General features: G+C 74.3%; 56 protein-coding genes and 2 pseudogenes (1 of these 58 only partly in view). 23 read left to right on the top strand and 35 right to left on the bottom strand.

Going from position 1 to position 54,705, the window contains the following annotated elements; genetic code table 11:
* Positions 1-695, top strand: the 3' portion of a protein-coding gene (locus tag B124_RS22300) for a hypothetical protein (RefSeq protein ID WP_496504684.1). 226 nt of this gene lie to the left of the window's left edge; 695 of the gene's 921 nt are visible here — the last part of the coding sequence; its start codon lies beyond the left edge, outside the window; it ends in the stop codon at positions 693-695.
* On the opposite strand, the gene B124_RS22295 is transcribed toward B124_RS22300, so the two are convergent.
* From B124_RS22295 to B124_RS22285, 3 genes and pseudogenes are all read right to left on the bottom strand, one after another.
* Positions 583-1,905 (bottom strand): class I SAM-dependent methyltransferase, encoded by a 1,323-nt coding sequence (locus B124_RS22295; protein ID WP_496504683.1) that lies wholly within the window; start codon positions 1,903-1,905, stop codon positions 583-585. The two genes, B124_RS22300 and B124_RS22295, sit on opposite strands and share 113 nt — an antisense overlap.
* A 308-nt stretch (positions 1,906-2,213) precedes the next feature.
* Positions 2,214-2,840, bottom strand: a pseudogene (locus tag B124_RS22290) (TIGR04282 family arsenosugar biosynthesis glycosyltransferase); the annotation flags it as partial.
* Between the two features lie 401 nt (positions 2,841-3,241).
* A pseudogene (locus B124_RS22285) lies at positions 3,242-3,910 on the bottom strand (glycosyltransferase family 2 protein); the annotation flags it as partial.
* Positions 3,911-4,032: 122 nt separating this feature from the next.
* On the opposite strand from B124_RS22285, the gene B124_RS22280 reads away from it, so the two are divergent.
* Together B124_RS22280 and B124_RS22275 are read left to right on the top strand one after the other, a co-directional pair.
* On the top strand, positions 4,033-4,872 hold the full coding sequence (locus B124_RS22280) for a response regulator transcription factor (RefSeq protein ID WP_496504682.1): 840 nt from the start codon (positions 4,033-4,035) through the stop codon (positions 4,870-4,872).
* Positions 4,869-6,017, top strand: a complete 1,149-nt coding sequence (locus B124_RS22275) for a sensor histidine kinase (RefSeq protein ID WP_496504681.1) — start codon at positions 4,869-4,871, stop codon at positions 6,015-6,017. Before B124_RS22280 ends, B124_RS22275 begins: the two co-directional genes overlap by 4 nt.
* Before the next feature lie 15 nt (positions 6,018-6,032).
* On the opposite strand, the gene B124_RS22270 is transcribed toward B124_RS22275, so the two are convergent.
* Positions 6,033-7,103 carry an NAD-dependent epimerase/dehydratase family protein gene (locus B124_RS22270; protein ID WP_496504680.1) on the bottom strand — a complete coding sequence of 357 codons (1,071 nt, stop codon included), beginning with the start codon at positions 7,101-7,103 and terminating at the stop codon, positions 6,033-6,035.
* Between the two features lie 178 nt (positions 7,104-7,281).
* Here B124_RS22270 and B124_RS22265 point away from each other — a divergent pair, with 178 nt between their 5' ends.
* Positions 7,282-8,691 (top strand): family 2B encapsulin nanocompartment shell protein, encoded by a 1,410-nt coding sequence (locus B124_RS22265; RefSeq protein ID WP_496504679.1) that lies wholly within the window; start codon positions 7,282-7,284, stop codon positions 8,689-8,691.
* Between the two features lie 95 nt (positions 8,692-8,786).
* Here the strand turns inward: B124_RS22265 and B124_RS22260 are convergent, their stop codons facing one another.
* Positions 8,787-11,258 carry a phosphoketolase family protein gene (locus tag B124_RS22260; protein ID WP_496504678.1) on the bottom strand — a complete coding sequence of 824 codons (2,472 nt, stop codon included), beginning with the start codon at positions 11,256-11,258 and terminating at the stop codon, positions 8,787-8,789.
* Between the two features lie 92 nt (positions 11,259-11,350).
* Here B124_RS22260 and B124_RS22255 point away from each other — a divergent pair, with 92 nt between their 5' ends.
* Positions 11,351-11,545 (top strand): hypothetical protein, encoded by a 195-nt coding sequence (locus B124_RS22255; RefSeq protein ID WP_496504715.1) that lies wholly within the window; start codon positions 11,351-11,353, stop codon positions 11,543-11,545.
* A 184-nt stretch (positions 11,546-11,729) separates the two neighbouring features.
* On the top strand, positions 11,730-11,969 hold the full coding sequence (locus B124_RS22250; RefSeq protein ID WP_496504677.1) for a DUF397 domain-containing protein: 240 nt from the start codon (positions 11,730-11,732) through the stop codon (positions 11,967-11,969).
* A 392-nt stretch (positions 11,970-12,361) separates the two neighbouring features.
* Here B124_RS22250 and B124_RS22245 read toward each other — a convergent pair whose 3' ends face one another.
* Positions 12,362-12,895 (bottom strand): ATP-binding protein, encoded by a 534-nt coding sequence (locus B124_RS22245; RefSeq protein WP_496504676.1) that lies wholly within the window; start codon positions 12,893-12,895, stop codon positions 12,362-12,364.
* Positions 12,896-13,175: 280 nt separating this feature from the next.
* On the opposite strand from B124_RS22245, the gene B124_RS22240 reads away from it, so the two are divergent.
* From B124_RS22240 to B124_RS22210, 7 genes are all read left to right on the top strand, one after another.
* Entirely contained in the window at positions 13,176-14,036 is an 861-nt protein-coding gene (locus B124_RS22240; protein ID WP_496504675.1) for a Sco1979 family transcriptional regulator, read from the top strand.
* A gap of 89 nt (positions 14,037-14,125) precedes the next feature.
* Complete coding sequence (locus B124_RS22235) at positions 14,126-15,583, top strand: aldehyde dehydrogenase family protein (RefSeq protein ID WP_496504674.1); 1,458 nt, start codon at positions 14,126-14,128, stop codon at positions 15,581-15,583.
* 198 nt (positions 15,584-15,781) lie between these two features.
* The gene (locus B124_RS22230; RefSeq protein WP_496504673.1) at positions 15,782-16,225 is read left to right on the top strand and encodes a CBS domain-containing protein; all 444 of its coding nucleotides are present in this window, start codon (positions 15,782-15,784) and stop codon (positions 16,223-16,225) included.
* Between the two features lie 137 nt (positions 16,226-16,362).
* The gene (locus B124_RS22225; protein ID WP_496504672.1) at positions 16,363-16,980 is read left to right on the top strand and encodes a PadR family transcriptional regulator; all 618 of its coding nucleotides are present in this window, start codon (positions 16,363-16,365) and stop codon (positions 16,978-16,980) included.
* Between the two features lie 82 nt (positions 16,981-17,062).
* On the top strand, positions 17,063-18,115 hold the full coding sequence (locus tag B124_RS22220; protein WP_496504671.1) for an ATP-binding cassette domain-containing protein: 1,053 nt from the start codon (positions 17,063-17,065) through the stop codon (positions 18,113-18,115).
* The gene (locus tag B124_RS22215) at positions 18,112-18,948 is read left to right on the top strand and encodes an ABC transporter permease (RefSeq protein WP_496504670.1); all 837 of its coding nucleotides are present in this window, start codon (positions 18,112-18,114) and stop codon (positions 18,946-18,948) included. Before B124_RS22220 ends, B124_RS22215 begins: the two co-directional genes overlap by 4 nt.
* Before the next feature lie 235 nt (positions 18,949-19,183).
* Positions 19,184-20,845 (top strand): threonine/serine exporter family protein, encoded by a 1,662-nt coding sequence (locus B124_RS22210; protein WP_496504669.1) that lies wholly within the window; start codon positions 19,184-19,186, stop codon positions 20,843-20,845.
* Positions 20,846-20,899: 54 nt separating this feature from the next.
* Here the strand turns inward: B124_RS22210 and B124_RS22205 are convergent, their stop codons facing one another.
* Positions 20,900-21,394 carry an inorganic diphosphatase gene (locus tag B124_RS22205; RefSeq protein ID WP_018835994.1) on the bottom strand — a complete coding sequence of 165 codons (495 nt, stop codon included), beginning with the start codon at positions 21,392-21,394 and terminating at the stop codon, positions 20,900-20,902.
* Positions 21,395-21,480: 86 nt separating this feature from the next.
* Here B124_RS22205 and dacB point away from each other — a divergent pair, with 86 nt between their 5' ends.
* The 3 genes from dacB (at position 21,481) to B124_RS22190 (ending at position 26,149) form a co-directional block, all read left to right on the top strand.
* Positions 21,481-23,043: a D-alanyl-D-alanine carboxypeptidase/D-alanyl-D-alanine endopeptidase gene (dacB, locus tag B124_RS22200; protein ID WP_496504668.1), complete on the top strand. Its 1,563-nt coding sequence runs from the start codon at positions 21,481-21,483 to the stop codon at positions 23,041-23,043.
* A gap of 292 nt (positions 23,044-23,335) precedes the next feature.
* Positions 23,336-24,415 carry a C40 family peptidase gene (locus tag B124_RS22195; protein WP_496504667.1) on the top strand — a complete coding sequence of 360 codons (1,080 nt, stop codon included), beginning with the start codon at positions 23,336-23,338 and terminating at the stop codon, positions 24,413-24,415.
* Between the two features lie 240 nt (positions 24,416-24,655).
* On the top strand, positions 24,656-26,149 hold the full coding sequence (locus B124_RS22190) for a PP2C family protein-serine/threonine phosphatase (RefSeq protein WP_496504666.1): 1,494 nt from the start codon (positions 24,656-24,658) through the stop codon (positions 26,147-26,149).
* A gap of 50 nt (positions 26,150-26,199) precedes the next feature.
* Here B124_RS22190 and B124_RS22185 read toward each other — a convergent pair whose 3' ends face one another.
* The 4 genes from B124_RS22185 to B124_RS22170 form a co-directional block, all read right to left on the bottom strand.
* Complete coding sequence (locus tag B124_RS22185; RefSeq protein ID WP_496504665.1) at positions 26,200-26,532, bottom strand: DUF2516 family protein; 333 nt, start codon at positions 26,530-26,532, stop codon at positions 26,200-26,202.
* 103 nt (positions 26,533-26,635) lie between these two features.
* The gene (locus B124_RS22180) at positions 26,636-27,307 is read right to left on the bottom strand and encodes a hypothetical protein (protein ID WP_496504664.1); all 672 of its coding nucleotides are present in this window, start codon (positions 27,305-27,307) and stop codon (positions 26,636-26,638) included.
* On the bottom strand, positions 27,304-27,774 hold the full coding sequence (locus tag B124_RS22175; protein ID WP_496504663.1) for a helix-turn-helix domain-containing protein: 471 nt from the start codon (positions 27,772-27,774) through the stop codon (positions 27,304-27,306). Before B124_RS22175 ends, B124_RS22180 begins: the two co-directional genes overlap by 4 nt.
* Before the next feature lie 337 nt (positions 27,775-28,111).
* A complete protein-coding gene (locus B124_RS22170) occupies positions 28,112-28,495 on the bottom strand; it encodes a VOC family protein (RefSeq protein ID WP_496504662.1) in 384 nt (127 codons plus the stop codon).
* 190 nt (positions 28,496-28,685) lie between these two features.
* Between B124_RS22170 and B124_RS22165 the strand changes: the two genes are divergently transcribed.
* Complete coding sequence (locus B124_RS22165; RefSeq protein WP_496504661.1) at positions 28,686-29,753, top strand: MerR family transcriptional regulator; 1,068 nt, start codon at positions 28,686-28,688, stop codon at positions 29,751-29,753.
* Between the two features lie 81 nt (positions 29,754-29,834).
* On the opposite strand, the gene B124_RS22160 is transcribed toward B124_RS22165, so the two are convergent.
* Both B124_RS22160 and B124_RS22155 read right to left on the bottom strand, forming a co-directional pair.
* On the bottom strand, positions 29,835-30,692 hold the full coding sequence (locus B124_RS22160) for a GNAT family N-acetyltransferase (protein ID WP_496504660.1): 858 nt from the start codon (positions 30,690-30,692) through the stop codon (positions 29,835-29,837).
* Positions 30,693-30,735: 43 nt separating this feature from the next.
* The gene (locus B124_RS22155; protein ID WP_496504659.1) at positions 30,736-31,557 is read right to left on the bottom strand and encodes a TetR/AcrR family transcriptional regulator; all 822 of its coding nucleotides are present in this window, start codon (positions 31,555-31,557) and stop codon (positions 30,736-30,738) included.
* Between the two features lie 114 nt (positions 31,558-31,671).
* Here B124_RS22155 and B124_RS22150 point away from each other — a divergent pair, with 114 nt between their 5' ends.
* Together B124_RS22150 and B124_RS22145 are read left to right on the top strand one after the other, a co-directional pair.
* Positions 31,672-32,613 (top strand): ATP-binding cassette domain-containing protein, encoded by a 942-nt coding sequence (locus tag B124_RS22150; protein WP_496504658.1) that lies wholly within the window; start codon positions 31,672-31,674, stop codon positions 32,611-32,613.
* Entirely contained in the window at positions 32,606-33,370 is a 765-nt protein-coding gene (locus tag B124_RS22145; RefSeq protein ID WP_496504657.1) for an ABC transporter permease, read from the top strand. Before B124_RS22150 ends, B124_RS22145 begins: the two co-directional genes overlap by 8 nt.
* 4 nt (positions 33,371-33,374) lie before the next feature.
* Here the strand turns inward: B124_RS22145 and B124_RS22140 are convergent, their stop codons facing one another.
* The 5 genes from B124_RS22140 to B124_RS22120 form a co-directional block, all read right to left on the bottom strand.
* Positions 33,375-33,779, bottom strand: a complete 405-nt coding sequence (locus B124_RS22140; RefSeq protein WP_496504656.1) for an ankyrin repeat domain-containing protein — start codon at positions 33,777-33,779, stop codon at positions 33,375-33,377.
* Positions 33,780-33,810: 31 nt separating this feature from the next.
* Positions 33,811-34,602 (bottom strand): HAD family hydrolase, encoded by a 792-nt coding sequence (locus B124_RS22135; RefSeq protein WP_496504655.1) that lies wholly within the window; start codon positions 34,600-34,602, stop codon positions 33,811-33,813.
* The gene (locus tag B124_RS22130) at positions 34,589-35,290 is read right to left on the bottom strand and encodes an HAD family hydrolase (protein WP_496504654.1); all 702 of its coding nucleotides are present in this window, start codon (positions 35,288-35,290) and stop codon (positions 34,589-34,591) included. Before B124_RS22130 ends, B124_RS22135 begins: the two co-directional genes overlap by 14 nt.
* A gap of 34 nt (positions 35,291-35,324) precedes the next feature.
* Positions 35,325-36,497, bottom strand: coding sequence for a phosphotransferase family protein (locus B124_RS22125; RefSeq protein WP_496504653.1), 1,173 nt, complete (start codon positions 36,495-36,497; stop codon positions 35,325-35,327).
* A gap of 113 nt (positions 36,498-36,610) precedes the next feature.
* Entirely contained in the window at positions 36,611-37,549 is a 939-nt protein-coding gene (locus tag B124_RS22120) for a GntR family transcriptional regulator (protein WP_496504652.1), read from the bottom strand.
* 231 nt (positions 37,550-37,780) lie between these two features.
* Here B124_RS22120 and B124_RS22115 point away from each other — a divergent pair, with 231 nt between their 5' ends.
* Positions 37,781-37,996 carry a hypothetical protein gene (locus B124_RS22115; protein WP_496504651.1) on the top strand — a complete coding sequence of 72 codons (216 nt, stop codon included), beginning with the start codon at positions 37,781-37,783 and terminating at the stop codon, positions 37,994-37,996.
* A 47-nt stretch (positions 37,997-38,043) separates the two neighbouring features.
* Here B124_RS22115 and B124_RS22110 read toward each other — a convergent pair whose 3' ends face one another.
* The 3 genes from B124_RS22110 to B124_RS22100 form a co-directional block, all read right to left on the bottom strand.
* On the bottom strand, positions 38,044-39,318 hold the full coding sequence (locus B124_RS22110) for a GNAT family N-acetyltransferase (protein WP_496504650.1): 1,275 nt from the start codon (positions 39,316-39,318) through the stop codon (positions 38,044-38,046).
* Positions 39,319-39,388: 70 nt separating this feature from the next.
* Positions 39,389-40,441, bottom strand: coding sequence for an asparaginase (locus tag B124_RS22105; protein ID WP_496504649.1), 1,053 nt, complete (start codon positions 40,439-40,441; stop codon positions 39,389-39,391).
* Positions 40,442-40,506: 65 nt separating this feature from the next.
* Entirely contained in the window at positions 40,507-41,211 is a 705-nt protein-coding gene (locus tag B124_RS22100; RefSeq protein WP_496504648.1) for an RsiG family protein, read from the bottom strand.
* 183 nt (positions 41,212-41,394) lie between these two features.
* Between B124_RS22100 and dtd the strand changes: the two genes are divergently transcribed.
* Positions 41,395-41,820 carry a D-aminoacyl-tRNA deacylase gene (gene dtd, locus B124_RS22095; protein ID WP_496504647.1) on the top strand — a complete coding sequence of 142 codons (426 nt, stop codon included), beginning with the start codon at positions 41,395-41,397 and terminating at the stop codon, positions 41,818-41,820.
* A 163-nt stretch (positions 41,821-41,983) separates the two neighbouring features.
* Here the strand turns inward: dtd and ygfZ are convergent, their stop codons facing one another.
* The 6 genes from ygfZ to B124_RS22065 all read right to left on the bottom strand — a co-directional run bounded on the left by ygfZ (position 41,984) and on the right by B124_RS22065 (position 47,046).
* Positions 41,984-42,952 (bottom strand): CAF17-like 4Fe-4S cluster assembly/insertion protein YgfZ, encoded by a 969-nt coding sequence (gene ygfZ / locus B124_RS22090; protein ID WP_496504646.1) that lies wholly within the window; start codon positions 42,950-42,952, stop codon positions 41,984-41,986.
* 65 nt (positions 42,953-43,017) lie between these two features.
* Positions 43,018-43,479 (bottom strand): Fur family transcriptional regulator, encoded by a 462-nt coding sequence (locus B124_RS22085; RefSeq protein ID WP_496504645.1) that lies wholly within the window; start codon positions 43,477-43,479, stop codon positions 43,018-43,020.
* Between the two features lie 81 nt (positions 43,480-43,560).
* Positions 43,561-44,127 carry a heme-binding beta-barrel domain-containing protein gene (locus tag B124_RS22080; RefSeq protein ID WP_496504644.1) on the bottom strand — a complete coding sequence of 189 codons (567 nt, stop codon included), beginning with the start codon at positions 44,125-44,127 and terminating at the stop codon, positions 43,561-43,563.
* 179 nt (positions 44,128-44,306) lie between these two features.
* Positions 44,307-45,266 (bottom strand): hypothetical protein, encoded by a 960-nt coding sequence (locus B124_RS22075; RefSeq protein WP_496504643.1) that lies wholly within the window; start codon positions 45,264-45,266, stop codon positions 44,307-44,309.
* Positions 45,263-46,096: a hypothetical protein gene (locus B124_RS22070; protein WP_496504642.1), complete on the bottom strand. Its 834-nt coding sequence runs from the start codon at positions 46,094-46,096 to the stop codon at positions 45,263-45,265. Before B124_RS22070 ends, B124_RS22075 begins: the two co-directional genes overlap by 4 nt.
* Positions 46,093-47,046, bottom strand: a complete 954-nt coding sequence (locus tag B124_RS22065; RefSeq protein WP_496504641.1) for a hypothetical protein — start codon at positions 47,044-47,046, stop codon at positions 46,093-46,095. Before B124_RS22065 ends, B124_RS22070 begins: the two co-directional genes overlap by 4 nt.
* Positions 47,047-47,131: 85 nt before the next feature.
* Here B124_RS22065 and B124_RS22060 point away from each other — a divergent pair, with 85 nt between their 5' ends.
* Positions 47,132-47,494: a DsrE family protein gene (locus tag B124_RS22060; protein ID WP_496504640.1), complete on the top strand. Its 363-nt coding sequence runs from the start codon at positions 47,132-47,134 to the stop codon at positions 47,492-47,494.
* Between the two features lie 16 nt (positions 47,495-47,510).
* Here B124_RS22060 and B124_RS22055 read toward each other — a convergent pair whose 3' ends face one another.
* From B124_RS22055 to B124_RS22025, 7 genes are all read right to left on the bottom strand, one after another.
* Positions 47,511-47,762, bottom strand: a complete 252-nt coding sequence (locus tag B124_RS22055; RefSeq protein WP_496504639.1) for a DUF3099 domain-containing protein — start codon at positions 47,760-47,762, stop codon at positions 47,511-47,513.
* A gap of 142 nt (positions 47,763-47,904) precedes the next feature.
* A complete protein-coding gene (locus tag B124_RS22050; RefSeq protein WP_496504638.1) occupies positions 47,905-48,192 on the bottom strand; it encodes a DUF1416 domain-containing protein in 288 nt (95 codons plus the stop codon).
* Positions 48,193-48,235: 43 nt separating this feature from the next.
* Entirely contained in the window at positions 48,236-49,075 is an 840-nt protein-coding gene (locus tag B124_RS22045; RefSeq protein ID WP_496504637.1) for a sulfurtransferase, read from the bottom strand.
* 176 nt (positions 49,076-49,251) lie between these two features.
* A complete protein-coding gene (locus B124_RS22040; protein WP_367648459.1) occupies positions 49,252-49,350 on the bottom strand; it encodes a putative leader peptide in 99 nt (32 codons plus the stop codon).
* Positions 49,351-49,637: 287 nt separating this feature from the next.
* Entirely contained in the window at positions 49,638-50,384 is a 747-nt protein-coding gene (locus tag B124_RS22035; RefSeq protein ID WP_496504636.1) for an LmeA family phospholipid-binding protein, read from the bottom strand.
* A gap of 97 nt (positions 50,385-50,481) precedes the next feature.
* A complete protein-coding gene (locus B124_RS22030) occupies positions 50,482-52,320 on the bottom strand; it encodes a hypothetical protein (protein ID WP_496504635.1) in 1,839 nt (612 codons plus the stop codon).
* A gap of 7 nt (positions 52,321-52,327) precedes the next feature.
* Positions 52,328-52,585: a MoaD/ThiS family protein gene (locus B124_RS22025; protein ID WP_496504634.1), complete on the bottom strand. Its 258-nt coding sequence runs from the start codon at positions 52,583-52,585 to the stop codon at positions 52,328-52,330.
* Between the two features lie 110 nt (positions 52,586-52,695).
* Here B124_RS22025 and B124_RS22020 point away from each other — a divergent pair, with 110 nt between their 5' ends.
* A complete protein-coding gene (locus B124_RS22020; protein WP_496504633.1) occupies positions 52,696-54,441 on the top strand; it encodes an ABC transporter ATP-binding protein in 1,746 nt (581 codons plus the stop codon).
* Between the two features lie 11 nt (positions 54,442-54,452).
* Here the strand turns inward: B124_RS22020 and B124_RS22015 are convergent.
* Positions 54,453-54,705: hypothetical protein (locus B124_RS22015; RefSeq protein ID WP_496504632.1), on the bottom strand; the 253-nt coding region annotated here is incomplete at its 5' end.

Genomic DNA, 54,705 nt, shown 5'->3' with positions numbered 1-54,705 from the left:
ACGGCGGACCGGAGTCGGGCGACGGACCGGAACCTGACGGTGCGCGGCGGCCCGACGGCGACGGTGAGCCCGGTGACCGCCGGGGCTCCGGCCCGCCGGGGACGGCCGCCCCGGCCGGGCGGCGCGGCGGCGGAGCCGGGGCAGCGGGCGAGGGCCGTACGGGACCCACCGCCCGGTCCGCCCGGCACCTCTTCACCTTCGCCCGCGGTGCCCGCCCCTCCGCGGCGGTACGCCGCCTGCTCGCGCCCGGTCCGCTCCCCACCCTCGTCCTCCTCCTCGCCTCCTTCGCGCTCACCGGCTACGCCGGTGTCCGCCTCTTCGACAAGGACCCCCTCGGCGTCGCGCTGTGGCTGGCCGGTGCCGCGGTGCTGCACGACCTCGCGCTGGTGCCCCTGTACACGCTCGCCGACCGGGGCGCACAGCGCGTACTGGGGCCGCGGCTGGTGAACTACGTCCGCTTCCCCGCCGTCGTCTCCGGGCTGCTGCTGCTCGTCTACTTCCCGCTCATCACCCGCCAGGTGGGGCAATACGAGCGCGTCACCGCGCTGCCCGCCGACGCCTACCTCCACCGCTGGCTGCTGCTCACCGCCGCGCTGTTCGCGGCGTCCGCTCTGGTGCTCGCAGCGCGGCGAACCGCCGCCCGCCGGCGCTCCAGCGGTCCTCCTCCCGCCAGCGGCCCGCCGCCGCGTACCTGAGCAGGGCGGGCAGCCCGACCCTGGCCCAGGGGAAGGCGTGGCGGGCGCGGTCGGGGCGGGGGGCCGCGGGGTGGCCGCGGGCCTCGTCCGCTACGTGGACGTGCACGCGGTCCGTGACGTGTACGTGTACACGCTCGTCCACGTCGTCGTCCGCGGCGGCCTCCACGACCAGCCGCCCCCCGGGGCGCAGCAGCGCGGCGGCGCGGGCGAGGAGGGCGGCGGGGTCGCCGCCGATGCCGATGTTGCCGTCGATGAGCAGCGCGGTACCCCAGCGGCCCTCGCCGGGCAGCGGCTCGAACACCGACCGGCGCAGCGCCGCGGCGCCCCGCGACCGGGCGTGCGCGACGGCCTCGGAGCTGACGTCGACCCCGAGCGCGGGACGCCCCAGCGCGGCGAGCGCGGCCACGAGCCGCCCGGGGCCGCAGCCGATGTCCAGCACGGGCCCGGTACACCGCCGCAGCACGGTCACGTCGGCGCCGTCCGGCACCCCGCACCACCGCTCCACTTCGAGCGGGAGCAGCCAGCCGTCGTGCCGGCGCAGGAAGAGCGGGCCGCCGCCGCTGCGCAGGGCGTGCGCGTAGGGGTCGGCGCCGTCCCAGGCGTCGTCGGGGCCGGGTGCGGGGCCGGGTGCGGTGCCGGTTGCGGTGCCGGGTGCGGGGCCGCCTGCGGGGTCGGCTGCCGCCGGAGGCTGGCGGAGGTACGGCCCGATCGCCTCGGCGCGGGGTGCGCTGTGCGCGGCGGCGGGGCGGGGGGCCGGGAGGCCCGTCGCCGGGCCGGCGGGGCGCGCGGCGGCACTGGTCGGCCCCGGCCGGACGCCTGTGCCGGACCCGGGCGGCGCGGTGGGGGCCGGGTCGGTGGTGAGCCGGATGCCGGATGCCGGTGCGGGGGCAGAGGGGTGGGGTGGGGCAGCGTGCGCCGGTATGTCCGGGGGGCTTTGCCCGGTGGGTGGTCCGGGCCGGGTGGCGGTGCCGTCCGGCGCGGTGCCGTTCCGCGGAGTGCCGTCCGGCGCGGTGCCGGGACGCGGCCGGGGCATGCCGCCGTGGACCTCGGCGTCCGCCCCGCGGTCCGGCGGGGTACGGCGCGCGAGCGGGGCCGGGGCGGCGCCGGTCTCGGCGTCATCTGCGGCGTCGGCGGCGTCGGCGGTGTGGACGGCGGCGGGCGCGGGGCGGGCGGAAGGGCCGGGTGGGCGGCCGGGTGGGGGCGGGGCCATCATCCGGCGGCTCGGGGGAGTGCCGGGGACTCGGGGACCACGGTGTCCGGTGGCGGGTTGTACGGTGCCGGGCTGTGCCCGGCTGCGGTGTCGGGTGCTGCGTGGGCTTGCGCTGCGGTGTCCGGTGCCGTGTCGGCTTGCGCTGCGGTGTCCGGTGCCGCGTCGGCTCGCGCCGCGCCGCCCGGTGCCGTCGGCGCGACTGCCGCGCTGCCAGGTGCCGGGCTGCCGGGTGCCGCGCTGCCGGATGCCGGGGTGCCGACCGCCGGGCTGCCGACCACCGTGTCGGCCAGGGCCGCCCGGTTCCGGGCGGCCAGGCGGTGTGCCGTGGCCGCGAAGCGGCTGCCCGGGGCGGCGGCTTCGGCGACCAGCGGGACGTCCGCCGGGGTGTCCACGTCGCGGAGCGGCGGCAACTCCCGTACGCGCAGGCCCGCCTGGCGCAGCCGGCGGTGCTGCGCCGCGCCGGTGTACGGCGTCGACATCGGTACGCCGCGCAGCAGTTCCGGGTCCGGCCGCGCCAGGCCCAGCGCCCAGAAGCCACCGTCCAGCGCCGGGCCCAGGCAGGCGTCGCACGCCGACCAGGCGTCGTCGGCCAGGGCGGGTGCCAGCAGGCCGGCGGTGAGTTGCGGGGTGTCCATGCCGACGAGCAGCGCCGGCCCCGTACAGCCGCCGAACGCGGCGGCCAGCCGCTCGTCGAGCCCGCCTGCCACCTGCGGTACGACGGTGAAGCCGGGCGGCAGCCAGTCGCCGGGGGCGCCGTCCAGCACGAGCACGCGGCGCCGGGCGGGCAGGTCCCGTACGACGGCGAGGGTGTCGGCCAGCGCGGCCCGTGCGAGCTGCGCCGCTTCCGCGGGGGTGTACGCGGGCGTGAGCCGGGTCTTGACCCGGCCGGGCCGGGGCTCCTTGGCGATGACCAGCACGGTGACGCCCCCGCTCACCGCTCCACCCCCGCGCCCCGGCCGACCGCGGACTCCCCGCCCGAGCCCGAGGCGGAACCCGAACCCGCCGGCGTACGCGGGCCCGCCGGCGTACGCGGGCCTGCTGGCGCCTCCGGGCTTGCGCCCGCGCCGGGGCTTGGGCTCGTATCCGGGCTTGCGCCGTTTGTGCTCGTGTCCGGGCCTGCGGCCATCTCCGGGCTTACGCCGGAGTCCGGGCCTGCGCCCGCCTCCGACCCCGCCGCCGGCCCCGAGCCTCCGCCGACCGCCCCACCTGCCCCGGCACCCCCGCCCCTTCGGGCCCCGGCGGCAGACTCCGCCCCTCTACCAGCCCCCGCATCCCTGATCCCCCCGGGCCCCCCGGCGCCCCCCGCACCCGCGGCGCCCCCCGCACCCGCAGCGCCCCCGGCGCCCCCCTCCCCGGGCGCCGTCCGCAACACCCCGCTCATGTCGTGGACCGCCTGCCACGTCCCCCGCCACGTCCCCGTCACCTTCGACTTCCCCGTCCGCGGCGTGTACGGCACCGGCAGCTCCGCGATCCGCCACCCCGCGTCCGCGGCCCGTACCACCGTCTCCAGCGGGTACCCGCTGCGCCGGTCCGCCACCTCAAGACCCAGCAGCGCCGCCCGCCGGGCAGCCCGCATCGGGCCCAGGTCGTGCAGCCGCACCCCCGTGCGGCGGTACAGCATGCGGGCCAGCGCCGCGTTGCCCGCGCGGGCGTGCAGGGGCCACGCTCCGCGCGTGGTCGGGCGGCGGCGGCCGAGGACGAGGTCCGCCGTACCCGCCGTGATCCGGCCGGTGAGCAGGGGCAGCAGGCCCGGGTCCAGGGAGCCGTCGCAGTCGCAGAAGCAGACCAACTCGGCCGTGGCCGCCCGCAGGCCCGCCGCGCAGGCGGCGCCGAAGCCGCGCCGCGGCTCGGGTACGACGGTGGCGCCGAGGGCGCGGGCGAGCTCGCCGGAGCCGTCCGTGGAGCCGTTGTCGACCACGATCGCGCGCCAGCCTGCGGGGATACGGGCCAGGACCCAGGGCAGCGCGGCGGCTTCGTCCAGACAGGGGAGTACGACGTCGGTCATGGCCACCACCCTACGAGCGCAAAAGCCGCATATCGGACGCAAGTTTCTTACGAATCACGGACGTCGCCCGCCGCCGTCCGTTCGGCCTCCACCCGCCGCCCCGGCCGTGCCACGCTGGCGTCATGGACCCCGTCCCGCCCGCCCGGCCCGGGCCCCCCGGCCGCCCGGCCCGCGTGCTCGTCGTCGACGACGACCCCACCGTCGCCGAGGTCGTCGCCGGCTACCTCGACCGCGCCGGCTACGCCGTCGACCGCGCCGCCGACGGCCCGCAGGCGCTGGCCGCCGCCGCGTCCGCGCGCCCCGACCTCGTCGTACTCGACCTGATGCTGCCCGGCATGGACGGCCTGGAGGTCTGCGCGAAGCTGCGCGCCACCGGCCCCGTACCGGTGATCATGCTCACCGCCCGCGGCGACGAGGACGACCGCATCCTCGGCCTCGAACTGGGCGCCGACGACTACGTCACCAAGCCCTTCAGCCCGCGCGAGCTGGTGCTGCGCGTGGAGTCCGTGCTGCGCCGCAGCCACGCCGCGGCGGCGCGCGGCGGCGAACTGACCGGCGCCGGGCTCACCTTGGACCCCGCGGCGCGCCGGGCCGCCAAGCACGGGGCGGAGCTGGCGCTGACGCTGCGGGAGTTCGACCTGCTCGCGCACTTCCTGCGGCACCCGGGGCGGGTGTTCGGGCGGGAGGAGCTGATGCGGGAGGTGTGGGGCTGGGAGTTCGGCGACCTGTCGACGGTGACCGTGCACGTGCGGCGGCTGCGCGGCAAGGTGGAGGACGACCCGGCCCGGCCGCGGCTGATCACCACGGTCTGGGGCGTCGGCTACCGCTTCGACACCGCCGGAAGCGACACCGCAGGCAGCGACACCGCCGGAAGCGACACCGCCGGAGGCGACACCGCCGGGGGCGACACCGCCGGAGGCGACGCCCCCGGAAGCGACACCCCCGGAGGCGCCCCGTCATGAACGACATCCTCCTCATGGCCGTCTTCGCCTTCCTCGGCGCCGCCGTCGCCGGTCTCCTCGGCGCCGTCGCCCTGCGCCTGCTGCGCAACCGCTCCCTCGTCGTCTCCGTCTCCGTCGTCGCCGCGACCGCCGTCACCGCGATGCTCCTCGGCACCCTCGCCGTGGCCAACGCGATGTTCCTGTCCGGCCACGACCTCACCGTCGTCAGCATCGTCATCCTCATGGCCGCGGTCGTCGCCCTCGTCACCGCCGTCCTCCTCGGCCGCTGGGTCGTCGCCCGCAGCAACGCGCTGGCGGCGGCCACCCGCTCGTTCGGCGACGCCTTCGCCGAAGGCGGCTCCTTCGCGCCCCCCGCGGGCGGCGCGACCGCCGAGCTGGCCGCGCTGAGCCGGGAGCTGGCGGCGACCGCCGAGCGGCTGGCGCAGTCGCGGCAGCGGGAGCGGGCGCTGGACGCCTCCCGGCGCGAGCTGGTCGCGTGGATCTCGCACGATCTGCGTACGCCCCTGGCCGGGCTGCGTGCCATGGCGGAGGCGCTGGAGGACGGCATGGCCGCAGAACCCGGCCGCTACCACCGGCAGATCAGGGCCGAGACCGAGCGCCTGGACGCCATGGTCGGCGACCTCTTCGAACTCTCCCGCATCCACGCGGGCAGCCTCGCGCTCGCGCCCACCCGGATGTCGGTGTACGACCTCGTCGGCGACGCGCTCGCGGGCGCGGATCCGCTGGCGCGCGAGCACGGCGTACGGCTCGTCGGCGAGCCGCCGGCGCCGGGGGCGGCGGTGCCGGTGGAGGTCGACGGCAAGGAGATGACCCGGGTGCTGGGCAACCTCCTCGTCAACGCCATCCGCCGCACCCCCGCCGACGGCACGGTCGCGGTGACGGTCGGGTTCCGGGAGCGGGACGGCGCGGCGGTGGTCGTCTCGGTCACCGACCAGTGCGGCGGCATCCCGGAGGAGGACCTGGCGCGGGTCTTCGACACCGGCTGGCGCGGCAACCACGCCCGTACGCCGGTGCCGCCCGCGGGGGCGGGTCTTGGGCTGGCGATCGTGCGGGGGATCGTCGAGGCGCACCGCGGTCGCGCGGAGGTACGCAACGTGCCGGGCGGCTGCCGCTTCGAGGTGACCCTCCCCGCGGCGGTGGGCTGACCGCCGCACGCCCCGTCAGGGCGCCGCCCCCAGCGGCGCCTTCGCGAACTCCGCCACCCCGTCCTCGAACCCCACCGCCGGCCGCCACCCCAGCTCCGCCCGCAGCCTGGCGGAGTCCGCCGTGATGTGCCGTACGTCCCCGAGCCGGTACTCGCCGGTGACCGTCGGCGCCGGCCCGCCGTACGCCGCGGCCAGCGCCGTCGCCAGCTCGCCGACGGTGCGGACGTCCCCGCTGCCCGCGTTGTACGCGGCGAGCGTCCCCGGCACCGCCCCCGCCCCTTCGCCGCCTTCGCCGCCTTCCCCGGCCACCGCCTCCAGCGCCCGGACGTTGGCCTGGGCGACGTCCCGTACGTGGACGAAGTCCCGCCGCTGCGCCCCGTCCTCGTACACCCGCGGCGCCTCCCCCCGCGCCAGCGCGGAGCGGAAGAAGGACGCGACGCCGGCGTACGGGGTGTCGCGGGGCATCCCGGGGCCGTAGACGTTGTGGTACCGCAGCGACACCGCACGCGCGCCGGTGACGCGCGTCCACACGCCCGCGACATGCTCCTGTGCCAGCTTCGTCGCCGCGTACACGCTCCGCGGGTCCGCCGGCGCGTCCTCCCGCACCAGACCCGGCCGCAACTGGGCGCCGCAGCGCGGGCACCGCGGCTCGAAGAGCCCGCCCGCGAGGTCCGCCGCCGCCCGCGGCAGGGGCCGTACGGTGCCGTGCTCCGCGCAGTCGTAGCGCCCCTCCCCGTACACGACCATCGACCCCGCCAGCACCAGCGCCCGCACCCCCGCCTCCGCCATCGCGGCGAGGAGCACGGCGGTGCCGAGGTCGTTGACTCCGACGTACGCCGGCGCGTCCGCGAAGTCCTCCGTGAGGCCGACCATCGCGGCCTGGTGGCAGACCGCGTCGACGCCGGCGAGCGCCGCCGCGACCGTGTCGCGGTCCCGCACGTCGCCGCGCCGGAACGGGACGCCCGGCGGCTCGGCGCCGCCCGGGTCCCGTACGTCCAGCACCACCGCCTCGTGCCCCCGCTCCGCGAGGGCGGAGACCACGTGCGAACCGATGAACCCGGCGCCGCCGGTGACGAGTACGCGCATGCCGCGAGCCTAGGGTCGCCGGCCGCGGCGGACGGCCGCTGCCGCGCCCGCCGTCACACTCCGGTAAGACTCGCTGGTGGGACCCGGGCAGGCGGCATCCCTATCCAGCATCAAGGCAGATATTCCTACTCCTTCGAGCGATTGCTGCCGCTTTGCGGCGAACCCTAGCTTCGGTGCCATGACGACCTCGCCAGAAGAAACGTCCGCGTCCGTCGAACCCCCCGCCCGCCTCAGCCTCGACACCGCCGCCGCGCGGAACCTGACGACCACCACCAAGACGCCCCCGCAGATGCAGGGGATCTCCTCCCGCTGGCTCCTCAAGGTGCTGCCGTGGACGGAGGTCAAGGGCGGTGCGTACCGGGTGAACCGGCGCCTGACCCACACGCTCGGCGACGGACAGGTCGAGTTCACCTCGGTCGGCGACGACGTGCGCGTCATCCCGCAGGAGCTGCGCGAGCTGCCGCAGTTGCGCGCGTTCGAGGACGAGGAGGTGCTGACGGCGCTGGCCGGCCGGTTCGCGCAGCGGGAGGTGGCGCCGGGGGACGCGGTGGTGTCCGCCGGGGCGGCGGCGGACCAGGTCGTGCTCATCGCGCACGGGCGGCTGGAGCGGGTCGGCGCCGGGAAGTACGGGGACGAGACGGTGCTCGGCGTCCTCGCCGGCGGCGACTGCGTCGGCGGGGAGGTGCTCCTCACCGCCGGCGGCACCTGGCCGTTCACGGTGCGGGCCCAGACCCGCGGCACGGTGCTGGTCCTCACCCGCGCCGCGCTGGAGGAGCTGCTGGCCCAGGCGCCGGCGCTGCGCGAGCACCTGGAGGCGTTCCGCGACATCCCGCGGCAGCGGCAGAACAGCAAGGGCGAGGCCGAGATCGAGCTGGCCTCCGGCCACCGCGGCGAGCAGGACCTCCCGGGCACGTTCGTGGACTACGAGCTGACGCCCAGGGAGTACGAGCTGGAGGTCGCGCAGACCGTGCTGCGCGTCCACAGCCGGGTCGCCGATCTGTACAACGACCCGATGAACCAGGTCGAGCAGCAGTTGCGGCTGACCGTCGAGGCGCTGCTCGAACGCCAGGAGCACGAGCTGGTCAACAACCGCTCCTTCGGCCTGCTGCACAACGCCGACCTCAAACAGCGCATCCACACCCGCTCGGGCCCGCCCACGCCCGACGACCTGGACGAGCTGATCTCCCGCCGCCGGCAGACGCGCGTGCTGCTGGCGCACCCGCGGGCGATCGCGGCCATCGGCCGGGAGTGGAACAAGCGCGGCATCTACCCGCCGCGCACGGAGTACCTGGGCAGCGAGGTCAACAACTGGCGCGGCATCCCGCTGCTGCCCTGCAACAAGATCCCGGTCACCCCGGAGGGGACCAGCTCGGTGATCGCGATGCGGCTCGGCGAGGCGGACCAGGGCGTGGTGGGGCTGCACCAGACGGGGCTGCCGGACGAGATCCGGCCGGGGATGAACGTCCGGTTCATGGGGATCAGCGACAAGGCGATCATCTCGTACCTGGTGAGCGCGTACTTCTCCGCGGCGGTGCTCGTCCCCGACGCGCTCGGCATCCTGGAGGACGTCCAGATCGGCGGCAACTGACCCGTACGGGCGGGCGTCCGGCCGGCGCGGCGGAGACGACCGCGCCGGCCCCGCCCGGGACCCGGCAGGGACCCGGCCCCGGCCCGGCCGGAGGCTCAGCCCGGCCACGCCCAGTCCGCCACCTCCGGCAGGTCCGTGCCGTGCGCGCGGATCCAGGCGTGGTGCCGGCCCCGGACGTCCTCCATCCGCTGCCGCACCGCCGCCGCCCGCACGGCCAGCCCCGGGACGCGGTCGATGACGTCCATCACCAGCCGGTAGCGGTCGAGGTCGTTGCGTACGACCATGTCGAACGGCGTGGTCGTGGTGCCCATCTCCTTGTAGCCGCGCACGTGCAGTTGGTCGTGCCCCGCGTGCCGGTAGGCGAGCCGGTGGATCAGCCACGGATAGCCGTGGTACGCGAAGATGACCGGGGTGTCGCGGGTGAACACCGAGTCGAACTGCCGCGCCGTCATCCCGTGCGGGTGGTCCTCGTGCGGCATCAGCCGGGCCATGTCGACGACGTTGACGACCCGTACCGCCAGCTCCGGCAGGTGCTCGCGCAGCAGCGCCGCCGCGGCCAGCACCTCCTGCGTCGGCACGTCCCCGGCGCAGGCGAGGACCACGTCCGGGGCCTGGCCGGGGCGTTCGGTGCCGGCCCACTCCCAGATGCCGACGCCGCGCAGGCAGTGCGCGCGGGCCTGCTCCAGCGTCAGCCAGTCGAACGACGGCTGCTTGCCGGCGACGACGACGTTGACGACGTCGCGGGTGCGCAGCACGTGGTCGGCCACGCACAGCAGGGTGTTGGCGTCCGGCGGCAGGTAGACCCGGACGACGCCCGGGCTCTTGTTGAGGACGTGGTCGACGAAGCCGGGGTCCTGGTGGCTGAAGCCGTTGTGGTCCTGGCGCCAGACGTGCGAGGTCAGCAGGTAGTTGAGCCCGGCGACCGGCGCGCGCCAGGGCTCCTCCTGCGCGGTCTGGATCCACTTGATGTGCTGCGCGGCCATGCTCGCGACGATGTGCGCGAACGCCTCGTACGACGAGAAGAGGCCGTGCCGGCCCGTGAGGACGTACCCCTCCAGCCAGCCCTGGCACAGGTGCTCGGAGAGCACCTCCATGACCCGGCCGTGCGGCCCGTGGTGCTCGTCGGTCCGCTCCGTCTGCGCCTGCCACGCCCGGTCCGTGACCTCGAACAGCTCCTGCAGCCGGTTGGACGCGGTCTCGTCCGGGCCGAAGACGCGGAAGTCGCGGCGCTCGGCGGTGTCGGCCATCACCTGCCGCAGCATGGCGCCGAGCACCCGGGTCGGCTCGTGGAGCCGGACGCCGGGCCGGTCGACGGCGACGGCGTACGTGTCGGGCCCCGGCAGCGGCAGCGTGCGCAGCAGCCGGCCGCCGTTGGCGTGCGGGTTGGCGCCGAGGCGGCGGTCGCCGTGCGGCACGCAGGCGAGCACCTGGCCGCTGGGCCTGCCGTCGGCGCCGAAGAGCCGCTGCGGTTCGTACGAACGCAGCCACCGCTCCAGCTCGGCCAGGTGCTCGGGGTTCTCGCGCACCTCCGGCAGCGGCACCTGGTGGGCGCGCCACGTGCCCTCGACCGGGGTGCCGTCCACGTCCTCGGGGCCGGTCCAGCCCTTGGGGGTGCGCAGCACGATCGCCGGCCAGCGGGGCCGGCCGCGCAGCCCGCCCTTCGCGCGCGCGGCCTGCTGGAACTCGGCGATCCGGTCGAGGGCGGTGTCCATCGCCGCGGCCATGTCCTGGTGGACGCGCGCGGGATCATCTCCGCTGACGTACAGGGGCTCGTGGCCGTAGCCGCGCAGCAGCTCGTCCAGCTCGCTCTGCGGGATGCGGGAGAGCACGGTGGGGCCGGCGATCTTGTAGCCGTTGAGGTGCAGGATGGGCAGCACGGCGCCGTCGTAGGCGGGGTCGAGGAACTTGTTCGCGTGCCACGACCCCGCCAGCGGCCCGGTCTCCGCCTCGCCGTCGCCGATGACGCAGGCCGCGACGAGGCCGGGGTTGTCGAAGGCCGCGCCGTAGGCGTGCGCGAGCGAGTAGCCCAGCTCGCCGCCCTCGTGGAACGACCCGGGCACCACGGGCGCCACATGGCTCGGCGTCCCGCCGGGGAAGGAGAACTGCCGGAACAGCCGCGCCATCCCGGCGGCGTCGCGCGAGACGTCGGGGTGCACCTCCCCGTACGAGCCGTCGAGCCACGCGCCGGCGTAGACGGCGGGACCGCCGTGGCCGGGGCCCCAGACGCAGACGGCGTCGAGGTCGCGGGCGCCGATGACGCGGTTGAGGTGGGTGTAGACGAGGTTGAGGCCGGGGCAGGTGCCCCAGTGGCCGAGCAGCCGCGGCTTGATGTCGCCGGGCGTCAGCGGCTCGGTGAGCAGCGGGTTGCGGGTGAGGTAGATCTGGCCCGCGGCCAGGTAGTTGAGGGCGCGCCAGTGGGCGTCGAGGTCGGCCAGCTCCTGCTTCTTCATCGTCGTCCCATCGACGAAGGGGGGTAGGCGGTACAGCCCAGTCTTACGCCCGGGGCAGGGCCGCCACCCGACGGCGCGCCGCGCGCGCCTCCCGGCCCCGGACGGTCCCTCTCGCACCCGAATGGCGGGCACGGCTCGCGCGGAACAGGGGGTACGGGTGGGACAGACTGCCACGTATGTGGACGGCGAACCCGGGGACCGGTGATCCGATGGCCGTGTCGGTGTCGGTCGTGCTGCTGCTCTCCGTGCTGGCCATCGTGTTTCTGCGCAGCGGCTCGCTGAAGACCTCGCACGCGGTGGTCTGCGTGCTCCTCGGCTTCTATCTGTCCGGGACCACCGTGGCCCCCACGATCCAGTCCGGTCTGCAGGCCACGGCGAACGTGGTGAGCAGCATCCGGCCGTGAATGTGGCCGTACCGGGAACTATTCGGTACCGCCTTGTGCGTTGAACCACCCGGGGGACCTTGGTGGACGCCTGATAGGAATCAAGCGGGCACGCTGTGTGCACGTGCATTTGCGCGTGCACCTAGCCGCCAACACAGCTATGATCCCCGACAGTTGACACTGGCAACCACCTTGGAGAAGCGCTGTGGCCCACGCATACAACGGCATTGCGGCCAGAGATCTTCACGGCGCCGCCTGGCAGAAGAGCCGGCACAGCAACTCGCAGGGTTCCTGCGTCGAGTTCGCCAAACTTCCTGGCGGTGAGATAGCCGTTCGCAATTCCCGATTCCCCGAAGGACCCGCGCTCGTCTACACCCGTGCCGAGGTGGAGGCGATGCTGCTGGGCGTCAAGGACGGAGAGTTCGACCACCTTGTAGCTGACTGACAACCCCCCATTTCCCGGCTGCCCCGCGCGCTTCTGCCGCCCTTCGGGTCACACGGCAAGCCGGCTGCCATACGGATCCAGGATGAGATATCGCCCGTAGCGGGCGCTGATCGTGCTGCACACCCTCGGCCCGTATGGAATGCGAGCGCTTCCTTTCCGTCCGCGAACGGTTCCGGAGCGTGAATCACCCGGTATCCGGGGCACCGTGCGGTGTCGTCGTCGTGCCCGAGAGTTCCGGTTCCGTTACTCCGGCCCCACGGGCAGCGGGCAGCGGTGACGAGACGTACAGGGGGAGTACCGGGGGCGTCCAGGCGGACGTGCAGCGGACGTACAGCGGGGGAAGGGGACGGCCGCGCGGGACCCTGCGGCCGGGCGGCCGGGCGGCCCTTCGGTCAGTCGGCCGCCGGCCGCGGCAGGTGGAACACGGCCCACACGACCTTGCCGTGCAGCGAGCCGTCCAGCGGGTGCCAGCCCCAGCTGTCGCTGAAGGAGTCGACCAGGTACAGCCCGCGCCCGGACTCCGCGCCCACGTCGGCGACCCCGGCCACCGGGCTCGCGGTGCTCGGGTCGCGTACGGCGCACACCAGCCGGGACGACCAGCGCATCAGATGCAGCCGCACCGCTGTCTCCTGTCCGGCGTGCTCGTGTCCGGCGTGCTCGTGCTCGGTGTGGCCGTGCTCGGTGTGGCCGGTCAGGGCGTGCCGGAGCGCGTTGGTGACGAGTTCGGAGACGACCAGCGCGACGTCGTCGCTGAGGTCGGTCAGCTCCCAGTGCCGCAGGGTGTGGTGTGTGAAGGCGCGCGCGCCGCTGACGGACTCATGGCTGCCGGAGATCGCACAGGAGGCGGCGCCGTCGACGGCGCCGGAGTCCAGCGGGGGCAGCCCTCGCCATAAGGGCGCGAGCACGGCTGCTGCTTCGGTCCCCATGCGCGGCACTCCCCAGTCGCGTGCGTGTCTGTCGTCACCGTGCGGATGCCCATCGTTCCGAATGCTTATGGCAGATGCAAGGGCAGATGCACGTGCACGAGCGAGGATTGTCTAGCAACTTCCTGGTTCATGGGCATTGCCCGGCAAGATTTTCTCGGTTGGGTAACCGATCGGGCACGCAATGATACGGAGTGATGGCAGTATGGGCCGGTGGCGCCGGGGGCGTGCTGTTGCCATGTCGTTGTAAGTGCCATGTCGCCGAGGTGGGTGGAGGACTCCGATGGCCGTGGACGGATCAAGCGGATCGGTCGTGCGCCGTATCCTGCTGGGCTCACAGCTCAGACGGTTGCGGGAAGAACAGGGGATCTCACGCGACGCCGCCGGATACGCGATCAGGGCCTCGGAATCCAAGATCAGCCGGATGGAGCTGGGCCGGGTGAGTTTCAAGAGCCGAGACGTGGAGGACCTGCTCACGCTGTACGGCGTGACCGATCAGACCGAGCGCGACGCCCTCGTCGGTCTCGTCAGCGAGGCGAACACCGCGGGGTGGTGGCACAGCTACAGCGATGTGCTGCCCGGCTGGTTCCCCACCTATGTGGGACTGGAGTCGGCCGCCGCCGGTATCGACGTGTACGAGGTCCAGTTCGTGCACGGGCTGTTGCAGACAGAGGAGTACGCGCACGCGGTCGTGACCGCGGGCCTGCCCGTCTCGCCCGCCGAGGCGGACCGGCGCGTCGGCGCCCGGCTGGAGCGGCAGAAGCGGCTGTACGCCGAGCACCCCGCGCAGCTCAAGGTGGTGCTCGACGAGGCCGCGATCAGCCGCCCGTACGGCGGCCGGCAGGTGATGCGCAAGCAGTTGCAGCACCTGGTCGACGCCTCCGAGATGCCGAACGTGTCGCTGCGGATCATCCCGCTGGCGCAGCACGGCCACACCCCCGACTCCGGTGCCTTCACCATCCTGAACTTCCCGGAGGAGGACCTCTCCGACGTCGTCTACGTGGAGCACCTGACGAGCGCGCTCTACCTGGACAAGCCGGAGGATGTCGCGACGTACACGAAGGCCATGGACCTGCTGCGCGTAGCCGCCCAAGACGAGGCGGAATCACGGGAGTTGCTGCACCGGCACATCCGGGAGGTCTAGCGGGGCGCGGTTCGCGCACCAGTACGATGGCCTGTCAGCGGGCACAGCCGTGCCCGCCGTCCGCCGTGTGCAGGGGTGCAGCCGAGCTCATGTCTCTCTTCTCCGACCTGGCACTGCAGTACATCGACGGCAAGTGGTGCCCCGGCGCCGGCGCGTGGGACGTCATCGACCTCGACCCGTACACCGGTGAGCGGCTCGCGGCCGTCACCGTCGCCACCGCCGCCGAGGTGGACGCCGCCTACCGCGCGGCCGAGCGGGCGCAGCGGCCCTGGGCCGAGCGCTCGCCGTACGAGCGGCGGCTGGTCTTCGAGCGGGCGCTGCGGCTGGTGGAGGAGCGCGAGGAGGAGATCACCCGCGCGATCGTGCGGGAGCTGGGCGGCACGCTGCTGAAGGCCGCGTTCGAGATCGCCCTCACCAAGGACGTGCTGCGCGAGTCCATGTCGTACGCGCTGCGCGCCGAGGGCCGGGTCCTGCCGTCGCCGACGCCCGGCAAGGAGAACCGCGTCTACCGGCTGCCCGTGGGCGTCGTCGGCGTCATCAGCTCGTACAACTTCCCGCTCTTCCTGGCCGCGAAGTCCGTGGCGCCCGCGCTCGCGCTCGGCAACGGCGTGGTGCTCAAGCCGCACCGCTACGCGCCCGTCGTCGGCGGCACGCTGCTGGCGTGGCTGCTCCAGGACGCCGGGCTGCCGCCCGGGCTGCTGAACGTCGTCGTCACGGACACCGCCGAGATCGACGACGCCTTCATCGAGCACCCCGTGCCGCGCGTGCTGTCCTTCACCGGCTCCACCGAGGCCGGCCGGCACATCGCGGGCGTCGCCGCCCGGCACTTCAAGCGCACGGTGCTGCAGATGAGCGGCAGCTCGGCCGTCGTCGTGCTCGCCGACGCCGACGTCGACTACGCCGTGGACGCCGCCGTCTTCAGCCGCTTCGCCCACCAGGGGCAGGTCTGCATGGCCGCCAACCGGGTGCTGGTGGACCGGGCGGTGCTGGACGAGTTCGCGGAGAAGTTCGTCGCCAAGGCCGCCGCGCTGACCGTCGGTGACCCGTCCGACCCCGCGACCCAGCTCGGCCCGCTCATCGGCGCCCGCGAGGCCGCCGAGCTCGCCGCCCGGGTCGACGCGGCGCTCGCCGCCGGCGCCACCGCGCTGCTGCGCGGGCGCACGGACGGCACGCTGGTGGAGCCCACGGTGCTGACCGGGCTGCCGGCGGACAGCGAGCTGCTGCGGCGGGAGTTCTACGGGCCGGTGGCGTTCCTGCTGCCGTTCACGGGCGAGGACGAGGCGGTACGGATCGTCAACGACACCCCCTTCGGGCTGAGCGGCGCGGTGCACACCGGGGACCTGGAGCGGGGCGTGCGGCTGGCGGGGCGGATCGAGTCGGGGATGGTGCACGTCAACGACGGCACGATCCACGACGAGCCGGTGGTGCCGTTCGGCGGCGAGAAGTGCTCGGGCCTGGGGCGGCTGAACGGCGAGGCGACCGTCGACGCGTTCACGACGCTGAAGTGGATCTCCGTCCAGCACGGCCGGACGCAGTTCCCCTTCTGACGCGCCGTACGCGACCGTTACGCGGTCGTACGGCCGTTACGCGGTCGTACGGCCGGTTTCCGCGCGGGTCATCCGTTTGGCGGCGTGCAGGTCGCCCGGCCGCCCGGGGGCCTGGAGCATGGCGGTGACGGAATCCCCTTCCCGTACCCCGTGCCCCCTCCCGGACCTTTTCCGGACCTTCAGGACAGGAGACCTGCGATGACCGCTCCCACCGCCGCGAGGACCGCCCGCGACCTGATGCACGAAGGCTGTGAGTGCATCGACGCGACCGAGTCCGTCGCCACCGCCGCCGCGAAGATGCAGTCCATGGACGTCGGTGCGCTGCCGGTGTGCGGCCAGGACGGCAAGCTCACCGGCATGATCACCGACCGCGACATCGTCGTGAAGTGCGTCGCCCAGGGCCGTGACCTGACGACCTGCGCGGCCGGCGAGCTGGCGACCGGACGTCCGGTGTACGTCGACGCCGGCGCCCCGGTCGAGGACGTGCTGAACGCGATGGAGCAGCACCAGGTGCGCCGCGTACCGGTCATCGAGAACCACCAGCTCGTCGGCATGATCAGCGAGTCGGACCTGACCAACGGGCTGACGGACGAGCAGATGGCGACGTTCTGCCGCAGGGTGTACGCGGGCGGCCACCACTGACCCGTACCGCCCCTCACCGGACCGGGGCCGGGTTCCCGCGCGGGGAGCCCGGCCCCGCGCCGTGTGCCCCCGCGGACCCTGCTAGTCAAGGTTGACTAGGCTGGGGGCACATATCTCCGCGGAAGAAAAGGGGTCCCTTGTCCGCAACCCGCCTCCTGGTCCTGGGCGCCGTGCGCCGGCACGGCCGGGCGCACGGCTACCAGGTCCGGGCAGACCTGGAGTACTGGGGCGCCCACGAGTGGTCGAACGTCAAGCCCGGCTCGATCTACCACGCGCTCAAGCAGATGGCCAAGCAGGGCCTGCTGCTCGCCCACGAGGTGGCGCCCAGCACGGCCGGCGGCCCGCCGCGCACCGAGTACGAGATGACGGCCGAGGGCGACGCCGAGTACTTCCGGCTGCTGCGTGACGCGCTGCGCCGCCACGACCAGAAGACCGACCTCCTCACCGCGGGCGTCGGCTTCCTCGTCGACCTGCCGCGCGCCGAGGCCGTCGCGCTGCTCAAGGAGCGGGTCGCGGCGATGGAGGCGTGGCGCGCCCAGGTCCTGGCGCACTACTCGCCGAAGGACGACGAGGACTTCGGGCACATCGGCGAGATCATGCGCCTGTGGCTGCACACCGCCGAGGCGGGCGCCGAGTGGACCCGCTCCCTGATCGCGCGGCTGGAGGGCGGCGCGTACGTGATGGCCGGCGAGGGCGACCCGTGGGCCGGGATGGCGACGAGCCCGGAGGAGCCGGGCGCCCCGGACAGCCGCTAATCAAGTTTGACTAATTGCGGGCGCCGCGTTACCTTCGGCGCCGGTGGTCAAATTTGACTACCTGAGGGAGTGGAGGAGGCGTATGACGGCGATCCTCGCCGAAGGACTGCGCAAGACCTACGGGAAGAAGGGCGCCGCGAAAGCGGCGCTCGCCGGCCTGGACCTCGCGGTCCCCGCGGGCACGGTGCACGCCGTGCTCGGCCCCAACGGCGCCGGCAAGACCACGGCCGTACGGATCCTGGCCACCCTGCTGCGCCCCGACGCCGGCACCGCGCGCGTCGCGGGCCACGACGCCGTGCGGGACCCGGACGAGGTCCGCTTCCGCATCGGGCTGCTCGGCCAGCACGCCGCCGTCGACGAGGTGCTCAGCGGCCGGCAGAACCTGGAGCTGTTCGGCCGGCTCTACCACCTCGGCAGGACCGGCGCCCGGCGGCGGGCCGCGTCGCTGCTGGCGCAGTTCGGCCTCGACGGCACCGGTGACAAGCCCGTCGGCCAGTACAGCGGCGGCATGCGCCGCCGGCTCGACCTGGCCGCGAGCCTGATCATGCGGCCCCGGGTGCTCTTCCTCGACGAGCCGACGACGGGCCTCGACCCCCGCGGCCGTACGGAGGTGTGGCAGGCGGTCCGCTCGCTCGTCGGCGGCGGCACCACGGTGCTGCTGACCACCCAGTACCTGGAGGAGGCCGACCAGCTCGCCGACCGGGTCTCGGTCGTCGACCACGGCCGCGTCGTCGCCGAGGGCACGGCCGACGAGCTCAAGGCCCGGCTCGGCGGCGACCGCATCGACGTCGTCGTACGGGACGCGGACCGGCTCGGCGCCGCCGCGGCCGTCGTCGGCATGGCCGCCCGCGCCGAGGAGGACGACATCGAGGTCGACGCCGACACCCGGCGGATCAGCGCCCCGGTCGCCGACCGCATGGCGGCGCTGGCCGAGACCGTACGGGGGCTGGGCGCGGCAGGCGTGGCGGCGGAGGACGTGTCGCTGCGCCGGCCGACGCTGGACGAGGTGTTCCTCCACCTGACCGGCCGGAAGCAGGACTACCAGGACCAGGGGCAGAGCCAGGACCAGGACCAGGCAGACAGCAAGGCCACCGCCGGTGCCGCGCGCGCCGCGGCGGAAGGGAGCACGGTATGACCGCCACCGCCCTCACCGCCCCGCCGCCCGCCCGCACCGCAGCCGCCCGGCTGAAGTGGGCCGTAGCCGACGGGCTGACCATGACAGAACGCGGCTTCGCGCACTGGGCCCGCCGCCCGGGCCAGGCCGTGGTGAGCCTGGTCTTCCCGGTGATGATGCTGGTGGTCTTCACCTACCTGCTCGGCGGCGGCATGGCCGTCAGCGGCGGCGGCTGCTACCGCGAGTACCTGGTGCCCGGCATGCTCGCGCTCGCGATGTCCTTCGGGCTTGAGGCCACGATGGTCTCCCTCACCTCCGACCTCGGCAAGGGCGTCGTCGACCGCTTCCGGGCCATGCCCATGGCCCCGTCCGCCGTCCTCGTCGGCCGGGCGCTCACCGACATGGCCGAGTCGGTCGTCGGGCTCGCCGCGATGGCCGGCGCGGGGCTCGCCGTCGGCTGGCGCTGGCACGGTACGTGGGCGGAGGCGCTGGCCGCGTTCGGGCTGCTGCTGCTCCTGCGGTTCGCGATGCTGTGGGCCGGGATCTTCCTCGGCCTGGTCGCGGGCACGCCGGAGATGGTGCAGGCGGTGCAGGTGCTGGTCTGGCCGGTGGCGTTCCTGTCGAGCGCCTTCACCTCGCCGGAGACGATGCCGGGTTGGCTTGGCGCGGTCGCGGAGTGGAACCCTATGTCGGCGACGGCGGGCGCCATCCGCGAGCTGTTCGGCAACCCCGGCTGGACCGGCGGCTCCTGGGCCGCGCAGCACCCGGTGCTGCTGGCGGTTCTCTGGCCGCTGGCGCTGCTCGCGGTGTTCTTCCCGCTGGCGGTGCGCCGGTACCGGCGGCTGGGGCGCTGAGGGCGCTGAGGGTGCGTACGGGCAGGTGGCGGGCTGCGACCGCGGGCGTGGGCGACGGCGCCCCCGACCGCGGTGGCGCCCCCGCCGCGCGCCAGTGGCGCCTCGTTCGTACGACTTGACCCGATGTGCCGCTGTGCCTCCGTACCCTCCCGACCCCCCGGGGGCGTTCTTCATGCGCCCGACTTATGCTCGCGGGCGTAAACCTTTCGGCACGTCCGCGGGGGGTGATGGTCCAGTGGGTCAGGAGCCCGAACCGGATAACGGCGAAGACAAGCCGCACTCCGACGAGGCACACAGCGCGTTCACGCCGCCCTTCGGCGTGCCCCTCCCCCCGGCGCCCGAAGACGGGCAGACGACCTCCGAGTTCGCCCTCCCCGAGGGCATCGGCGAGCCCGCCGCCGAGGACCAGGGCGGCGGCTCCGGCTTCCGCCCCCCGCACGGCGGCCCCGCGGCTGCCGCCGGGGTCGGGCCCCCGCCGCCGCCCCCGCCCGCAACCGGTCCGCTGTCGCGATCGACGCCATGGCAGGACCGGATGCGTGTCATGCTCCGTACGCCCATGACGGAACGCCCCACACCCGAACGGACGCTGTCGCCCACCGAGGAACACGCGATGCCGGTGCCGCGCGTGCTCGACCTCACCCTGCGCATCGGCGAACTGCTGCTCGCCGGCGGCGAGGGCGCGGAGGACGTCGAGGCGGCGATGTTCGCCATCTCCCACGCCTTCGGCCTGGACCGCTGCGAGCCGACCGTCACGTTCACCCTGCTGACGGTCACGTACCAGCCGTCCCTGGTCGACGACCCCGTCACGCTGAGCCGCACGGTGCGCCGCCGCGGCACCGACTACAACCGGCTCTCCGCCGTCTACCGGCTCGTCGACGCCATCGTGGACGAGGCCGCCGCCGTCAGCCTGGAGGAGGCGTATCGCGGTCTCGCCGAGATCCGCCGCAACCGCCACCCGTACCCCAAGTGGGTCCTCACCCTCGCCAGCGGCGGCCTGTCGGGTGCGGCGGCGACCCTGGTGGGCGGCGGGCCGCTGGTGTTCTGCGCGGCGGCGATCGGCGCGATGCTGGGCGACCGGCTCGCGTGGCTGGCGGCCGGGCGCGGGCTGCCGGAGTTCTACCAGTTCGTGGCCGCCGCGATGGCCCCGGCGGCGGTCGGCGTCGCGCTCAACATCGCCGACATCGACGCCCAGTCCTCCGCCGTCATCACCGGCGGGCTCTTCGCGCTGATCCCCGGGCGCGCCTTGGTCGCGGCCGTTCAGGACGGGCTGACCGGCTACTACATCACCGCCTCCGCGCGCCTGCTGGAGGTGCTCTACCTCGTCGTCGGCATCGTCGTCGGCGTGCTGATCGTGCTCTACGTGGGTGTCCAGCTCGGCGCCGAACTGAGCCCGGACGCCGCGCTGCACCGCCAGGAGCGGCCGGTGATCTCGCTGCTCGCGGCGATGCTGCTGACGCTGGCGTTCGCGATCCTGCTCCAGCAGGAGCGTTCCACCGTGATCGCCGTGACCCTCAACGGGGGCGTCGCCTGGCTGATCTACGCGGTCATCGCCGACCAGGCGAACAAGTCGCCGGTGCTGGCCACCGCCCTGGCCGCCGGGCTCGTCGGGCTCTTCGGCCAGCTCTTCTCGCGCTACCGGTTCATCTCCGCGCTGCCGTACGTCACGGCCGCCATCGGCCCGCTGCTGCCGGGCAGCGCCACGTACTTCGGCCTGCTGGGCTTCGCCCAGGACGAGCTGAACGCCGGCGGGCGGTCGCTGCTGACCGCCGCCGCGCTGGCGCTGGCGATCGCGATCGGGGTGAACCTGGGCGGCGAGATGGCCCGGCTGTTCATGAAGCGGCCGGGCGAGAAGACGGCCCCCGCCCGCCGGGGCGCGAAGCGCACCCGCGGGTTCTAGGGGCCGTCACCGCCGCGTACCGCCGTGTCAGCCGCGTACCGCCCTGTCAGCCGGTCAGTGGTGGCCGCCCGCCGCCTCCAGCCGCTTCTTGGACGCCTCGATCTCGGCCTCCGCGTCCTGCCGGCCCACCCAACTGGCGCCTTCCACGGACTTGCCGGGCTCCAGGTCCTTGTACACCTCGAAGAAGTGCTGGATCTCCAGCCGGTCGAACTCCGACACGTGGTGGATGTCCCGCAGGTGCTCCACCCGCGGGTCGTGCGCCGGGACGCACAGCACCTTGTCGTCGCCGCCGGCCTCGTCGGTCATGCGGAACATGCCGATCGTGCGGCAGGCGATGAGGCATCCGGGGAACGTCGGCTCGTCCAGAAGGACCAGCGCGTCGAGCGGGTCGCCATCCTCTCCGAGCGTGCCTTCGATGAAGCCGTAGTCTGCCGGGTAGCTGGTCGAGGTGAAGAGCCGCCGGTCCAGGCGGATCCGGCCCGTCTCGTGATCCACTTCGTACTTGTTCCGCGAACCCTTCGGGATCTCGATGGTGACGTCGAACTCCACGGGTGGCTCTCCTTCAAGATCAGCATGGTTCAGATGATTAAGTGTCCCCCACGCAGCGGGGTGGTGGCGAAAGGGGCTGGTCCCTGGTGAGGGTCGGGGTCGCGGTGGCACGGCGGAAGGCCGCCCGCTGGGCACGGCACTGGACCCGGCGGTGGGAGGCGCAGCCCCTGGACACCCGTCGTACGGTGCGGCTGGTGGCCGCGTCCGGCGCGCTGGGCGGCGTCCTCGCCACCGGCGTGATCGCCGCGGCGGGTCCCTGGGACTCGGGTCAGCGTACGGCGGAGAGGCAGACGGCCGCGCGCGCCGACGCCGCCGCGGGCCGTACAGGTGACACGGATCACGACTCCTCCGACGGCGTACCGGGCGAAAGCGCCCCCGGCGACGGCTTCCAGGGCGCCGGCGCGGGCGCCCCGCGGGTGCTGACCCCGCTCGGCCCGCAGGACGGCAGCACGCCCGTCGGCACCCCGCGGCCGACCGGGGCCGGGCTCGCCAAGGAGCTGGAACCGCTGCTGAAGGACCCCGCGCTCGGCTCGCCGACCACGGCGGCCGTGTGGGACGTGACCACCGGCCGCGAGCTGTACGGGGAGCGCGAGACCACCGGCGTCGTCCCCGCCTCCACGGTCAAGCTGGCCACCGGCGCCGCCGCGCTGGCCGCCCTCGGCCCGGACCACCGCATCCCGACCGCGTCGCTCGCCGAGGGCCGGGAGGTCTTCCTCGTCGGCGGCGGCGACCCGACGCTGTCCGCGAAGCGGCTGGCGCGGCTGGCGCGGGACACGGCGCGGGAGCTGAAGGCGGACGGGGTCAGGAAGGTGGCCGTACGGTACGACGCCACCGCGTACGCCGGTGACGTCCTGCACGAGATCGGGCCGAACGAGAACATCGCGCCCGTCACCCCGCTGATGGTCGACGAGGCCCGCCTCGACGACTCCTGGCACGGTCCCGCGCCGCGCGCGACGGACCCGGCGCGGGACGCGGCGGACGCGTTCGCCGGGGAGCTGCGCGAGGCGGGCGTACGGGTCGCGGGCGAGCCGCGGGCCGAGCGGGTGCCGGAGGGCGCGGACGAGCTGGCGGCGACGTACTCGGCGCCGCTGGCGGAGCTGACCGAGCGGATGCTGACGTACAGCGACAACGACCTCGGCGAGGCGCTGGCCCGGCAGACGGCGATCGCGACGGGCCGCGACGCGAGCTTCACGGGCGCGGGGCGGGCGGTGGCGGGGCAGTTGAAGAAGCTGGGGCTGCCGGTGCGCGGGGCGCGGTTCGCCGACGGCAGCGGCATCAGCCGCGGCAACCGGGTCTCGGCGGACCTGCTGGCCCGGCTGCTGGTGACGGCGGCCGACCCGGACCGCCCGGAGCTGCGCTCGCTGCTGACAGGGCTGCCGGTGGCGGGGTTCAACGGCACGCTGGCCAACCGGTACGGGGACGCCGGCGCGGACGGCTCGGACGGCGGCGGCACCGCGGCGGCGCGGGGCGTGGTGCGGGCGAAGACGGGGACGCTGACGGGGGTCAACTCGCTGGCGGGGACGGTGGTCGACGCGGACGGGCGGCTGCTGGCGTTCGCGTTCTTCACGATGGACGCGACGGACCGCACGGGGGCGGGGGACGCCCTGGACCGGATGGCGGCGGCGGTGGCGGGCTGCGGCTGCCGCTGAGACCTGCCGCCGGGACCTGTCGCTGGGAACCTGCTGCTGGGACCTGCTGCTGAGACCTGCTGCTGAGACCTGTCACTGGGACCTCAGATTCCCCCTGAACCACGTTGTGTCGCAGGTGTGTTGCAACTCCCCGTCCGGTTATCCACAGGCCTGTGGAGGGGGGCTGCGGGATTTGCGGCCGATATGGCAGCATCCGAGGCATGTGATCGCGCGGGGCTGGCCAGAGCCCCGGGGCGGGCCTGCCGGGACCTGAGGCCCGTGGGACCACGATCGGGGGGAGTGGGGGAGACGCATGCGCGAGATCCGCGAGATCGGGGACGGGATCGGGGAGGCGCGGGCGGCGGGAGCGCGCCGGCGCAGAGGGATCGCCCTGGCCGTGACCGGGCTGGTGGCGCTGCTCGTGCCGCTGACCGGGCCGGCCGCCGACGCGGAGCCGAAGCCGACGGTCGAGGAGGTGCACGCCCGCGTGGAGCGGCTGTACCGCGAGGCGGAGGCAGCCACGGACGCGTACAACGAGGCGGAGGAGAAGGCGAAGGAGCAGCGCAAGGAGGTCGAGCGGCTCGACAGGGCCGAGGCCGCCGCCGGCCGGCGGCTGGACGGGCTGAAGGACGACGCGGGCGCGCTGGCCCGGGCGCAGTATCGCGGCGGCGGGGTGCCGATGGAGGCGCAGTTGCTGCTCAGCGACGACCCGGAGGAGTTCGTCGACGACCTGCGGCTGGCCCGCAAGGGGCACCATGCGCAGCGGCGGCTGATCACCGAGATGACCGGCACCCAGGAGCGGTTGGACGGGTATGCGAAGCAGGCCGCCGGGACGTATGCGCGCCTGGAGCGCAGCCGCGAGGCCAAGGCCGAGGCGAAAGAGAAGATAGAGGAGCGTCTCGCCGAGGCGAAGGAGTTGGAAAAGCGCCTCAAGGCCGAGGAGCGGGAGCGGCTGCGCAGGCTGGAGCGGCAGCGGGCCCGCGAGGCGCAGGCGCGCTGGCTGGACTCCGGGATCCTGGACGAGATCGACGCGGCGGCGACCCCCGCCGGCAAGGAGGCCATCGCGTACGCCACGGACCAGCTCGGCAAGGACTACGTGTGGGGCGCCGAGGGGCCGGACACGTTCGACTGCTCGGGGCTGACGATGCGCGCGTGGGAGGCGGCGGGGGTGCGGATCCCGCGGACCTCGCAGACCCAGCTGGCGGGACTGCCGCGGATCGACGTGGCCGAAATGCGCCCCGGTGACCTGATCATTTATCACTCCGATGCCAGCCACGTCGGCATATATGTCGGTGACGGCACGATCGTGCACGCGCCGCGGCCCGGCCGACAGGTGACCGTGGCCGGCGCCGGCACCATGCCGATCAAGGCCGTGGTGCGCCCCGATGCGTGATCTGCGTCATGCGGGCCGGCCCGCCGGATCCGGGGCGGGGGGCCCGGCGCGGGCCTGTCAGCAGGGCAAAGGGCCGGGGGAGCGGTTGTGTTCCGGGCCGCGTCGCCCGTTCCGTACCGGCGGGTGATCACGCTAGGGTCCCTCCTTGGCGGTGGAGCTGGAGACAGCACAAGCCGCCGCCCACGGCCGTGAGCGCGCTCGCGCCCGGCCGTCACCCTCGGGGGGAGGGAAGGATGAACGATGCCCGCACCCGGGCGTTTCCCGGCCTCCGGACCGCCCGGCGGACCTGACCAGTCCGCCGCAGGCGCCGGGGGGCCCGACGCGCAGGCCGCGACGCGGCGGCGGCAGCACACGCAGCCGCCGGCCGGGTACGCGCCGTCACCGCTGCCGCACGCGCCGCTGCCGGCGCAGCGCTCGGGGCACGGGCCGGTGCCCGGCCCACCGCCCGCGTGCCAGCGGGCGGTGCCGGAGCTGCTGACGCTGCTGCTGATAGAGGCGGAGCCGGGCAGCGGGCCCGGCATCGCCCGGATGCTGGAGGAGGCGGGCGCCGGCCGCCACGGCGAGCGGATCCGGGTGCGCACGGCGCGCAACCTCACCGAGGCGGAGCGGCTGCTCGGCCCGGACGTGCACTGCATCCTGCTGGACCTCAGTGTGACCGGCGAGGCGGGCGCCGCCGACGACTCCGGTCCCGCGGAAGGGGACGACAAGCTGGAGGCGCTGCGCGAGGTGCTGGCCATGGCGCCGCTGCACGCGGTGCTGACGCTCACCGACGAGGACGACGCCGAGCTGGCCGCCGAGGCCGTCCGCGTCGGCGCGCAGGACTACCTCTTCCGTGGCGAGCTGGACGGCCGGGTGCTCGGCCGCGCCATCCGGTATGCGGTCGAGCGCAAGCGGGCCGATCTGGCGCAGAGCCGGCTGACGGCCTCGCGGCTGCGGGCGCAGGAGAACGCCCGGCTGGAGCGCGGGCTGCTGCCCACCCCGCTGCTCGCCGGCTCCGGCCTCGGCTTCGCCGCCTGCTACCGCCCCGGCCTGCCGCCGCCCTCCGCCGGCACCATCCCCACCCGGGCGCTGCTCGGCGGCGACTTCTACGACGTGGTGCGCACCCCCGACGGCGCGGTGCACGCGATGATCGGCGACGTCTGCGGCCACGGGCCGGACGAGGCCGCGCTCGGTGTGGAGCTGCGCATCGCCTGGCGGGCGCTGACGCTCGCGGGCCTGGTCGGCGACGAGCTGCTGGCCACGCTCCAGCAGGTGCTGGAGAACGAGCGCGCCGACGACGAGATATTCGCCACGATGTGCACGGTCGACGTCTCCCCCGACGCCCGGCGCGCCGGGCTCCACTTGGCGGGCCACCCCGCCCCACTGATCGCCGTCCCGGGCGGCCGGCCGCAACTGATGCCGCAGGAGCTGGGCGGCCCGGCACTCGGCCTGCTGCCGCGCGCCCGCTGGCCGCGCCAGCAGGTGGAGCTCGGCGGCGCCTGGAGCCTGATGCTCTACACCGACGGCCTCATCGAGGGCCGCACGGGCCCGGGCCGCGCCCGGCTCGGCCAGGAAGGCATGCTCACGCTGGTCGGCAGGCTGCTGGACCAGGGCCTCGCCGGCGACGGCCTGCTGGACGCCGCGGTCACCGAGGCGCGGGCCCTCAACGGCGGCGATCTGACCGACGACGTGGCGGTGCTGCTGCTGGACCGGCCCCCCGGCCCTCCCGGTCCACGCGGCCCCGGAGAGCCGTGAGCGCCGGCCCCGGGGGGCCGGCGCTCGTTGAGCCTGGGTGCGGTCGCGGGTCAGCGACCGTTGAACGGGCCGTAGGGCCCGTCGGAGCTGCTGCCCCCGCGGCGCCGGCCGCCGCCGACCTGCCTGAGCGCGGGCCGTACGTCCACCATGAACACGATGGCCGCGATCAGAGCGATGATCGGCAGGAACGACATGATCGGGAAGATGACCATGACGGCGAAGCCGACGCCGAGGATGATCAGCCAGAACTGCTTGGTGTTCTTGTCGGCGGCGCGGTAGGCGTCCTCGCGGGCCAGGGCCGCGAGGATCAGGGCCGCCCCGGAGAACACCGTCAGAGCCAGGCTGAGCAGCCCGAGCAACGAGTAGAAGCCAGAGATGAGCACGCGGTCCACCGCCTATGAGTCCGACTAAGTGTTCAGGGGTCCGGCGCAGACACCGTACCCGCATAACGCCCCGGGCACGCGAGGTGTGCCCGGGGCGCGGTGCTCAGGAGTCCTTCTTGGGCGTGGTCTTCTTCGCGGCGGACTTCTTGGCGGTGCCGTTGGCGCTGGTCCGGGGGGCGCGCTTGCGGGGCGCGGCCTTCTTGGCGGCGGCAGGCTTGCCGGCGGGCTCGTCACCGGCGGCCTCGTCACCGGCGGACTTCCTGGCTCCGGCAGGGGCGGCAGCCTCGTCGGCAACGCCCTCCCCGGCCGCACCCTTCTCCTCGCCCTTCTCCTCACCGGGCCGGATGATCTCGGTGGTCACCTCAACCGCGTCGGCGGTGTCGCCGCGCCACTCCGCGACCGCACCGCGACCGCGCTCGGCCAGCTCGTCGTAGGTCTCGCGGGCCCTCACCGCGTACTCGGCGGCGCGGCCCACGCCCTGCAGGGCGAGATCCTGTGCCGTCTCGCGCAGCTTCTTCATGTCGGTGTCCAGGCCGCCGAGCCGCTCGGCGGCCTTCGCCTGCGCCTCCTTGGCCCGCTTCGACATCCGCTCCTGCACATCCCGCGGGTCGGTCTCGCGCACCGCGGACAGCCGCTCGGGCGCCTCGGCCCGCAGCCGCTCCACCAGCGCGGGCACCTCACGCAGCTTCTCCAGCGCGAGATCGGCGGTGCCGGCGACGGCGTAGAGGGGCGTCGGGTCCTTGAGCGTCTTGCGTACGTCGTCGGTGATGGTCATGGCGTTCTCCTCCGGTCGCTGGCGGGCTTCGCGTCGCCCTCACCCCGCCCGGCACCCGCCCGCGGGGCTTCCCCGTTCGTCTGTTCCCCCTCCGCCTGCCCGCCCGCGTCCTCGCGCGCGTTCTCCTTGCGGAAGGAGTCGTAGATCTGCAGCAGGACCTGCTTCTGCCGCTCGTTGATCGCGGTGTCGGTGAGGATCGCGCTGTGCACCGCCATCCCGTCGACCCCGTCACTCCGGCGCTCGTCAAGGATCCCCGCCTGCACGTACAGCGTCTCGGCGGAGATCCGCAGCGCCTTCGCGAGCTGCTGCAGGATCTCGGCGCTGGGCTTGCGCAGCCCGCGCTCGATCTGACTGAGGTACGGATTCGACACCCCGGCGGCGTCGGCAAGCTGCCGCAGACTGAGCCGCGCGCTGCGCCGCTGCTCCCGCAGGAACTCGCCGAGGCTGCCGACGTGTATCGAACCCATGCCTCGATGCTGCCGCACCAGCGCTAACTATTGCAAGCGCTCTGCTTGCAAGTGTGTCACACGCCACATATCGCGACACTATCGCGAATCGCGTAGGGGGCCGCGGGCGGTGAGCGGCAGCCGGCTCATGAGAGGACCACCCCCTCTGCAGCCCTCCTGGGCAGGGTTGTGACCTCTCGGTCCCGGCGGGTGCATGGCTTGTGGCGCGACCCCCCGAGGTCTACCTCCACCAGCGCGACCAGGGCGTGACCCCGGACCGGCTCAAGGCCGCCCTCACCCGGCTCGCCCGCGTGGCCGCCGCCTGATCACCGGGCCCCCGGACGGGGGCCGGGGCCTTTCAGCCGCCGGATCGGGCTTTGACGATGCAGAAGGGATGCCCGGCCGGATCGGTGAGGACCCGCCACCTCTCCTCGTGAGGCTGGTCCGCCGGCTTGCCCGCGCCCAGCTCCAGCAGCCGGGTCTCCGCCTCGTCCAGCTCCCCTTCGACCGTGAAGCAGAGGTGAAGCTGCTGGGGAACGGTGGGGGCGGGCCAGGTCGGAGCCCGGAAGTCGTCGACCCGCTGAAAGCCGAGGAAGAGCCCGTCCGCACGGTTGAGACCAGCGAAGTCGGCGCCCGACCCCGGGTGGGGTCCGAGGCCGGTGGCCTGCTGATAGAACGCCGCCAGAGCCGGTGGATCAGGGCAGTCGAGCGTGATCGCGCTCAACGTCATCTGCGGGGCCACAACACACCTCCGGGCCTGCCGGTGGACTTCCGCCACGAACACCCTAGGGACAGCCTCAACCGGAAGCACCACGGTTTTCCGGGGCAGGAGACGGGGCGGCGGGGCGGTCCGGAGGTGGTTGACCTTCACCCTGGGGGAAGCCGCAGAGTCGGTCGGGCCGGGCGAAGGGCCCGGTATGAGGAGGGACGGCATGGGGTTGCTGACCATCGGGGCCTTTGCGAAGGCGGCGCGGCTGTCGCCCAAGGCGTTGCGGCTCTACGACGAGCTGGGGCTGCTGGTCCCCGCCCGCGTCGACCCGGTGACCGGCTATCGCCTCTACGCTCCGGAGCAGTTGGAGCGGGCCCGGCTGGTCGCCTGGCTGCGGCGGCTCGGGATGCCCCTGGCCCGTATCCGGCACGTCTGCACGCTGGCCGCCGGGCCGGCCGCGGAGGAGGTCCGGGCGTTCTGGGCGCAGGTCGAGGCCGACACCGCCGCGCGGCGGGAGCTGGCCGCCTTCCTCGTCGACCACCTGTCGTGGAAGGAACCCGCCATGCCCCTGGGAATCCGTTACGCAGCCCTGTCCGACACCGGCCTCGTTCGCGAGAGCAACCAGGACACCGCCTACGCGGGGGACCGGCTGCTCGCCGTCGCCGACGGGTACGGGGGGCGGGGAGCCCCCGCGAGTGCCGCCGCCGTCGATGCGCTCAAGCGCGTGGCGACCGACGGTGTTCCGGCCGGCAGCCTCCTCAACGTCCTTCAGGACGCGATCGAGCAGGCGAAGCAGGCGGTGTCCGGCGCCGCCGCGGCCGGCGTCGCGCCCGGGGACGCCGGGACGACGCTCACCGCGATGCTCTGGACCGGGTCGCAGCTCGCCCTCGTCCACATCGGCGACTCCCGCGCGTACCTCCTGCGCGACGGTGAGCTGTTCCGGATCACCCACGACCACACCATGGTGCAGTCGATGGTCGACGAGGGACGTCTCACCCCGGAGGAGGCCGCCTCCCACCCCGAGCGCTCCCTGCTGATCCGCGCCCTGGGCGAGGGAGCCGACGCCACCGCGGACATGCGCCTGCACGACGCGCGGCCCGCCGACCGGTATCTGCTGTGCTCCGACGGGCTGTCGGCCGTCGTGCCGGACGATGAGACCGGCCGGGTGCTCGCCGGAGGCGACGGGCCCGAGCAGACGGTCCGCGCGCTCGTCGCCCTCGCCAACGGCTCCGGCGGGCCCGACAACGTGAGCTGCGTCGTGGCCGATGTCGTGGAGCTTCAGCAGCAGTAGGCGGGATGCACGCCGAGTGGTGCCGGATGCGCTCGCGCGAACTCCGGCGCGCGGCCGGGGAGTACCGGCTCGTGCTCGCGGCTAGGCGAACGTGTACGTCGTCCAGTCGGCGTAGACGTCGTAGCCGAGGCGCTGGTAGAGCGCGTTGCTGGTGGGGTTGGCCGCGTTGGTGAAGAGGACGGCTTCCGTGGCGCCGGCGGTGAGTGCCGCGCGGGTCACCGCCGCCGTCGCGCCGGCTGCGTAGCCGTGGCCGCGGTGGGCGGGCGGGGTGTAGACCGGGTCGACCATGGCGAGCCCCGCGACCGTCGGGTTGAGGCCGGCCATGGAGACCGGGGTGCCGTCCGGGGTCTCCCAGAAGGTGTAGTCCTTGTCGGCGTAGCGGGTCGTGGGCCAGGTGCCGGTGTCGATGGTGACGGTCTCGCCGACGTCGGCGGCGAAGCCGCGGCAGAAGTCGACGACCTGGCCCAGGCCCGCCTCGCCCGCCGCCCGCGCCCGCCCCGCCGGCGCGGGCTCCGGCGGCGTGAGCGTGCCGAGCCGGCGCAGGCGGAGGCGGACGGCGGGGGTGGGCGTCGCGCCCGTACGGTGCTGCCAGGCCAGCGCGAAGGCGGTGGTGGTGTCGTGGTCGCCGCCGACGCCGGGGAGGGTGTGCCCGAGGGCCGCGAGGTGCGCGGCGAGGGAGTCGGCCTGCGCCGCGGTGAGCGGGGTGAGGCCGAGGGTGCGGCCCGGCAGTCGGTGGCAGACGCCGAGGACCGACCCCGCCCGTGACAGCAGGCCCAGCAGCGGGCGCCCGCCGCCGTACGGGCCCGTACCGCGGGCTTGCAGCCGTGCCGTCCAGGTGAGCGCCATGACGTGCGGTACGGGCCGCGCGCGCAGGAACTCCCCTGTTTCGGTCAGGAATTCGTCGAGGTCTTCGGTGAGGTGCCAGCCGTCCGCGCGCATGCCTCATGGTCCCCCCGGGGGCCGGCCGCGGGGAAGCCCCTGGTCAGCCCGGGCGGCGGGCGGCGATCAGCGCCTCGATGCCGTCGAGCACGCGCTCCAGGCCGAAGGCGAACTCGTCGTAGTCCGAGGGATTCTGCGGCGGCTGTACGTCCGGCTCGTCGAAGGCGCCGCCCTCCACCGCCGTACGCAGATGCGGCAGCCGGCCGGTGTCGGAGACCCGGAGCAGGAAGTCGCTGTACTCGTTCATCAGCCGCTCCATGTCCGGGCTCCCGCCCATCACCAGGGCGATGGACACCTCCGCGCGCACCTGGTTGCTCACCAGCAGTGCCGTGGCCACCTTCTCCCACTCCGTCAGCGGGGTGTCGCGGAGGATGTGGAGGGCCTGGTCGAGCGCCGCGAGCTGGTTCGGGGTGACCGGCGGGCCGCCGGCCGGAATGTGTGCCACGGCCCACGGGTGCGCGAACATCGAGGCGCCGACAGCCCGGTACCAGTGCCGCAGCCCCGTCCGCCAGTCGCCCTCGGCCTCCTGCGGCAGCGGCGCCGGCGGGCCCAGGGCCCCGTCGACCATCAGCGTGATCAGCTCGTCCTTCGTGGCCACGTACCGGTAGAGCGCCATCGTCGAGACGCCCAGCTCCTTGGCGACCCGGCCCATCGACGCGGCCTCGATCCCCTCGTCGTCCGCGACGGCGACCGCCGCCGCCACGATCCCGTCCAGGGTCAGCCCCCGCTTCGGCCCCTTCTGCGGGCGGGGCCGCAGTCCCCAGGCGGCCTCGACGCTGGCGGGGACGGCTCCGGTGTCGCGCTTGTCTCCGCCGTGCGTGTCCGCGCCGTGCTTGTCCGCGTCTGCGGCGTCCATGGCGTCCATCTGCTCAGTTTACGCCATACGCAGTTCCGTGTATGGTCTACGCAGTAATGTGTACGACATACGCAGAAAATGGAAAGCAGGAAGCAGAAAGCAGGAAGCAGAAAGGGGGGTGCTGTGCCTCAGCCCATCCGCCCCGCCGTCGAGGCGGCCGGCCTCACCAAGGCGTACGGCGGCACGACCGTGCTCGACGGCGTCAGCCTCAGCGTCCCGCCCGGCTCCGTCTTCGCCCTCCTCGGCCCCAACGGCGCCGGCAAGACCACCGCGGTCCGGATCCTCGCGACGCTGCTGCGCGCGGACGCGGGCACGGCGCGCGTCGCCGGGTTCGACGTGGTCGCGGAGCGCGCGCGGGTCCGCCGGGCCATCAGCGTCACCGGCCAGTACGCCGCGCTCGACGAGCAGCAGACCGGCGCCGAGAACCTCCGCATGGTCGCCCGCCTCACCGGCCTGTCCCGCCCCGCCGCCGCCCGCCGCGCGGAGGAGCTGCTGGAGCGGTTCGGCCTCGCCGGGGACGCCGCCGGCCGCCGCGTGGGGACGTACTCGGGAGGCATGCGCCGCCGTCTCGACCTCGCGGCCGGCCTGGTCGGCGACCCCTCCGTGATCTTCCTCGATGAGCCGACCACCGGCCTCGACCCCCGCAGCCGCCAGGCCGTCTGGGACGAGGCGCGCCGCCTCGCCGACGCGGGCGTCACGGTCTTCCTGACCACGCAGTATCTGGAAGAGGCCGACCGCCTCGCCGACCGCATCGCGCTCCTCGACGGCGGCAGGCTCGTCGCCCAGGGCACGGCTGCGGAGCTGAAGCAGCAGGTCTCCGCCGAGCGGCTGGACCTCACGCTGATCTCACCGGAGGCGTACGAGAAGGCGGCCCACGCCCTGGACCACCTCGCCGTACGCCGCGACCCGGGCACCCGCACGCTGGGCGTCGCCACCGACGGCCGCGCCGCGCACATACGCGACCTGCTCGACGCCGTCGACCCCGACCGCACCCTGATCGAGCGCTTCGCCGTGCACTCCGCGACGCTCGACGACGTCTTCCTGAAGGTGACCCGCGATGGCTGACGCCCTGACCCACTCGATGACCATGGTCGGCCGCTCCGTGCGGCTCAGCTCCCGCAGCCCCGACGCCGTGATCACGGCGCTGGCGCTGCCCGTGCTGCTGATGCTCGTCTTCGTCTACCTCTTCGGCGGCGCCATCGACACCGGCGGGGGCTACGGGCGCTATGTGGACTACGTCGCCCCCGGCGTCCTCGTCCTGTGCGCCGGCTTCGGCGCCGGCACGACGGCGATGAGCGTCGCGGACGACATGAAGGGCGCCGTCATCGACCGCTTCCGCGCCCTCGACGTCGGCGGCACCGCCATCCTCGCCGGCCACGTCGCCGCCAGCGTCGTGCGGAACCTGGCCGCCACCGCGCTGGTCTTCGCGGTCGCCTTCGCCGTCGGCTTCCGCCCGGACGCGGGTGCCGGCGCCTGGCTGGCGTCGGCGGGCATCCTGCTGGCGGTGATCACGGCCATATCGTGGGTCGCGGCGGCCGTCGGGCTGCTGGCCAACTCCCCGGAGGCGGCGGGCGGCTTCACGTTCTTCCTGGCCTTCCTGCCGTACCCGTCCAGCGCCTTCGTCCCGGTCGACACGATGCCCGGCTGGCTCCACGGCTTCGCCGAGCACCAGCCGCTGACACCGGTGATCGAGTCGGTGCGGGGGCTGCTGCTGGGCCGGCCGGTGGGCGGCAGCCCGTGGGAGGCGCTGGCGTGGTGCGCGGTGCTGACGGCGGCGGCGGTGGCGGCAGCGGCGGCGCTGTTCCGGAGGCGGGCGACGTAACACCTCACACCCCGCCGAACAGCTCCAGCAGCTCCGTCCGGCCGGCCACCCGTGCCGCCGCGACCGCCGACGGCGATCCGGCCTGCGGGTCCGCCCCGTACCGCAGCAGGACCTGCACGACCTCGTCCGCCCCGGCCCGCACCGCCGCACACAGCGGCGTCGCGCCCGCCGCACCGGCCTGGTCCGCGTCGGCCCCCCGCTGCAGCAGCGCGGCGACGGTCCCGGGGTGCCCGTGCGCCGCGGCGAGCATGACGAGGGTGTCTCCGGCGTCGTCCCGCAGCCCGGCCGGTACCCCGGCGTCGACGTACGCGGCCAGCGTGTCGGTCCGCCCCTGCCGGGCGAGGTCGAAAGCCTTGGCGGCCAGCTCGAACACGGCGGGATCGTGCGCGGGCTCGTCGGCTCCACTCATGCCGTCACCCTACGCCGCACACACCTGTGCGCTACGTGACCGCCACCCGCCCGGCCGGAGCCAGCTCCGCCAGCTCGGCGACGGCGGGCGGGGTCCCCGGCAGCTCGCGCAGCAGCCGCCGCTTCCGCGGGTCGCGGTGGTAGCCGCAGAAGGCGATGCCGGCTCCGGCGGCGGCAGCGGCGTCCGCCGGGGAGTCGCCGACGAGCACGCAGGCGTCCGGCCGCGCCGGCCAGTACGCGAGCGCGCCGAGCAGGACCGTCGGGTCCGGCTTCATCAGCCCGGCGTCGTCGGGGCGGCCGACGACGGGGCCGTCCTCGAACCAGCGGGCCAGCCGGGCGCGTTCGAGGAACACCCGGATGGCCGGTTCCGAGTTGTTGGAGGCGACGCCGAGGAGCACGCCGCGGTCCGCGAGCCGCGCCAGCAGGCCGGCGGCGCCCGGGGTGGGCACGGCGGTGGCGCCGGCGGCGGCGAGTTCGCGCTCGTCCAGGCGCTTGCGCATGGCGGCGACGACGGGGTGCTCCGGCTGGCCGCGGTGGCGCAGTGCGGCGGTGGTGCGGCGGTACACCTCGTGCGGGTCGGGGACCGGCGCGAGCCGGGCGCGCAGCTCGGGCAGCTCGCCGAGCAGGGTGCGCAGGTCGTCGGCGATGCCGGGGGCGACGCTGGCGGGCCCGCCGGGCGGCCCGGCGAAGAACCGGCACAGCGGCCCGTCGAAGTCGAGCAGTACGCAGCGGGCGCCGGCGAGCGGGTCCGCCGGGGCGGGACCCGGGCGCTGCGCGGGACGGTTTCCGGGAAGGGCGAAAAGACTGTGGTCAGGGCGTGTCATGGGCGGCTCCGTACAGGAGCTCCTCCATCCCGTGGACGACGAGGTCGGCCTGGCCGGCGTGCCCGGTCCGGAAGGCGGTGGCGTGGGGCGGCGGGGCGAAGCCGACGAAGGTGACGCGGGCGGTGCGGGCGGCCTGGAGGTCGGCTGCGGTGTCGCCGATCATGACCGTTTCCTCGGGCGCGGCTCTCGTGGAGGCCAGCGCCCGGTGCAGGCAGTGCGGGTCGGGCTTGAGGTGCCGGGCGTCGGCCGTCCGGCCGTGCACGTGGGGGCCGAAGTACTCGGCGAGGCCGTTCCGGTGAAGGTAGGCGCGTACGGACCGCTCGGAGTTGTTGGTGGTCAGGGCTATCTGGCGGCCGGACCGTACCAGCCGGCGGACCAGTTCGTACGCCCCGGGCGTCGCCCGCGCGGTGACCACCGCCCTCAGCTCCTCCTCGGTCAGCAACCGCTCCAGTGCGATCGCCGCTGCCTCCCGCCCCGGCGCGTGCGCGACGTGGCCGAGTATCCGGTACGGGTCGCTCTGCCCCGCCACCCGCGTCACCAGGTCCGTCTCGCCGAGTTCCGTGAGCCGCCGCCGCATCCGGGCGGCGACCTCCGCGGGCGGGTGTCCGTGGAAGAGCCGGCAGACGGGCCCGTCGAAGTCGAACAGGACACACTTCGCGGACTGCAGGAGGGCGTGGAGATCGGCCACATGGCTCCATAAGTCGGTTGCCCCGGGCGGGTGGTCAGGGCGGTGGCGGCAGCGCCCCGGCCGAGTACCGGCGTCTCAGACGCTGGCGACGACGATACCCCGACTGGCCCGCGAGCCAGTCGGCGAGCGCCGCCATGACCTCGCCTTCTTCCGGGACCCGCGTCAGTCCCGCGGCCTTCACCGCGTTGTCCAGGGAGCGCCGGATGCGCCGGGCCCCGCGCCGCAACTCCGCGTCGCCGGCGTCCGGGGAGAGGCTGAGTGCCGTGCGCATGGTGTCGGGGTAGAGCGACTGCGCGCGTTCGAAGTCGAGGTAGACCTCCAGGTCCTCAAAGCCGCGGGTGGCGTCCGCGAGGCCGTGCCCGGTCATCTCCTCGTACCACAGCTCCTTCATCCGCTCCGCCTCCCGCGGCCCGTAGCCCATCCGCAGCAGGTGGGTGGCCAGTTCGTGCAGCGGGTCGCCGAAGAGGGCGATCTCCCAGTCGACGACGAAGAGGTCGCCCGTGTCGCCGGGCAGCCGCAGGACGTTGTCGCGGTGCAGGTCGGTGTGGAGGAGCCGGAAGGGGCGCCGGGTCAGGTCCGCCGCGCGCCGGTGGAAGCGGTGGGCGGCGGCGCCGGTGACGCCGAGCGCCTCGAAGAGCGTGCCGAAGTCGTCGTGGTACGTGAGGAAGACGCGCCTCTCCGCGAAGTCGACCAGCGTCCGCAGGAAGGCCGGGGTGTCGTCGCCCACCGGCCACTCGGGCGGCAGCGGCGGCAGGTCGCCCGCGGGCACCTCGGCGATGCGCCGCATCACCTCGGCGAGCTTGCGCAGCGTCGGCTCGCCCACCGGCTCGTCCGCCGGGTGGTGGTCGGACAGCGGCGTGCCCTCGGTGAAGGTGTGCAGCGCGTGGCCGCCGCGGGTGAGCAGGCAGGTGGGCACCGCGGGCAGGTGCGCCTGGACGGCGGCGAGCACGTCGGCCTCGTTCCGCCAGGCGCGCGGCAGGACCTCGACGGTCTTCATCGGCGTACGGATCTTGCCGCTCGCGCCCGGCTCCGCGCGCACTATCGCGGCGAAGGCCGCGTCCAGCGGCACCACGTAGTTGGTGTTGTGCTGGCCGTGCAGCAGGATGCCGCCGGGGCGGCGGCGGTGTCGCCGGAAGTGCCAGCGCAGCCGCAGCTCGTACAGCAGTCGCGGCAGGCCGCCCTGGGGTCCGGGCGCTTCGGTGGGCATGGGCGGTGGCAGACCGTTCACGAGCACGTCGGATGGGAGCAGCCGCCCTGCACAGGGCGGCTGACGACGGCTGAGATTACCGCAGGAGTGTTGCCGCGGCGTGACGGCCGGGGTCACAGCGTCGGGGGTATCCCGGGATACGGCGCCGCAATTTTCTGCCATGCCGACTCGAACCACCGCTTGGCGCTGTCGACGTACGCGGCCTCGTGGCGGTCGCGGGCGTCGTCGGCCGAGGAGTGGCGGTACAGGGAGGTGTCGACGCCGAGGACGTCGTAGATGTCCATGTGCCCGTCGGGGTCCGCGGGCTCGTCGGTGGCCGTGGGCTCGTCGCCCGCCGGGGCGGGGACGCGGTTGGGGACGACCTCGTAGAAGCCGGTGAGGGCCTCGGTGCCGTTGAGGACGTAGAGCTTCGTGGTCGGGGTGAGGGCCACGCCCCGGACCTCGACGGAGAGTTCCTTCACGCGGCCCCGTTCGCGGAGGTACTGCAGGGTGTGGGCGAAGGAGCGCGCGTGCAGCTCGACCAGGCGGTTGAGGCGCTTGAGGGGGCGCGGGTCGGACGGGTCGCCGACCAGCAGGGGGAGCGCCAGGTGGGCGTCGGGGCTGGGGACCATGAGGCGGCAGGTGACCGAGTGGGGGGCGGCGCGGCCGGCGGCGATGGCCATCAGGGTGGGCGCGATCGCCTGGTTGAGGGTTTCAGTGGTCAGGCTGAAGGCGTCGAGGGTCACGTGGGTGGCCTGAAATGCCACGTCGAGCCGTTCTGCCAACTCCACCCCCGCGGTGAGCGACGGGGCCTGTTCCGCGTAGGCGGCGGGCTCCGCGACGGTGGGCGGTGACCCCCTGCCGACGTCGGCGAGCAGGTGCTCGCGCTTGAGCAGGTCGAGGGCTTTGCGTACGACGCCGCGCTCGACGTCGAACTCGTCCATCAGGGCTTTCTGTGTCGGCAGGCTGTCGCCCGGCCGCAGTTCGCCGGAGTCGATGCGTGCGCGCAGTGCGTCGGCGACACGGTCGCGTGCGACCCGGCCGCCCGTTGCCGAAGGCTGGTCCCTGCTCACCCCGCCAACCTTACAACTTCCGGCCAACCGCCGCCGGTTGTCTCGATATTGTTTTGAGTTGGTCACCAACTGGGCACAAGTTAAGCAGAGTTGGTGACCAACTCTGCGGGCCTGATGGCAGCCGGGGGAAGTTGGCGGTGATGGTCGTCGACCGGGCTCGCGCTCTCCCGCTGTTCAAGGGCGCATGGGGGGAGGGGGGGACCGCCGCGTTGGCAGAAGGGAGGACCCGCCATGCCGGTCGGCATCACTCTGGCCATGTCCGCGCTGCTCGTCGGCTTCGAGCGGTTCGTCGAATGGCGCTTCGGTGCGGTGGGGGCGATCGGGCTCACCACCCTGCTCGTGGGAGTCAAGGCACAGAACGTCACGTGCATGACCATCGGCGGGCTCGCGCTCGCCGTGCTGCTGCTCCAGTCCGCCGAGCCCGGCCGCGCAGCGGCCGGGCAGTGACAGCCGCGCGGCGGCCGGGCAGTGACAGCCGCGCGGCGGGCGGAGGACTAGAACATGTCGGGACACCACGGCCGGCGCGAGGTGCGCAGCAGGGCGTCCGCCCGCGCGGCGGCGCCCGGGCGCTCCTCGTCGACCAGGCCCAGTGCGGCGAGCCGCACCGCGGACTCGTCGCCCAGGCAGAGCCGCGCGAGCTCCGCCACGCCGAGGGTGAGGTCGGCGCTCCGGTCCGTGGGCGTACAGGCGGTGCCACCGGTGCCGCCGGTGCCGCCCGGGTCACCGGCGTCCAGCAGGAAGCGCCCGCCGGCCAGGCCGGCCGGGTCGTGCACGTCCAGCACCAGGGAGCCGGAGGCCGCGTAGCCGCGGGCCTCCAGAAGACGCGGGACGTCCAGTGGCCGCAGCCACAGGTAGTCCGCGTGCGTGGTCACCCGGGCCGCCCGAGGGTCACCGAGGAAGAGGGGGAGGAGATCGTCGGGCGCCCGGTGGCCCGTATGGATGGTCGTGATCCAGTCGAACGAGACCAGGAAGCGCCAGAGCGCCCGCTCCGCGGCGGGCGTGACGGCGATCAGGTCGGACACCGTCAGCTCGTCGTCGGAGAGCTTGCCGGGCCACTCGCCCCACTTGGTGCGGTACGTGACGAAGCCCTCCGGCTCGCCCGCCGCAGAGCGGTACACCGCGTAGAAGGGCTCCTTCCACTCCCCTTCGACGCTGAAGCGGGACCCTCCCGTGTCCAACTGCCACTTGAACGCGCTCCGGTTCACCGCGCCCGGCACCAGCCGGCGGAACCTCTCGTGCAGCGGCGGGCCGATCTCCAGCAGCTCGGCGGTGTCGAGGAAGCGGACCGTGCCGCCGTCGTCCGGGCCCGCGTAGCGCGGGTCGAGCTGGGCGCGCCGGGTGCTCACGTCGTAGTCGGCCGTCCAGGTGGCGGGGCCGAAGCCGTAGCGGGCGTAGATCGGATACTCCGCGGCGATCAGGCTGGCGACCACGTCGCCGCGCTCCTTCGCCGCCGCCATGTCCTCCGACATCATCCGGCTCAGCAGCCCCCGCCTGCGGTGCGTCGGCGAGACCGTGACGGCGGACACCGCGCACGAGGACACCTCGGCCCCGCCGGGGACCGTCAACTGCTGGTCGAAGCTGCGGTACGTGCCGACCCAGCGCCCGCCGTCGTACGCGCCCCGCACCCGGGTGAGGTCGCGCACCTGGCGGAACAGTGCCACGTCCGCCTCGGTGACCGAGGGGCCGCGCATGAAGCCGGCGTGCAGCGCGTGCATCCAGCCGGCCACGTCGTCTTCGGTGAGCGTGCGGATCTCTACGCCGTCGCTCATGACCTCGCCCCCGCCCGCGGGAACGTACTGCCGGAGTGATGGATCATGCGCCCACGCTAGGCGCCGGACGTCAGAACGTCGCGCGAATTTCCCCGACCCGCTCCGCGCCGCCCAGCAGCGGCGCCGCCCCGATCCTGGCCAGCACCGGTGCCCGTACGCCCAGCAGCGCCAGCCCCCGTGCGAGCACCGGCCCGACGGCCCGCAGCGTCCCGTCGTCGACCTTGAACGCCAGCGCCCGCCCGTCCGGCAGCGCCACCGCCTGCACGCCCTCCGCGCCGACCTTCGACAGCGCCCCCGGCACCCCGCGCATCAGCCAGGTGTCCCACCGCCGGGTGCCCGCCACGTACTCGGGGTGGGCCCGCATCGCGTCCGCCACCCGCCGCTGCGGCGTGTCCGCCGCGGCCAGCACCAACTGCCGGAAGCCGCGCGCCAGCGCCGTCAGCGACAGCGACATCAGCGGCGCGCCGCAGCCGTCGACGCCGACGTGCCGCACCTCCTCGCCCGCCGTCTCCTCCACCACCTGCCGCACCAGCCGCTGCAGGGGGTGTTCGGCGGCCAGGTACGACTCCAGCGGCCAGCCGTTCGCGACGCAGGCCGCGAGCATCGCGGCGTGCTTGCCGGAGCAGTTCATGGCCACCCGGTCCCGGGCGTGTCCCGCGGCGAGGTACGCCTCCCGCTCCTCGGGGTCCAGCGGCAGGTCGGCGGGGGTCTGCAGGGCGTCCTCTGCCAGTCCGGTCTCGGCGAGCAGCTTGCGTACGAGGTCCAGGTGGAACTGCTCGCCCGAGTGGCTGGCCGCGGCCAGCGCCAGCCGCTCACCCGCCAGTTCCCCCACGGCCGTACGGGCCCCTGCCCGCAGCACCGCCGCCGCCTGGAACGGCTTGTTCGACGACCGCGGGAACACCGGCGACGTCACGTCCCCCCACGCCCGCTCCACGGTGCCGTCCGGCCCCAGCAGCACCAGCGACCCGCGGTGCCGCCCCTCCGTGAAGCCCGAGCGCACCACCTCGGCCAGCACGGGCGCGGGTCCGGCGGCTGCGTTCTCCTCGGCGGGCAGGGGGCTGGACTGGGTGCCAGGCCGGGGACCGGGGACAGGCGGCGGGGATATCGGGGTGTCGTCGTGCATGGGCGGGCGCCTTCCGTGCCGGGGACGGCCTCGGGGTCTGAAGCTCCGTCACGCGGTGTCAGAACTCAGGACAGCAGGTCGTCGACCTGCGCCTCCCCTTCACGATAACGGCGCGCGATCTCCGCGCTGCACTCGTCCGCCGTCCGCTGGAGCCGCTGCCGGCGCCCGGAGATCCGCACCTCGTAGCCCGCCAGCCGGGCGAGGCCCTGGTGCAGCTCCTCGTCCGTACGGGCCGACAGGTCGGACAGCGCGACCTCCGCGAGCATCTCCTCGGCCAGCTCCCGGTAGTCCTGGCGCAGCGGCGGGCCCAGCGTGACGTGCCGGGCCGAGGCGGGGCGCGGCGAGGGGCCGTCGGTGAGGATCTCGGGCAGCCGGTCGAGCACCGGCGAGCGCGGGCTGGTGCGGCGGCCCAGCTCGGCGCGGAGGATGTCGATCCGGCCGTGCAGCAGCCGGCGTACGTAGCTGAGGTCGGCCTCCTCCTGCTGCGCGGAGCGGCGCAGCAGCCGCAGCTCGGGCAGGTCGAGCGCGTCGAGCGGCGCGGGCGGCATCGCGGGTCCGGGGGCGGTGAGCAGGGCGGTGGCGGTGGCTCCCATCGGCGCGGACGCGGCGGGGCGCGCCCCTGCCCTCATGGCCTGCGCCGCCTGCGCCGCCTGCGCCGCGCCGCCGTCCGCGGCGCGCGGCCCCGGCGGGCGGGCGCGCCGGTCGGCAGCCGGGCTGCTGCGCGCGGTCGGTACGGGCGGCGTGGGCCGCCCGGCTCCGGGAGAGCTCATGCGAGTGTCAGTCCCCTTCGTCCGAAGATGCCGCATTCGACGTGGCGACCTGCCGGACACCGTAGGCAATCGTGCCATTGCAGACACCCGTATCGCAGGGAGACCGCGCCCGTTCGGCCCCGCGCACGTTGCGGCGCCCGGGGGCACGGCGGCGCACGTCACGACATCGGGATAATGCGACGCATGCGAGCGGTGGTGCAGCGGGTGGACGGTGCGCGGGTCGAGGTCGGCGGCGAGACGGTCGGCGAGGTGACCGGGGAAGGGCTGTGCGTGCTCGTGGGCGTCACCCACGACGACACCTCCGCGAAGGCGGCCCGGCTCGCCCGCAAGCTGTGGACGCTGCGGGTGCTGCACGACGAGAAGTCATGCGCGGACATCTCGGCGCCGCTGCTCGTGATCAGCCAGTTCACGCTCTACGGCGACGCCCGCAAGGGGCGCCGGCCGACCTGGCAGGCGGCGGCGCCGGGGGAGGTCGCCGAGCCGCTGGTCGACGAGGTCGTGGCGCAGTTGCGGGCGCTGGGCGCCGAGGTCGCCACGGGCGTGTTCGGGGCGCGGATGCGGGTGACGCTGACGAACGACGGCCCGTTCACGGTGCTGGTCGAGGTCTGAGCCGTACGGGGCACGCGGCGGCGTACGGACCGCGGCGGCCCGCAACGGGCGTACGCACCCGGGAGGTTCGGGGGGGGCCGGGGGGCGTACGCGGCATCCGAGGCGCACGGGAGCACGCCCCCGCACCGGGGGCGCCGCCCCGGCCCGCGCCCCCCGCGCGGGCTCAGGGTTCGACCACGGTCTCCTGCGCCGCCGCCGTCTCGTCCGCCAGCAGCGCCGCGTCCGCCGGAACGTTCCGCTTCACCAGCGCCAGCGCGATCGGCCCCAGCTCGTGATGGCGTGCGGAGGTCGTGACGAAGCCCAGCTTGCGCCCCTCCTCCCCGTTCGCCAGCCGGATCACCGCGCCGTGCGGCGGCAGCGTCACCTCGCTGCCGTCGAGGTGCAGGAAGACCAGCCGGCGCGGCGGCCGGCCCAGGTTCTGCACCCGCGCGACCGTCTCCTGCCCCCGGTAGCACCCCTTCTCCAGGTGCACCGCCGTGCCTATCCAGCCCACCTCGTGCGGGATGGTGCGGTGGTCGGTCTCCAGGCCCAGGCGCGGCCGGTGCGCCGCCACCCGCAGCGCCTCGTACGCCAGCACCCCGGCCGGCGGGCCCGCCGTCGCGGCGAAGTCCGCCAGCGTCTCGCGCGGCAGGAACAGATCGCGCCCGTACGCCGTCTCGCGGACGGTCACGCCGTCGGGCGCCGCCGTGATCGAGCCGGCCGGCAGATGGACGACGGCGAGATCGCCCGTACGGTCCGCGATCTCCACCCGGTAGAAGAACTTCATGCTCTCCAGGTACGCGATGAGGTCCTTCTGCGTGCCCGGCTCGACGTGCGCCCACGTCGTCTCGCCGTCGTCGACGAGGTACAGCGCGTGCTCGATGTGCCCGTGGGCGGACAGCACCAGCGCCTCGGTGGCGTGCCCCGGCGCGAGCGCCTCCACGTGCTGCGTCAGCAGCAGGTGCAGCCAGCTCAGCCGGTCCTCGCCGGTGACCGAGACGACACCGCGGTGGGAGAGGTCCACGAAGCCCTCGCCGGCGTCCAGCGCGCGCTGCTCCCGGAAGAGATCGCCGTAGTGCGCGGCGACGCCCTCGTCGGGAGCCTCGGCGGCGACCGCCCCGGGCAGAGAGAGGAGGGGGGAAGGCGCGTTCATGCGTCCAGAGTACGTCCGGGCGGCCACCCGGGGTCACGGGCCGGATGCAGTCGCGGTCGAGTGTCTCAGGAGCGCGACGAGGCGGCGGTACCGGACGAATCGGGCGTACCGGATGCCGCGCAGGCCGCGCAGCGGCCGAGGATCGCGAAGTGCTGCACGTCGCTTTCGAACCCGAACCGCTCCCGCAGCGTCGCCGCGAACGGCTCCGCCACCGCGTTCTCCGCCTCGATCACCCGGTCGCAGACGCGGCACACGAGGTGCAGGTGGTGGTGGCGGTCGGCGATGTGGTACGTCGGCGGGCCGTGGCTGAGGTGCGCGTGGCTGACGAGGCCCAGCTCCTCCAGCAGTTCCAGCGTGCGGTAGACCGTGGAGATGTTGACGCCGGCGGCGGTCTTGCGGACCTCGCACAGGATGTCGTCGGGCGTCGCGTGCTCCAGGGAGTCGACCGCCTCCAGCACGAGCTGCCGCTGCGGCGTCAGGCGGTAGCCGCGCTCGCGCAGGTCGCGCTTCCAGTCGGTGGTCTCCACGGCTCAAGTGTATGAGCGTCGCGGCGGAAGCCCGGCCGGTTGCCGAAAGCCCGCCCCCGGGAGGCGGGCGCGCACGGCGGCTCAGCGGAAGAACGCGATCCCGTCGTCCGGGAGGTCCCCCAGGTCCTTCGCCCACTCCCGGGGGTTCACGACCTTCTTGAGCTGGGCCGACATGTACGGCCGCAGCTCCACCTCCGGTGTGGCCTTCTCGCCGACCCACATCAGATCGCCGTTCACGTACCCGTACAGCCGCTTGCCGCCCGCGTACGGCGGGGAGGCGGCGCTGCGCGCGACCGCGTCCGTGGCCAGGTCGAGCTGCGGCTTGCCCTCGGCCAGCTCGCCGTACCACACCTCGGCGACCCCCTGGTCGCGCACCATGACGGCCTCAAGCTGCCGGCCGGGCCGGATGCGCCAGTACCCGGACTCGCTCTCCAGCGGGCGCACCTTCTCGCCGTCCTCGTCGAGCACCCAGGTGTACGACGAGTACGCCAGGAAGTCCCGGCCGTCGTGGCCGAAGCGCACCTCCTGGCCGAAGTTGCACTTCTCGGCACCGGGGAAGTCGAAGACGCCCGCACCCTGCCAGTCGCCGAGGAGGAACGCCAGCGGGACCAGGTCCCGGTGCAGGTCGGAGGGGATTTCGATCGGCATCGTCAGCGCTGGCCCTGGTACAGCTTCTTCACGACCAGGCCGGCGAAGGCCAGTGTGCCGACGCAGACCAGCACAAGCAGGATGTCGAAGGTGACGACAAGCACGGGGGCGCTCCGTAACGGTGAGGGACGTACCGCCGCCGAGTCTAACCGCCGGGTCCGACAGGGGCCCGGCGGGCGTCAGCCGAGGAGCTGGTGCTGCAGGACCAGGGTCTGCTGGAACGGTACGAGCTCCGCCTCCTTCGGTGCCTCGACGGTGACGAGGCCCACGGTGTCGCCGGCGACGACGTACGCCTGCCGGACGTGCTCCTTGCCGCGCGGCTTCGGCTCGTCGTACACGTACAGCTCCACCTGCGGCAACTGGTCCTCGTCCGACCAGCGCTCGTCGACCGCCACCTCGGGGGCCCCGGTCAGGTCGCGCGCGGTGGAGATGCCGCCGGCCAACTGCTCGTCGTAGAAGTGGGCGGCGAGGGAGCCGGTGTTGAACTGCAGCAGGTAGATACGGGCGCGGGTGCCGTCGGGCATGGTCCAGCCGGTGGCCGCGATGTGGCGCACGGCGTCGTCGGTGAGCGCCTGGCGCAGCTCCGCGCGCTCCTCCTTGACGTAGACGGCGGCGAAGTCGGCGGGCGCCAGCCAGCCGTCGTCGGTCTTCAGCTCCTCGTCGTCCTCGGCGCCCGCGGGCGCGGGCAGCAGCAGGTCGCGGAGGTCGGCGTGGTGGATTTCGCCGGCGTTGGCGGGCGCGAACGGCGGCGGCTTGCCCTCGGGCAGCGCGGGCAGCTCAAGATCGGGGAAGTCCCAGCGGCCGTCCCCCTCGGTGGCCAGGCCCGGCAGGTCGCCGCGCTCGGCGCCGGTGACGGCGTACGCGGAGCCGAACGCGGCACCGGCGAGCAGGACGACGGCGGCGCCCCAGCGCAGGGCGGGGCGCAGCCACCGGCGGGGCGGCTTGGGGGCGGGGGGCTGGGGCTGCTGGGGCTGTCCCGCGTACGGGGACGGGGGCTGCTGGGCGTACGCGGGGGCGGGCTGTCCGGGGGCGGGCTGCGGCTGTGCCTGCTGCGGCTGTCCCTGCTGTGCGTACGCCGCCAGCGGCCGGGGCGCCGCGGGGTCCGGCTCGTAGCCGCTCATACCGCCCATGCCGCTCATATGGACTTCCCCGGGGCATCGATGTGGTCGAGCTGGTCCTCCAGGAGCCGCACCGCCCGCTCGCCGTGGCCGGCGGGTCCGTACGCGGTCGCCGTGACCAGCATGTCGCCCTTGGCCGCCGAGCAGGTCATCATGTCCACCCCGTCGCCCTCCAGGCTGACGGCGGTGTCGGGCAGCAGGAAGCACGCGGCGCTGTCGTGCCCCTTGACTTCCGGCCCCTCCTCAAGCTGGTCCAAGGTGCGCGTCAGCTCCTCCTGCACGGCCGCGAGTCCCGCCGCCGTGCCCTCGCTCGCGACCTCGGCGAGCTGCACCTCGACGACGAGGTCGAAGTCGTCGGCCGCGTAGGACCGCATGGCCATCCCCTTCAGCTCCAGGTCGTCGAGCGCGTCGAGCTGCAACTTCCGCTCGTCGGGCGGCAGTCCGCGCGCGCTCTGCTTGTAGACGGCCTGCGCCTGCTTGGCGGTCAGGACCGTGTCGTTGCCGAACCCGTCCATGTCGGGCCCCGGGTGGTAGCCCACCGGCATCGGCAGCAGGGCGTCGCCGATCGGGCCGCCGGGGGGCGCGGCGACGCCCGGGTTCTTGGCCGCGTCCCCGCCGTGCTTGTGGGGCTTCGCGGGCTTCTGCCAGACGTCGGTGGCGCCGGCGCCGCGGTCGGCGTCCCGCACCTTCAGCGTGGTGGCGACGACCCCGGTGGCCGCCGCCCCGGCGACGAGCACCGCGGCCAGCACGGCGAGCACGCGCCGCCCCCGCCCGGCCTTCGGCGGCGCCGGGGGTACGGGTCCGGGGGCGGCCGGCGGCTGCTGGGCGGGCGCGGGGTAGTGGGCGGTCAAAGGCGCTCCAACTGGCGTTCGGCGAGAGTCGTCAGGTCCTTCTCCTCGATCGGGGTGCTCTCGATCAGATAGATCTCCATCACGATGTCGCCGCGGCGCGCGAGGGCGATGCCCTGGTAGAGCGGCGGCAGCCCCGCCTCCTCGAACGGCTCTTCGGGGAAGTACGCCTTGCCGTCCGCGGAGCCCTTCAGCGTCACCGCCGGCACCTGGCCGCCCGACAGGCCGATGGACGAGAAGATCTGCTGGTTCTCCAGGTAGGACACGGACCCCGCCGCGGCGTCGTCGCGGAACTGAAGGAGGTTGATCATGACGATGGACTGGGTGGCGCCCTCCTTGCGCCAGGAGGTGTACGCGGTCCGCCGCAGCCCGTTCTCCAGCATGAAGGCCAGCAGGTCCCCGGGCGCACCCGTGTCGGCCACCACCTCGTACGGGGCGAGCCAGCCCTCCCCGTTCCCGCCGGTGTCCAGCTCGCTGTCGACGGTCCCGGCCGGCCGGGAGACGAGCAGCTCGCGCAGGTCGCCGTCGGTCTTCACCCGGCGGTCCTGCGCGGCGGACAGCGGCTCGGCCTCGTCGTCGGGCAGCGGGTCGCCGGGGTAGGCGAGGCCGGGCTGGTTGAGCGGGGGGAGCGGGGTCGGGGGGTTGCCGGCCTGCTCGGCGTAGCCGTACGTGACGCCGCCGAGGGCGCCGGCGAGCACGGCGGCGGCCAGCAGCAGGGCGGTGCGCAGCCCGCGGCGGCGGGGCCGGGCCGGGGCCGGCGGGGCGGGCCCGGTGCCGGCGGCCGGCCCGTACGCGCCCTGCCCCGCGCTCCCGTAGGCCTCCTGCGCCACGCCCCCGAACGTCCCGTACGGCGTGGTCCCCGGCGGCCGGGTGTCGGGCCTGATCGGCGTGAGCCGGGTCGTCGGCGGGTCGTCGGCCGGCGGCGGGCCGCCCGTTCCGTCGGGAAAGGTCACAAGCGCCCCCTGCTGCGGTCCATACATGTACAGCGCGTGTCACCGCGAGAATGTCACCCTCGTGGCCGTCCCTACAGTTGGGGGCATGGCCAAGAAGCTTGTGATCAAGGTGACCGCGGGTACGGACGCGCCGGAGCGCTGCTCCCAGGCGTTCACGGTGGCGGCCGTCGCCGTCGCCAGCGGGGTGGAGGTGTCGCTCTGGCTGACCGGTGAGTCCGCCTGGTTCGCGCTGCCCGGGCGGGCCGCGGAGTTCGACCTGCCGCACGCCGCGCCACTGCCGGAGCTGCTCGACGGGATACTGGCGGGCGGCCGGATCACGCTGTGCACGCAGTGCGCCGCCCGCCGCGGGATCGAGGAGAAGGACGTGCTGGAGGGCGTGCGGATCGCCGGGGCACAGGTGTTCGTCAGCGAGGCGATGGCCGACGGCACCCAGGCCCTCGTCTACTGAGCGCGCGTGCGCTGTCTCACTTCTCGTCCCACCATCTGTCGCCCGCCTCCCGCCGGTTCGCGAGGATCACCGCCACGGGCGGGAGGGAGGCCGCGACCACGCACATGACGACGGCCGCGGTTACGGAGAAGGGGTAGACGACGGCGCCGGCGAGCACGAACAGCAGCAGCGCGGTGCCCATGAGCAGGAAGTACCGCCTCCGGCGCCGCGGCTGACTGCGCGGCACGCGGGGGTCCGGCTGGACGGCCTGATGGCTAAAGCCCCGCATGCCTCCACGGTACGTCCGGGAGGCGGTGCGGGGCTTTCGCGCGGGCTTGTGCAGCCGCGCCCGTACGGCCGCGGCTGCGCGGCCCGCCCGGGCTCGGCTCGGGCTCTTTTCAGCCTCTTTTCAGCCTGGGCTCAGCCTCGGCTCAGATCGCGATCGCGACCTCCGCGAGCCCGCCCTGCTGGGCGACCACGGTGCGGTCGGCGGTGCCGCCGGGCACCAGGGCCCGTACGGTCCAAGTGCCCTCCGCGGCGTAGAACCGGAACTGGCCGGTGGCCGACGTCGGCACCTCGGCGGTGAACTCGCCCGAGGCGTCCAGCAGCCGCACGTAACCGGTGACGGGCTCGCCGTCGCGGGTCACGGAGCCCTGGATGGTGGTCTCGCCGGCCTTGACGTCGGCGGCGTCGGGGCCGCCTGCCTTGGCTCCGCACATCAGCAGTGGTGTCCTTTCTCGGGTGGGACCGGGCGGTCCGCGGTCAGTCCTCGGCGCCGAGCGCGATCGGCACGCCGACGAGCGAGCCGTACTCGGTCCAGGAGCCGTCGTAGTTCTTGACGTTCTCCTGGCCCAGCAGCTCGTGCAGCACGAACCAGGAGTGCGCGGAGCGCTCGCCGATGCGGCAGTAGGCGATGGTGTCCTTGGCCAGGTCCACGCCCGCGCCCTCGTACAGCTCCTTCAGCTCGTCGTCCGACCTGAAGGTGCCGTCGTCGTTGGCCGACTTCGACCACGGGATGTTCCGCGCGGTGGGCACGTGGCCGGGCCGCTGCGACTGCTCCTGCGGCAGGTGCGCGGGGGCCAGCAGCTTGCCGGAGAACTCGTCGGGGGAGCGGACGTCGACGAGGTTGAGGGTGCCGATCGCGGCCACGACGTCGTCGCGGAAGGCGCGGATCGAGGTGTCCTGCGGCTTGGCCTTGTACGCGGTGGCCGCGCGCTGCGGCACCGCGGCCACCAGGTCGCGGGAGTCCAGCTCCCACTTCTTGCGGCCGCCGTCGAGGAGCCTGACGTCGCCGTGGCCGTAGAGCTTGAAGTACCAGTAGGCGTACGCCGCGAACCAGTTGTTGTTGCCGCCGTAGAGGACGACCGTGTCGTCGTTGGCGATGCCGCGCTCGGACAGCAGCTTCTCGAAGCCGGCCTGGTCGACGAAGTCGCGGCGCACCGGGTCCTGGAGGTCGGTCCTCCAGTCGATGCGGACGGCGTTCTTGATGTGGTTCTTGTCGTAGGCGGCGGTGTCCTCGTCGACCTCGACGAGGACGACCTTCGGGTTGTCGAGGTTGGCCTCGACCCAGTCGGCGTCCACCAGGACGTCACTGCGGCTCATCTGCTTCTCTCCTCCGGAGCGCTGAGACAGGGGGTACGGGCGGGGTGTGCGCCCCGGCGCGCGCAGCAGGCAGCACGGGCGCCGGGGGCGGAGTCTGCGGACAGCCGGGCGGTCGGTGCGGGGGTACGGGGAAGCCCAGCCCGGCTGGGGGCGGGAGCTGCGGACCCGGACCCCGGTCAGGCGGTGCGACAGAGCATGGCGGCGACGCGGCACAGGTCGACGGCGCGCCGCTGGGTCAGGTGATCTGCCTGTCCCCGGGGGCGGGGACCGCTCATCGAGCACAGCATGCCGCCGATCGTACGGAGGGACGTGCGCATGTGTCACCGGTGTGTCGGATTATGAGACGTCTTCGTCCGTAATGTGGGATGGAAGGGTGGGCCGGGGGCGCGCGGGGAGCCGGTCGGGGGCTGGCGGGGGCGGGGTTTCTGCGGTACGGACGCGGCGGTCTCAGCTTGCGGACGCGGGGCGGGCGGCGGGGCGGGCGGCGGGGGCGGCGGGGACGTAGGGCGGCCGAACCGGGGCGGCGGGGGCGGGACGGTGCCGGTGCCGGTGCTGTGGCGCCTCAGTTGCCGGCCGAGCGTTCGTCGCCCAGCTCCACGTCCTCGCCGCTGCCCGTGACGACGATGCCGTCCTTGCCCACCTCGACGTCCGTCAGATGTATCCCCGGCGGCAGGTCCTCGATCGTCCAGTTGTAGTCCATGCGCTCGCGTACGTAGTCCTCCAGGCCGGGCACGCCCTTGAGGTTGTCCACCCCGGTCGCGCGCAGCCGGATCGTGTCGCCGTCGACCACGGTGACCTTCCCGAGCAGCGACTCCTCCAGCCGCTCGCCGAGGAACGACGCGCCGACCGTCGCCTTCACCTTGTTCTCGCCGGCCGCGCCCTTCCCGCCGTACGAGACGTTCACCACCGCCAGCGCCGCGGAGATGTCCTCGTACCTGATCGTCACCTTGCCGTCGGCCCGGTCCGCCGTCGCCCGGTCCCAGTGGTCGCCCTCGATCCGCACGCCCGCCAGGTCACCGCGCACCGTGTCCAGGCGCAGCGCCCGGCCGCTGCTGCTGACGGCGTCGACGCCGTCGATCCGTACGTCCACGGCCTCGAACTCGCGCGACATCGCCTGGGTCAGGAAGGGGAACCCCTTGATGTCGATCCCGGGCCGCTGGGAGAGCCCGTACTGCTTCTCGATGCGGTCGGCCGCGTCCGACTCGGCCATCCTGAGCGCGATGCGGTCGGCGGCCAGTGCGAGCACGCCGACCACGACCAGCACGATCACTGTGATCTTCGTGACCTTCGTGATCTTCAAAGCGCGCATCGGTTCTCCGCCCCCCGGTCGGTCGTGCCTGAGAGCTTAGACAGGTGTACGGCTCCGTACCCGCGGGTTGGCGGGAGCGGGGCCTTGCGGGTACGGGTCAGAGCAGCGCCAGCCCCAGCAGGTGGACCGCGGGCACCGAGAGCGTGAGCGGCAGGGAGACCCCGGCCGTCATGTGCACGAACCGCGACGGGTAGTCGTAGCTGGCCACCCGGACCGCGATGAGCACGCACACCCCGGCCGCCAGCCCCAGCAGCCCGCCCTCGGCGCCCATGTCCGTGCCGAGCCCCGCCGCGAGACCGCCGGCCCCGGCCGCGGCGACGGCGGCGACGGGCGAGGCGTTCGGCGGCAGCGGCACCGCGCGCCCCAGCGTCCCGGCGGCCACGGCGACGGCGCCGACGACGACGGCGTGCCGCTCGGCGGCGAGGTAGCCGGCGGCGAGGACGGCGAGGGCGGCGGCGGCGAGGGCCACGTTGAGCGCGGCGAGGCGCTCCTTGGGGGCCTGGGTGCTGCGCAGTTGGACGAGGGCGATGAGGAGGAACCAGCCGCCGAGGGAGCCGACCGCGGCGATCGTGGCGTCGTCCTCGTCGACGGCGAGGACGACGCCGGTCGCGGTGAGCCCGGCGGCTGCGGCCAGCGCGATGCCCTCGCGGGCGGGCCACATGCCGTTCAGCCGGAACCAGCCGGCGGCGGTGACGCCCTGGAGCAGGGCGACGGCGACGGCGAGCCCGGGGCGCGCGTCGAGCCCGGCGGCGACGGCGAGGAGGGCGGCGAGGACGGCGGTGAGCGCGGCGGGCTGGGGGCCGGGCGCTATGAGGACGGAGGTGCCCTCTTCGCGCAGCACCTCGGCGGGGGGCTTGGGACGGCGGGGGGCGGGGGCGCCGTAGAGGGTGCCGGTCTCGGGACCGCCGGGACCTGGGAAGCCACCGGCGGCGCCGGGGGCGCCGTACCGGCCGGCAGGGGGGACATCGGGGTGGGCGTCCACGTCGCCGGGGTGGGCGGGCGCGGGGGCGGGGGGCCCGGGGTGGGCTGCGGTGCCGGGGTGCCCGGCTGGGGCGCCGGGGTGGTTCGGCGCGGTGCCGGGGTGGCCGGCTGCGGCGCCGTGGGGGCCGGTCGCGTTGCCGTGGGCCCCGGTCGCGTCGCCCGGGTGGGCCGCGGCGCCGGGGTGGCTCGTGCCCGGACCGGGGGCGGGTGTGGCGCCGCGGTCCCAGCCGTCGGGCCACTGCGCACCGGCCCCGCCCGGGGGCTCGTGGCCGGTGACCGGCGGGAGGTAGGCGGTCTGCTCGGCGGCTGCTCCGGCGCCGGTGCCGCCGTACCCGGACGCGCCGTCGTCGGTCACCGGCGGCAGGTACGCCGTCTCATCGACGGCCCCCGCCCCCTGCGGAGCCGCGGCGCCGGTGCCGCCCCCGCCGTACGTCTGCGGGTGCCCGCCCTGGCCCGTACCCCCGCCGAGAGAGCCGTTGCCGTACGACCCCCCGGGCGCGGCCGGCTGCCCCGCACCGCCGTGCTCCCCACCGCTGCCGCTGTACGGCGCCGCGTGCCCGCCGGGCCGGCCCGCGTCCGCCGGGGCCTGGCCTCCGGCGTAGCCAGGGCCGTGTCCGCCGGCCTGCCCCCCGGCCGGGGAGCCGTGGCTGCCGCCGTACGACGTCTCCGGCGCGCCGCCGTAGGCGTCCGCGTACGGGCCCGGGTCCGGCACCGGTGGCAGGTATGCCGTCTGCTGGGCCGCCGCCGACTCCTCGTGCAGGGCCATCCCCAACTGCGTCTCCGGGCCGGCGTAGCCGTCGTCGCCCTGGCCCGCCGCCGGCGGGAACTGGGTGTGTCCGCTCGGAACGCCGGCTTCCGCGCCGTCGTCGCGCGGCTCCTCGTACGGGTCCCAGCCCGCAGCAGGCGCCGACGGGGCCGCCGACCACGGCGCGGGGTCGTGTCTCTGGTCGCTCATCGTGCGCCTAGCCTCCCGCGAACGGGGGCAGGACCTCAACCGTCCCCCCGTCCGGCAGCGCCACCCCCGCGTGGTCGCGCGCGCCCACCGCCTGCCCGTCCACCAGGAACGAGCACCGCGCCAGCACCCGCGCCAGCCCCTCCCCGTGCCGGTCCCTGGCCGCGGCCAGCGCCTCGGCCAGGGTGTCCGCCGCGTAGGGCTCCTCCGCGGTGCCCGCCGCGGCCTTGGCCGCCGCCCAGTACCGGATGGTGCCGTTGGCCGTCATGACGTGCGCGCTCCTTCGCGTCCCGGGCTCCCTCACGTGCTTCGTACGCCCCATCATGCCCTCGGCGAAATCGATGTCGCCCCGGGCAACCACCGACGTACGCTTCGACAGTGCTCGTCCGACTTCTCCGCGCGCATCTGCGCCCGTACCGCCGGGACATCGGCTGGGTGGTGGCGCTGCAGCTCATCGCGACCGTGACGACGCTCTACCTCCCCACACTCAACGCCGACATCATCAACCACGGCGTCATCCCCGGCGACAACGGCTACATCCTGCGCACCGGCGGCTGGATGACCGCCTTCAGCGTGGTGCAGTTCTGCGCGGCCGGCGGCGCCGTGTTCTTCGGCGCCCGTACGGCCAGCGCCCTCGGCCGCGACATGCGCGCCTCCGTCTTCGGCCGCGTGCAGTCCTTCTCCGCCCGCGAGATGGCCCGCTTCGGCGCCCCGTCCCTGATCACCCGCACCACGAACGACGTGCAGCAGATCCAGATGCTGGCCCTGATGACGTTCACGATGATGGTCGCGGCGCCGATCATGTGCGTCGGCGGCGTCGTCATGGCGCTCAACCAGGACGTGCCGCTGACGTCCCTGCTGCTGGTCGTCGTGCCGGCGGTGGGTGTCGTCGTGGGGTTGATCGTGCGCCGGATGCGCCCGCTGTTCCGCAGCATGCAGAAGCGCATCGACGAAGTGAACCGCATCATGCGCGAGCAGATCACCGGCATCCGCGTCATCCGCGCCTTCGTCCGCGACGGCCACGAGCGGCGCCGCTTCGGCAAGGCGAACGGCGACCTGATGGACGTGGGCGTACGGGCCGGCCGGCTGCTGGCGCTGCTGTTCCCGACCCCGATGCTCGCGGTGAACCTCTCCAGCGTCGCCGTCGTCTGGTTCGCGGCCGGGCGCATCGACAGCGGCGCCATGGACGTCGGCGCGCTGACGGCGTTCCTGTCCTACCTGATGTACATCCTCAGCAGCGTCATGATGGCCACCTTCATGTTCATGATGATCCCGCGCGCGGAGGTCTGCGCCGAGCGGATCCAGGAGGTGCTGGACACCTCCTCGTCCGTCGTCCCGCCCGCGGCCCCGGTGCCCGCGGCGGCCGAGCCGCGCGAGCGCGGCCGGCTCGACGTCCGCGGCGTCGAGTTCCGCTACCCGGGCGCCGAGGAGCCGGTGCTGAAGGACGTCGACCTGGTGGCCCGCCCGGGGCGTACGACGGCGGTCATCGGCAGTACGGGCAGCGGCAAGTCGACGCTGCTGGCCCTGGTGCCGCGGCTGTTCGACGCCACGGCGGGCGGCGTCGCGGTGGGCGGCGTGGACGTACGGGACCTCGATCCGGCGGCGCTGGCGCTGGCCATCGGATACGTGCCGCAGAAGCCGTACCTCTTCAGCGGCACCGTCGCGTCAAACCTCCGCTACGGAAAACCCGACGCCACCGAGGACGAGTTGTGGGACGCCCTGCGCACGGCGCAGGCCGCGGACTTCGTCAGCGCCATGGACGGCGGCCTCGACGCGCCGGTCGCCCAGGGCGGCTCGAACGTCTCCGGCGGCCAGCGGCAGCGCCTCGCGATCGCCCGCGCGCTGGTGCACCGGCCGGACATCTACCTCTTCGACGACTCCTTCTCCGCCCTCGACTACGCCACGGACGCCGCCCTGCGCGCGGCCCTCGCGCGCCGGCTCGGGGACGCGACGGTCGTGATCGTCGCCCAGCGGGTGGCCACGATCCGGGACGCGGACCGGATCGTGGTCCTGGACGAGGGCCGGGTGGCGGGCACGGGCACGCACGCGGAGCTGATGGCGGCGAACGGGACGTACCGCGAGATCGTGCTCTCCCAGCTCACCGAGAAGGAGGCCGCGGCATGAGTAGCCCTGTGTCAAGCCGCGTTCGGTTGATCTTGGTTGAGGAGGGTCTGGAGGGCTCTGTGCCGGGTGGGGTCGTAGGCGACGCCGTCTTGCCAGCAGTGCCAGATCACGAACAGCCAGGCGCGGGCGAGGATGCGGACGGCGTGTGGGTGGTCGTGTCCGCGGGTTCGGGCGCGGTTGTAGAGGCTGGCGGCCCAGGGGTTGGCGTGGCGGGAGTCTGCGGCGAAGTCGCAGACGGCGTCGCGGAGCTGTTTGTCGGCGGCC

Source organism: Streptomyces sp. CNP082 (genome assembly GCF_059570535.1).
This window is presented reverse-complemented; position numbering and strand designations above follow the sequence as displayed.

Excerpts from the sequence above, each read along its gene's own strand:
- B124_RS22075 (WP_496504643.1), bottom strand. The coding sequence starts at position 45,266 with ATGAGCGGCATGGGCGGTATGAGCGGCTACGAGCCGGACCCCGCGGCG.
- B124_RS22125 (WP_496504653.1), bottom strand. The coding sequence starts at position 36,497 with ATGCCCACCGAAGCGCCCGGACCCCAGGGCGGCCTGCCGCGACTGCTG.
- B124_RS22045 (WP_496504637.1), bottom strand. The coding sequence starts at position 49,075 with ATGAGCCGCAGTGACGTCCTGGTGGACGCCGACTGGGTCGAGGCCAAC.
- B124_RS22040 (WP_367648459.1), bottom strand. The coding sequence starts at position 49,350 with ATGAGCGGTCCCCGCCCCCGGGGACAGGCAGATCACCTGACCCAGCGG.
- B124_RS22140 (WP_496504656.1), bottom strand. The coding sequence starts at position 33,779 with ATGAGTGGAGCCGACGAGCCCGCGCACGATCCCGCCGTGTTCGAGCTG.
- B124_RS22180 (WP_496504664.1), bottom strand. The coding sequence starts at position 27,307 with ATGACCATCACCGACGACGTACGCAAGACGCTCAAGGACCCGACGCCC.
- B124_RS22080 (WP_496504644.1), bottom strand. The coding sequence starts at position 44,127 with ATGCCGATCGAAATCCCCTCCGACCTGCACCGGGACCTGGTCCCGCTG.
- B124_RS22055 (WP_496504639.1), bottom strand. The coding sequence starts at position 47,762 with ATGCGGGGCTTTAGCCATCAGGCCGTCCAGCCGGACCCCCGCGTGCCG.
- B124_RS22245 (WP_496504676.1), bottom strand. The coding sequence starts at position 12,895 with ATGGGGACCGAAGCAGCAGCCGTGCTCGCGCCCTTATGGCGAGGGCTG.
- B124_RS22115 (WP_496504651.1), top strand. The coding sequence starts at position 37,781 with ATGCCGGTCGGCATCACTCTGGCCATGTCCGCGCTGCTCGTCGGCTTC.
- B124_RS22165 (WP_496504661.1), top strand. The coding sequence starts at position 28,686 with ATGGGGTTGCTGACCATCGGGGCCTTTGCGAAGGCGGCGCGGCTGTCG.
- B124_RS22240 (WP_496504675.1), top strand. The coding sequence starts at position 13,176 with ATGGCCGTGGACGGATCAAGCGGATCGGTCGTGCGCCGTATCCTGCTG.
- B124_RS22110 (WP_496504650.1), bottom strand. The coding sequence starts at position 39,318 with ATGAGCGACGGCGTAGAGATCCGCACGCTCACCGAAGACGACGTGGCC.
- B124_RS22030 (WP_496504635.1), bottom strand. The coding sequence starts at position 52,320 with ATGAGCGACCAGAGACACGACCCCGCGCCGTGGTCGGCGGCCCCGTCG.
- B124_RS22135 (WP_496504655.1), bottom strand. The coding sequence starts at position 34,602 with ATGACACGCCCTGACCACAGTCTTTTCGCCCTTCCCGGAAACCGTCCC.
- B124_RS22025 (WP_496504634.1), bottom strand. The coding sequence starts at position 52,585 with ATGACGGCCAACGGCACCATCCGGTACTGGGCGGCGGCCAAGGCCGCG.
- B124_RS22105 (WP_496504649.1), bottom strand. The coding sequence starts at position 40,441 with ATGCACGACGACACCCCGATATCCCCGCCGCCTGTCCCCGGTCCCCGG.
- B124_RS22215 (WP_496504670.1), top strand. The coding sequence starts at position 18,112 with ATGACCGCCACCGCCCTCACCGCCCCGCCGCCCGCCCGCACCGCAGCC.
- B124_RS22100 (WP_496504648.1), bottom strand. The coding sequence starts at position 41,211 with ATGAGCTCTCCCGGAGCCGGGCGGCCCACGCCGCCCGTACCGACCGCG.
- B124_RS22060 (WP_496504640.1), top strand. The coding sequence starts at position 47,132 with ATGGCCAAGAAGCTTGTGATCAAGGTGACCGCGGGTACGGACGCGCCG.
- B124_RS22230 (WP_496504673.1), top strand. The coding sequence starts at position 15,782 with ATGACCGCTCCCACCGCCGCGAGGACCGCCCGCGACCTGATGCACGAA.
- ygfZ (WP_496504646.1), bottom strand. The coding sequence starts at position 42,952 with ATGAACGCGCCTTCCCCCCTCCTCTCTCTGCCCGGGGCGGTCGCCGCC.
- dtd (WP_496504647.1), top strand. The coding sequence starts at position 41,395 with ATGCGAGCGGTGGTGCAGCGGGTGGACGGTGCGCGGGTCGAGGTCGGC.
- B124_RS22195 (WP_496504667.1), top strand. The coding sequence starts at position 23,336 with ATGCGCGAGATCCGCGAGATCGGGGACGGGATCGGGGAGGCGCGGGCG.
- B124_RS22235 (WP_496504674.1), top strand. The coding sequence starts at position 14,126 with ATGTCTCTCTTCTCCGACCTGGCACTGCAGTACATCGACGGCAAGTGG.
- B124_RS22295 (WP_496504683.1), bottom strand. The coding sequence starts at position 1,905 with ATGGCCCCGCCCCCACCCGGCCGCCCACCCGGCCCTTCCGCCCGCCCC.
- B124_RS22280 (WP_496504682.1), top strand. The coding sequence starts at position 4,033 with ATGGACCCCGTCCCGCCCGCCCGGCCCGGGCCCCCCGGCCGCCCGGCC.
- B124_RS22265 (WP_496504679.1), top strand. The coding sequence starts at position 7,282 with ATGACGACCTCGCCAGAAGAAACGTCCGCGTCCGTCGAACCCCCCGCC.
- B124_RS22050 (WP_496504638.1), bottom strand. The coding sequence starts at position 48,192 with ATGTGCGGAGCCAAGGCAGGCGGCCCCGACGCCGCCGACGTCAAGGCC.
- B124_RS22175 (WP_496504663.1), bottom strand. The coding sequence starts at position 27,774 with ATGGGTTCGATACACGTCGGCAGCCTCGGCGAGTTCCTGCGGGAGCAG.
- B124_RS22145 (WP_496504657.1), top strand. The coding sequence starts at position 32,606 with ATGGCTGACGCCCTGACCCACTCGATGACCATGGTCGGCCGCTCCGTG.
- B124_RS22190 (WP_496504666.1), top strand. The coding sequence starts at position 24,656 with ATGCCCGCACCCGGGCGTTTCCCGGCCTCCGGACCGCCCGGCGGACCT.
- B124_RS22220 (WP_496504671.1), top strand. The coding sequence starts at position 17,063 with ATGACGGCGATCCTCGCCGAAGGACTGCGCAAGACCTACGGGAAGAAG.
- B124_RS22160 (WP_496504660.1), bottom strand. The coding sequence starts at position 30,692 with ATGCGCGCGGACGGCTGGCACCTCACCGAAGACCTCGACGAATTCCTG.
- B124_RS22255 (WP_496504715.1), top strand. The coding sequence starts at position 11,351 with ATGGCCGTGTCGGTGTCGGTCGTGCTGCTGCTCTCCGTGCTGGCCATC.
- B124_RS22035 (WP_496504636.1), bottom strand. The coding sequence starts at position 50,384 with ATGCGCGCTTTGAAGATCACGAAGGTCACGAAGATCACAGTGATCGTG.
- B124_RS22275 (WP_496504681.1), top strand. The coding sequence starts at position 4,869 with ATGAACGACATCCTCCTCATGGCCGTCTTCGCCTTCCTCGGCGCCGCC.
- B124_RS22270 (WP_496504680.1), bottom strand. The coding sequence starts at position 7,103 with ATGCGCGTACTCGTCACCGGCGGCGCCGGGTTCATCGGTTCGCACGTG.
- B124_RS22155 (WP_496504659.1), bottom strand. The coding sequence starts at position 31,557 with ATGGACGCCATGGACGCCGCAGACGCGGACAAGCACGGCGCGGACACG.